This window comes from Alcaligenes endophyticus, from assembly GCF_026344035.1.
Classification (GTDB): Bacteria; Pseudomonadota; Gammaproteobacteria; order Burkholderiales; family Burkholderiaceae_B; genus Alcaligenes; species Alcaligenes endophyticus.
This window is the reverse complement of sequence record NZ_JAPKND010000008.1, coordinates 114,803-172,473: the sequence shown is the minus strand read 5'-3', so window position 1 is coordinate 172,473 and position 57,671 is coordinate 114,803. Positions and strand designations below refer to the sequence as shown.

The following is a 57,671-nucleotide window of genomic DNA, read 5'->3' as shown; positions in this document are numbered from 1 at the left end:
GCATGCAGCGTGCAACTCAACAGCTTTCCAACACCAGCCAAATGGGCCAGGTACGTCGTGACATTGCTCGCGTACGTACAGTCATGGCTGAGAACGCAGGAAAGTAAGATGAGCGATACTCAAACTCAAGTCACAGCAAAGCGCCAACGTACCCTAATTGGTCAAGTTGTCAGCAACAAAATGGATAAAACTATCGTCGTTCTGGTTGAGCGTCGTGTTAAACATCCGTTGTATGGCAAAATTATTGTTCGCTCTAACAAGTATAAAGCGCACGATGAGACCAATCAGTACAATGAAGGCGATACAGTGGAAATCGCCGAATGCCGTCCACTCAGCCGCAGCAAGTCTTGGACTGCTGTGCGTCTGATTGAAGCAGCACGTGTGATCTAAGTCCACAGAAACCCGCAGGTCTGTAGTCTAGGATCGACGGGTTTGCCATCTAGTATGGTAAAGAAAGGCCAACTCTTGGTAACAAGAGATGGCCTTTTTGTTTTTCATTTAACATTAAAATTTCGCTTGTATAGTGTTATGGCAGTATTTGCATAAAAGACACGTTTTATCAATGTTGTCCTAGGTCATACAAAACATAAGCCGGAACATAGTACAGTGCAAGCTGCGTGGCTTGCCTCAAGAGCGCATTTTGCAGGCTTATGCCTCCCCCATACCGAACCAAGTTTTTATACAGGATTTGGCACATGCAATTTCATTTTCCCATCGTCATCATTGATGAGGATTTTCGTTCCGAAAATACGTCGGGACTCGGTATCCGTGCGTTAGCTGAGGCCATAAGGGCCGAGGGGTTTGATGTACTTGGTGTTACGAGCTATCATGATTTGAGCCAGTTCGCGCAACAACAGAGTCGCGCTAGTGCTTTTATTTTATCTATTGATGATGAAGAGTTTACGGCGGATACAGAAACCGCCCCAGCACTGCATAATATTCGTACCTTTATCGCTGAGGTACGCAGGCGTAACCTCGATGTGCCGATTTATGTGTATGGCGAAACCAAAACAGCTAGGCATATCCCGAATGATATTTTGCGGGGCTTGCACGGCGTTATTCACATGTTTGAGGACACGCCTGAGTTTGTCGCTAGACACTTAATTCGTGAGGCTAAAAATTATCTTAGCGGTATTCGTCCTCCGTTTTTAAATGCTTTGTTAGAGTATGCCGAAGATGGATCGTATTCCTGGCATTGTCCTGGGCACTCAGGTGGCGTTGCCTTTTTAAAAAGCCCCGTAGGGCAGGTTTTTCACCAGTTTTTTGGTGAAAATATGCTGCGTGCAGACGTTTGCAACTCGGTAGAAGAGCTTGGGCAGTTATTGGACCATAGTGGTGCCATAGGTGCTAGCGAGCGCAATGCCGCCCGTATCTTTAACGCTGATCATTGTTTTTTTGTCACTAATGGCACGAGCACTAGCAACAAGATTGTGTGGCAGCATGCTGTAGCTCCAGGTGATGTAGTGGTAGTGGATAGAAACTGCCATAAATCGATCTTGCACAGTATCGTGTTAACGGGGGCAATTCCTGTTTTCCTGCGCCCCACACGCAACCATCTAGGAATTATTGGCCCCATTCCTCGGGATGAGTTCTCGCCCGAAACGATCAAAGAAAAAATGAGAAATCATCCTTTGCTGACCGATCGTAATGTGGATGAGATCAAGCCCAAAGTGTTGGTATTAACGCAGTCTACCTATGATGGCGTGATGTACGACACACAGGTGATTAAAGAAGCGTTAGATGGTTATGTGGATGTGCTGCATTTCGATGAGGCTTGGATTCCGCATGCGGCATTTCACCCGTTTTATGGCAGTTTTCATGCCATGGGTAAGAAGCGTCCTCGGCCCACACAATCGCTCGTGTTTTCCACGCAGTCCACTCATAAGTTGCTGGCCGGTTTGAGTCAAGCCAGTCATATTCTTGTACAAGACTCTGGTACGACTAAATTGGATCGCTATCTATTTAACGAAGCGTATCTGATGCATATGTCGACTTCGCCACAGTATGCCATTATTGCGAGTTGCGACGTGGCAGCTGCCATGATGGAGCCACCCGGGGGACGCACGCTGGTCGAAGAAAGCATACTTGAAGCCTTGGATTTTCGACGCGCTATGCGTCAGGTCGGCGAGCAGTATGTGGACGATGACTGGTGGTTCGAGCTTTGGGGGCCTCAACAGATTGAGCCTGAAGGAGTAGGTGCGCCTGATAATTGGATTTTCCGTCAAGCAGACGATGACGATCAGTGGCACGGCTTTGGGCCTTTGGCTGATGGTTTCAATATGCTCGACCCCATTAAAGCCACCATCATGACACCCGGCCTAGATATGCAGGGGCATTTTGCCGAGCATGGAATTCCCGCCCCTATTGTGGCGAAGTTTTTGGCAGAGCATGGAGTCATTATTGAAAAAACTGGCCTGTACAGTTTCTTCATTATGTTTACCATTGGGATTACCAAAGGCCGCTGGAACTCCTTGTTAACGGCTTTGCAGCAGTTTAAAGATGATTATGCCCGCAATACGCCGTTATGGCGTTTACTGCCTGATTTCTGCCGCAAATATCCCATCTATGAGGAGTGGGGCCTGCAAGACCTGTGCCAGCATGTCCATACCCTGTATGCAAAACACGATATTGCACGCTTGACGACCGAGATGTACTTAACGGAAGCAATCCCGGCCATGAAACCGAGTGACGCCTATGCGTGTATTGCTCGGCGCCAAACAGAGCGGGTAGAGATTGATCACCTAGAAGGCCGTATTACTACTAGCTTGATTACTCCTTATCCGCCCGGTATTCCTTTATTGATACCTGGCGAGGTGTTTAACCGTAGCATTGTTGATTACTTGAAGTTCTCGCGTGAGCTCAATTTGCTTTGCCCAGGTTTCGGTGGCGATATTCATGGCTTTGTTGAGCTGCCGGATGAAACAGGTCAAATGCGTTATTACGTTGATTGCGTGGCCTGACGTTTTATTGATGCTGCCTAAGGGCGCGGCATTTACCTAGCATTAAGTGGCTGCATCGTTTCGGTGCAGCCATTTTTTATAGTCGACGGATTATAGTGATCAATCATTTCCCCATACCAGTGGAGTTCGCGTGCTAAAGCGGCCACGGGGCCAATAATCAGCAACGAGGGCGCATTAAATTGATGCGTGATTCCGTATTCATAAATAGTGTTTAATCGCGCAACTAAGGTACGTTGCGTCGAGCGAGAGCCATTTTCGATCAGCGCGCAGGGCGTATCTACCGCGCGGCCGTACTGTTGTAGCTGGGAGCACAGACTACCTAACTGTTTTAAACCCATGTATACCACTAGGGTTTGGCTAGGTTCGCACAAGGCTTGCCATTCTGAAATGCTGGAGTCCTCTTTGCGGTGAGCGGTGACAAACTGAACGGATTGAGCATGGTCGCGATGGGTAAGAGGTATACCGGAATAGGCTGCGCAGGCTAAGGCCGCGGTGATGCCGGGTACGACCTCATAATCGACGCCGTGTCGTTGCAGGTACTGTAACTCTTCGCCTCCACGCCCAAAAATAAAGCCGTCGCCCCCCTTGAGCCGGATCACGGTTTTCCCTGCTAATGCGTGCTCTACCATCAGCTCATGAATACTCTGTTGGGTCGTGTGGTGCGGGCCGCCCAGTTCTTTGCCAACGTTAATTTGGATCGCATCACGGCGGGCGAGCGTTAGAATTTCCTGAGAAACCAGCCTGTCATAGAGGATGACATCGGCGCGATTCAGGGCCCGCAGCGCGTGTAGGGTTAAGAGGCCAGGGTCTCCTGGGCCTGCACCGACTAAAATGACCTTACCCGTAGGCGGCGGTGCAGACGGCTGCTCTAGTGCCTGCAAGAGTAGTTCCTCGGCTTTGGCTGGGTGTTGTTGACGTAGGGACTGGCCCACAGGCCCATCGACTAACCAGTCATAAAAGCGTCGACGGCTACCCATGTTCTGTTGTTGTGTGCGTATCTGCTGCCGATAGCGCTCTGCCAGTTGTGTCAGCTTACCCAAAGAATGGTCAAACAGCGTTTCGAGTTGTTCGCGTACTCGGCGGGCAATCATCGGCGCTGCGCCGCTAGAGGAGATGGCAATAATTAACGGGGAGCGATCTACGATAGCAGGTACTTGGAAGCTAGAGAGTTCAGGATCATCAACCACATTAACGAGTATGCGTTGTGCTAGGGCATCGGTGGCGATGACTTGATTAACGGGGCGCTTGTCCGTGGCAGCGATAATTAACCATTTATCGTTGATATAGCGAGCATGGTAGTGATCGTTAACCAGCTCAATTTTCCCTTGTTGAGCTAGCGTGTGCAATGTATCCACGCAGTGTGGCGCAAGCACCGTGACACGGGCACCTGCAGCCATTACTAAACGCACTTTACGTTCGGCAATGTCACCGCCGCCTACAACGAGTACGGCCTTATCTTTTACGTTTGCAAACAGAGGAAATAATTGCATGATCACGCTGATTGCAAGACGAGGGGAATAAGCTTTTGAGTCGGTTGAGCGATCACTTCGTGACGGACGAGGAAGTCGCCAAAATGTTCCTGATCTACTCTATCTTTCGCAAAGCGGGAGAATAACTCGTTCAATGTGCTAAGGATTTCCTCCTCGGCAATATTTTGCTTGTAAATGACGTTGAGTCGCTCGCCCGTGAAGTTGGCGCCCAAGCGCAAGTCATAGCGACCTAGAGCACGGCCGACTAAAGCAATTTCACCTAGGTAAGGGCGTGAGCAACCGTTGGGGCAGCCAGAAATACGAAATACAATACGCTCATTGGTCAGTCCGTGCTGCGCCAGTAAGTGTTCTAGTTTGGGTAGTATCACTGGGGCGTAGCGCTCACTTTCTGCCATCGCTAGGCCACAGGTAGGTAAGGCAACACAAGCAATGGTGGTGCTGCGAATGCCACTTTGTGTTTGGTATCCATCAAGTTGATGCTGGGCGACCAGCTCATCGATTTTGGCTTTATCGCGGGTGGCAACATCGGCAATGATCAGGTTTTGATTACACGTCAGGCGGAAATGACCTTGGTGAATCTGTGCAATGGCACGCATGCCACTTAACCAACTACCTTGGGCGGTATCCATGAGCCTACCGGAGTCGATGCGCAAGCCTAGGTGCCAACGGCCGTTGGCCGCTTTTACCCAACCGAAACGATCGCCGTTTTGTTCAAACCGGTAATGACGTGGCGCGCTGAGAAAAACGCCGCTACGACGTTCAACTTCAGCTTTGAAGCTTTCGACGCCCATGGTGTCCACCGTGTATTTTAAACGGGCATAGCGTCGCTCTTGGCGATTGCCGTGATCGCGCTGTGTCGTAATGATGGCTTGTGCCACGGCTAACACATTCTCGGGGGTGGTAAAGCCAATCACGCTGCCTAGTCTGGGGTAAGTAGTATCGTCCCCATGGGTGGCGCCCATGCCGCCTCCTATGGCCACATTAAAGCCCACCAGGTTGTCTTGCTCGATGATGGCGATTAGGCCTATATCTTGGGCAAAGACATCCACGTCATTGAGTGGAGGAACGGCGATGCCTATTTTAAATTTACGTGGCAAATAAGTTTTGCCGTAAATAGGTTCGACTTCATCGCCTTGTGTGAGCGCGTCGACTTTTTCTCCGTCTAACCAGATTTCGGCGTAGGCATTGGTTTTGGGCAAGAAAGCATCTGAAATTTGCTCGGCCCAATATTGCACCAACGCATGGTGCTCGGATAGTAAGGGGTTGCTGGCACTGACCACTTGGCGGTTGACATCGCCACAAGCGGCAATTGTGCTGGCTAGGGCATCGGTAATAGCACGTAAGGAGAGTTTCAGATGAGGCTTGCGTACTCCGTGCCATTGGAAGGTTTGACGCGTGGTGATACGTAGTCCAAATTGCGCCCAGTCGGTGGCAATTTTATCAAAAGCTAGCCATTGTGTGGGTGTGATCACTCCGCCAGCTAAGCGTGCGCGAATCATAAAACTATAGGCAGGTTCTAGTTTTTGCTTACGACGTTCCTCGCGGACATCGCGATCATCTTGTTGATAGCTGCCGTGAAATTTCAACAGCTTATTGTCGTCTTCGCTAATGGCGCCGGTGATTGGGTCAGCTAATCCTTGTTGAATGGTACCGCGCAAGTAGTTACTGTCTATTTTAAGTTGTTCGATGGGAGCAATTTTTTCTGTCATGGGATATACCATTAATAAACGTCACGGGCGTAGCGGCCCTGGGCTGCTAACTCATCAAGCCAAACACGTGCTTGTTCTGGCGTTAAACCACCTGCCTGTTGGGCAATAGCTTGCAGTGCTTGGTGCACATCTTTGGCCATTTGCTTTGCATCGCCACAGACATACACGTGGGCGCCGCCCTGAATCCATGCATAGACATCAGCGGCCTGTTCAAGCAGGCGATGTTGCACGTACACTTTTTCTGGCTGTTCGCGCGAGAAGGCGACATCCAGACGTTGCAGCTCTCCTTCCTCTAAGGCGCGTTGCCACTCAGTTTGGTAGAGAAAGTCAGAGTGAAAATGTGGATTGCCAAAAAAGAGCCAATTTCTGCCTTGACCAGCGGTGAAGCTGCGCTCTTGTAGAAAAGCACGGAAGGGGGCAACTCCGGTGCCAGGGCCTATCATAATGATGTCGCGATCGGGATCTTCCGGTAGACGAAAGCGGGTGTTAGCATCAATAAAAATCGATACGGTATCGCCTTCTGCAATATGGGCTAAATAATCAGTGGTAACACCCCAGCGGGCTTGCTCGTTAAACGTATACTGCACATTCGCAACGGTTAAATGAACCTCCTCGTCAACTACGTTCTGGCTGGAAGCAATCGAGTACATGCGCGGTGCAAGTGGACGTAATGAGTGAACGATATCGGTGGCCGTCCATTGGCTGGGGAAGCGTTGCAGCGCATCAATGACTTGATGCGTGTCTAGCAAACGTTGTAAATGGCTCAGACCGTCTGCACTAAGGGCTTGGTGTAAGGTAGAGTCGTTCGTGCGTGTAGCCAGTTCAGTTAAGAACGGCTTAGTGAGTTGTGTCAGTTCTCGGTATTGGCTGAGCCAGGTTTCTAGGCTATGTTCTTGATCTTGTACCCGTACCGTTTCTGTAGGATCTAGCTCAAGTTGCTCAATGACTGCTGTGACCAGTTTTGGGTTTTGGCGGGGCCAGATCCCTAAGGCGTCGCCAGGCTGGTAACGGATGCCACTGCCTTCTAAAGATAGCTCGTAATGACGTATGTCTTTGCTACTGTCCCGACCCGTGATAATTTGATGTGCCAATACCGTGGCTAGATATGGCGCCGTGCGGCTGTACTGATTTTGATGAGTAGCGGGACCTAAAACGGTAACGTTAGATTGTGCTGTTGTTTGCTTGACTTGCTCTTGTTCAAGCAGCTCAAACGCTTGATTTTGCCATGGGATAGCGACGGTCTCAATATCAAGGTCGGCCAATCCGGTATCTAACAGCCGTTGTGCACCTAACTCGCTAAGACGGGCATCGATTTTTTCGGCAATACCACAGAATAAAGGGTAGCTAGAGTCACCTAAACCAAGCACACCGTATTTTAAGTGACCAAGTTTAGGAGCACGGGCGCCACTTAAAAACTCAAAGAAAGCAATTGAGTCGTCGGGTGGGTCTCCTTCGCCTTGGGTACTAATGACGACATACAATAGTTGCTCGTCTTTCAGTTCACGGGTTTTATAACGATCAGCGCGCAACAGGCGATGCGCAATCCCGGCTTGCTGTAAGCGCAGAGCGAATTGCTCGGCGACACGCTGTGCATTACCGGTTTGACTACCAAATAAGATAGTGGCTGGCTTTTGTTCAGCGGCTGGTGCAGCAATGCTCGGGACCAAGGCCAGACCGTTTTGCGCCAGGCTAGCCGTAGCGCCACTAGTGCGTGCATGGGCGACACCAGCCAGATAACCAGAGATCCAGTTGAGTGCAGCAGGGTCCAGTTCATCAGCGATCTGATTGATCAGGCCTTGGGTGGTTGCGGAAAGTCGGGATAGGGCAGGCATTTAACACTCAGTTATAAGAATGGTTTTATTCATTCTATAGAGTGTTAAAAACGCCTTGAACGACAAGATACTTATTTGTTTATAAGCGGCTTGCTTATGTAGTTATACCCATATAGGCATAAATAAGGACACAGAAGCATGACTTCGGAAATACCCGTGGGAACAATTTTATTGTTGTATTCCTAATAATGCTTCTTTAAGTGAAGGTTGGGCAGGGTTAGCTCCTAACCAGACTTGTAATAAAGCCGTGCCCAGTTGCTGGTCATCAATATTGGCGACTTGCTGTTCATTGAAGTCGATCGTGACCTGGGACTCGAACATACTAAGGGTGATGATATCGCCTTTCCCTACAGCACCGATTTTCTGTAAGTGTTTTTCGAAGGTATGTAGGCCTGGCTTTACTTCGGCTTGCTCTTGTGCGCTTAAGTTTTGTTGTATCCCCGTTTTGAGTGAAGACATTAATTGATCGTGGGAAACGCTACGTAAGAGGTATAAGCGGATTTGTTGTGGGCGAGCAGAGTCCAGAATCAGGGCAGCATCTTGGGTTGGAGTAGGGGTGTATAGTGCCGCCACATACACGTCAAAAACGAATTCTTTGCGTAGCCCGGCCCCGTTCAGCACTAATGCATGTTGATTAAGTGAAATGCGCTCGGGAACAGTAATATCGGCGATGGTCAATGCATGACTGAAGCTAGGTAGAGCTAAGCTTAGTGCGCATGTTAAAGCGGCGATTGAACGTCGTAACACGACAGTCTCCTGGGTAATATGCCCCGCCCCTATTGGGGCGGGTTACGGCAAGCTGATTATTGACTAGCAGTATAGGCGTATAAAGCTCAGAAGCGATAGGTGAATTGGAGGCCTAAAATATCACCGCTGTTTTTGTAGGAACCGCGCGTTAAGCCACGTTCGGGCACATTGGTGTCATTGTCTATGTCTGTATGGCGCAAAAACAAGTGAGTATAGCCAACATCCCAAGTGGCGTTCTTGCTCATGCGGTATTGAGCACCGATGGAAAGCCAGTATCTATCGTTATCGGGAAGCGCGGTAGGACGGTATTTGGCCTGGCGTACGGGGGATTGATCCCACGCCACGCCCCCCTTGAATGTCCATTTTTCACTGTAGTGATAGTTGGCTCCTAATGCGACCCGCCAGGCGTCTTTGAAGCGTAAATCTAGTTCACTATCACGGGCTCCAGGGCCACTATTTTCTATCGTCAGTTTGGGTATGCTGCTCCAACCTGTCCATGACACATCAGCTAAGAGTGTCCAGCTAGGGTTGAGGTCGTGGACCACGCTGAAAATCGCCGTGTCGGGCATTTTAATGGTTGCCTCGGCATCAAACTTTGACAGCGGTGTGCCATCGGGTATGCCTGGAATAGTACGATTTTTGAGCTTTGTAGTGCCATCTGCCGTTACTTTGATGCGCGATCGATAAGAGAGCCCTAATCGAGTACTAGGCGTGGCTTGATAAAGGATACCCGCATTCCATCCCCACGCATCGCCCTTCATTTTTACCCGCGTGTCCATATCAAATACGCCCACATTGGGAACAGGGCGCGGTGTGGCTAGGCGGTAGTCTGCATCAATTTGGAACCAGTTGGCACCTATACCAATAGACAGTTGATCACTGACTTTATAGGCAACTGAGGGATTGATATTAATGCTTTCAATGGCAAATTTTTCAGAGTGGTAGCGCCCCTTCCACCCTTGTTCGTAATCCGTGGTTAAGCCAAATGGTGCTCCGACGCCTAGCCCTACGTGCCACTTAGGACTAAGTTGATGGGAAAGATACAAATTAGGGAGTGCCGCCCATTTCCCTGCATCTCCACCATCGCCACCCGTAATAGGCGTGCCTCCTGGGCCGGTGCTGCCATCGTTACTGAACTTAAAGCTGGGTTTAATCGCGGTTATGCCTGCCGAGAACTCGGTACCGGGGAGCAGGCTCATGCCCGCTGGATTGAAATAAATAGTACTGGCATTTTCGGCAATGGCGGCCGAACCAGCGTAGGCGTTGCCTAAGCCGCTGACGTTTTGTTCGAGTAGATTAAAACCGGCGGCGTGAGCGCCGCCAACGGTACCTAAAGCCATACTAAAAGCGGCTAAAGAGCGTAGTCGCAAAGCGGTGGTTTGCATTGAGTGTCTCCGTGTAGAAGCAGCATTCCTGTAATGAGGAGCTCGTGGTTTTACGGCACTATCATTTTTTAAAACACGCGTTTGTTTTTACTATCTTGCCAGCTTTCTCAGCGCTTGGGGGAGTATGCAGACCTGTTGTTTTCCCTAATGTTTAGGTGGATTAGATGCCTTTAGTTGCGTTTTGTAATGCAGTGGACCACCGCGAAAAGGAGCAAATCCTGTACCGAAAATGATACCTGCATCGGCCAGATCGTCATCGGCGACTACGCCAATTCGCACTTGTGCCAAGGTACGGTGAATCAGAGGGGTAATCAATCGCTCACTCAACCCGTGTGGAACGCTATGAGCTTTCGGTTTCTGAGCTTTACCTTGTTTCCACACATAGAAGCCCTGCCCTGATTTACGGCCTAAATGCTGTTTATCTACGTGCTGTTGTAGGCATTGTGGGGTGAGGCTATTGGGGACTAACTGTTGGCCTACGGCAAGCGCAATGTCTAGACCGACTGTATCGATGAGCTCAAGCGGACCCATAGGCATGCCGAATTGTTCCGCTGCTAAGTCTATGGTAGCGGGACTGATACCTTCATCGACGCATTTCATGGCTTCGTGCATGTACGGGGCGAGAACGGCATTGACTAAAAACCCGGGGCTGCTTTGTACGGGTAAGGGCAGCTTTCCGAGTTGGTGCACAAAGGCCCACGCGGCTTGCTTAAGGGGCAGGGGGCTTTCCAAGGTTTCGACGACTTCCACTAAGGGCATGCGCGCCACGGGATTAAAGAAATGGATACCGATAAGACGTTCGGGGCGTTGTAAGGCTAATGACAGCTCTTCTAGGGGTAGGCTAGAGGTGTTGGTGGCCAGGATGGCATGCTCTTTGAGCTGGGGCTCTAATTGGGCGTAGAGGGCGCGTTTAGCCTCAGCATTTTCTACAATCGCCTCTAGCACCACGTCAGCCCTAGGTACCCCTTTGCCTTCAGGGTCGGGGATCAGTCTATCTAGGGCGGCCCGCACCGCAATGGGGTCTTTTAAGCGACGCGTAAAAAGAGCCGCTGCCCGACCTTGAGATTGAGCAATACTTTGGCGGTTCTGATCTTGTAGAGTCACCGTGATGCCTCGTAGCGCACAGAGGGCAGCGATATCTCCACCCATAACTCCTGCCCCGATAATGTGCACATGACGCACATCAGGGTGTGAATTGCGCTTACCGATGCTTTTTAGTCGCTCTTGCAGATGAAAGACGCGCAATAGGTTCTGCGCTACTTCGGAGCGGGTGAGCTGTTCAATGAGCTCAGGGGCTTTTAAGGCATTGCCACCATGTTTTTCCCATACCTCCACAATCGCACGAGGTGCTTGATAATGCTGATGGGGATCGCGTTGATTAATGGCTTTAAGGGTTTGTTTGGCCACTAGGGGGCGCAACCAAGCTTGGTTCAGCAAGGCCTTGAAACCAGTTGCTCGTCGGGCAGGCCGCCCACTTAAAACATGCTCTATGGCAGCCTTATGCATTAGGCGCACCGGCACTTTGGCATCGGCCACACCTAATTTAACCGCGCGATGGGCGTCTATGCTGCGGCCGCTTAGCATCAGGTCTAAGGCAGCGATAGGCCCGATTAAACGTGGCAAGCGTGCCATGCCTCCCCAGCCAGGGAATATTCCCAGCATGACCTCGGGTAGCGCCAACCGGGTGTCAGGCACGTCAACCACGAGCCGGTAACGGCAGGCAAGGGCCAGCTCAAGCCCACCGCCTAGGCAGTGTCCACGAATCAACGCCAACGTGGGATAAGGCAGGTTAGCGAGGCGCTGAAAAAGTTGCCAGCCGCGGGTCACTAAGGCCTGTCCCTTTTCCGTATGGTCTAGGCTTGAAAACTCATCAATGTCTGCACCGGCGATAAAGCCCGAGGGTTTTACTGACTGAATAATTAAGCCTTTAGGCGTTTGTGTAGCAAGGTGATCAATGACTAGGCCTAGTTCTTGGAGCACATCGGCTGAGAGGCGATTCACAGCACTCAGTGCACAATCTATATCTAGCCAGGCTAGCCCTTGCTCATCACGTCGTAGCACAAAGTTTGCCAGGGTGAGTTCTTGATTCATGTGCGAACCTCGTCCAGAGTTTCTAGCAGTACCGCGCCACCTTGGCCACCACCAATACAAATAGCGGCCATGCCGGTTTTGAGTTGACGTTGGCGTAGGGCCTGTAAGCAATGCAAGACGATGCGGGCGCCAGAGGCTCCAACTGGATGCCCTAGTGCAATGGCGCCGCCATCAATATTTAGCCTTTCACGGTCTAGAGGCCCAAAGGCGGGACTGTTCAAGTGTTCCTGACACCAGGACTCCGATTCCCAAGCGGCTAAGCACGCTAATACCTGTGCAGCGAAGGCCTCGTTAATCTCCCAGAGGTCTATATCATTTAGGCCTAAACCATGTCGACGTAATAAAGGACTGGCGGCAAAGACAGGACCTAAGCCCATGGTGGCAGGATCTAAACCGGCCCACTGAACATCAAGTATGCGGCCAATGGGGCGTAATTGATGGCGCATGACTGCTTGTTCAGAGGCCAAAATTAGGGCTGCCGCACCGTCGCTGACTTGTGAGCTGTTGCCCGCGGTGATATTGCCCCATGGGCGGTCAAATACAGCGCGCAATTGGGCGAGCTTCGCTAAAGTTGAGTCTGGGCGTATGCCATCATCATGATCGTAGAGTTTGCCTTGGCGATCCACCAAGGCAATAAGCTCGGAGTGATTTAAGCTTGCCGCTTGTTGTGCACGCTGATGACTGAGCACAGCGTACTCGTCCATATCTTGGCGGCTGATGCCAAACTGATGTGCAAGGTTTTCGGCTGTTTGTCCCATAGACAGCCCCACTGTAGGGTCAGTTAAGCCTTTCAGTAAACCGATGACAGGCTTAAGGTACTGAGGCTTCAGTTGGCTTAGCAGCTTGAGCTTTGCGTTCAAACGGCGGCTACTATTCCAGCGCGATAGCCACTGTACTAGCTCATCACTCAGTAATAAAGGGGCATGGGATAAGGCATCCACACCTATGCTGAGCACGAGATCTGAGCGCCCAGTTTGGATGGACATGATGGCCGAGTCCAAGGCTTGCATGCCCGAGGCGCAGTTGCGCATAACGGTCCAACCAGGCACGGCATGGCCAGTGCCTAGTCGAAGGCCCACGAGGCGGCCTATGTTGACCTCATCGGGTGAGGGGGCTGCGCAGCCGGTAATCACTTCGCTCAGATCACTTGGGGCAAATGGTTGACGCAATAAAAGTTCGCGACAGGTTTGTACGGCCAGTTCTGAGGCACTAAATGGGCCGGGGGCGTTGCGCGCCTTTAAAAACGGGCTCCGTGCGCCATCAATAATGTAAACAGGTTTAAAGCGCATGGCGGCAATCCTTAGCTTGAAGCATCTTTATTCTGTACGCTTTCAGTATGACTGAGATCAAACGGAAAGTCATCGACAGCAATGACCTTGTCACGCAAGACGTTACGACGTTCAAGCAAATCGTACTCCGCTTGGCTTAAACCACCGGCGGCATAGACTGCCGTGTGAATATCCCTAACGTTGGCTAGAGGATTGCCGGCTAATTGACCACTTTTTTCAAATTTGCGTACTTTACGGTCTAGCTCTTGTGTGGCTAATTGAGCGTGTAACGCGGCCTCCAGCGTTGCGACGACTTCATCCTCATGTTCAGGGATATAGGTATCTTGAGTCAGTCGAGCGCGTGTGTCAGTAGGCTGCAAGAGCGTTTGCGCCACTTGTTGATCCAACTTGTCGTCAGGAGCCAGGTGGGCACGCCCCAAGGGGAAGATGAGTACGCGTAGGAGTAAACCGATTGTTTTGTTAGGGAAGTTGCGCAATACACCGTCTAACGCGTTTTGCAGTTTTTGTAAGCTGTCTTGTACCGCCCACTGTACTAATACAAGATCCCCTTTGGCTTGGCCTTCTTCTTGGTAACGTTTCAATACAGCACTGCTCAAGTACAGCTCAGAAAGCGCATCGCCCAAACGGGCAGAAAGCCTTTCGCGCATTTTTAAAGAGCCTCCCAGTACCAACATAGAGGCATCGGCTACTACAGCGAAAGCGGCGCTATAACGAGACAAGCGGTGGTAGTAACGATGCAATGCTTTGTCTGTGCCGGCTGGAAGGCGGCGAGCGAAAAGCCCTCCGCTTAAGGCAAAAAGTAAGGTACGTCCCGTATTGGCGAGCGTATAGCGTACGTGGCTCCAAAATAAACGATCAAAGTCATGGAGCCCGGCCTGTTGGTCCGGATTTTGTGCAGCTCGCATCTCGTCCAATATATAAGGGTGGCAGCGTATAGCACCTTGCCCAAAAATAATCAGGCTACGGGTCAGTATATTGGCGCCTTCTACGGTAATACCCACGGGTATTTGTTGATAGGCTCGCCCCAGAAAGTTATGCGGGCCTAGGCATATGCCTTTGCCTCCAATGACATCCATACCGTCATTCACCACTTGGCGGCCGCGTTCGGTAATGTGGTATTTCACAATAGCTGAAATAACGGAGGGTTTTTCGCCTTGATCTACAGCAGTGGCTGTCATGCGGCGAGCAGCATCCATCAGATAGGTGTTGCCAGCGATACGTGCTAGAGCTTCTTCTACTCCCTCGAAGTGTCCGATAGGATGGCGAAACTGGCTGCGTACTTTTGCATAAGCGCCCACCGATAAACTGGTTAACTTAGCCATGCCGGTGAACGAGGACGGTAAGGAGATCGAACGTCCCGCTGCTAAGCATTCCATGAGCATACGCCAGCCTTGTCCGGCCATGGCTGGCCCGCCAATAATAAAGCTTAATGGCATGAATACCTCTTGACCGCGGGTGGGACCGTTCATAAAAGCGGCGTTCAAGGGGAAGTGTCGGCGGCCCGTTTCCACGCCGGGATGATCGCTAGGGACTAAAGCGCAAGTAATACCTAGGTCTCGTTCCTTCCCCAGTAATTGATCTGGGTCGTACAAGCGAAACGCTAAGCCTAATAAGCTGCAGACGGGGGCGAGCGTGATGTAGCGCTTATCCCAGCTGACGCGCATACCCAGTACGGTTTCGCCCTCCCATTCGCCTTCGCAGACAAGTCCATAGTCAGGAATAGAGGCAGCATCCGAACCGGCCCAAGGGCTGGTGAGGGCAAATGCGGGGATGTCACGCCCATCGGCCAGACGAGGTAAGTAATGATTTTTTTGTTCTTCTGTGCCGTAGTGCAGCAGTAGCTCTGCGGGCCCTAATGAGTTAGGCACCATGACGCTCACCGATAGGGCGGAGTTACGCGTTGAAAGCTTAGCCACTACCGCTGAGTGCGCTTGCGCAGAAAACCCGCGGCCTCCATATTCTTTAGGAATAATGAGGCTAAAAAACCGTTCGCGACGTAAATAGTCCCACACGTCGACAGGCATATCATGGTCAACATGCGATACCTGCCAATCATCTATCATGGCGCAAACAGTATTGACCTGTAGGTCTAAAAAAGACTGTTCTTCAGCAGTAAGTTGATACGAGGGGAAGGTATGTAGCTGTTGCCAGTTGGGGTTGCCTTGAAATAATTCGCTTTCCCACCACACTGTGCCGGCTTCTAAGGCATCTTGTTCGGTGGCAGACATAGGGGGCAACACTTTAGCAAAGCTGCGATAGATAGGCGTGCTGAGCCATTTAATGCGTAAGTCTTGCCGCTGGAGTACATAGCCGCTGCAAGCTAGCAGAACGAGTAATAAAAATAAAAGCCACCACATAAGACCTCCTAGGAATTAAGAGTAAGCGTGTCTTCTGGTAAAGGCGCGCGTAGACCACCTAATAAAAAGCTCATTAAACGAGCCTCTAGCATTTCCATGGTTACTGGCTTTTCGCTAGGTGGTAACAATAAGGCCTGGCGTAAGCCCGATGTACCTTGTAAAGCATAGAACGTTGCGCCGAGCATGAAATGGAAGCGCCACACCATTTCCTCTTCCGGCACGCCTGGTAAGGCGGCTAACAAAGCTTGGCGAAATACGGGCAATATGCCAGCCCGTTGATCGGTACAGAGTATGCGGATAAAACCGTTTGGATCACTATTGTTTTGTTCGACTAAAGGCTGCCTAGATTGCTTTTGATGATCTACCGTAAAAGCATGGCGTATAAGTGGCGCAAAAAAAGCATGCACGACTTGTGAGGCTTTTAACGCTGCATGAGGGGCCTGGCGTTGATACTGCTCCAGCAATTGCAGTCGTTCGTCATTCAGAGCATTGAGGCGGCGTTGAAACACTTGGTCAACCAAGTTGTCTTTATCACCAAAATGATAATTGACGGCAGACAGGTTTACTTGCGCCAAACTGGTAATTTGCCGCATAGAAGTAGCGTTAGGGCCGTAAATTGAAAAGAGATGCTCGGCCGCATCAAGTATCGCCAATTGGGTACGGTCAGCACGTTTCATGTTTACCCTTAAAAATCAAACAGCTGTTTGAAGTGTAGGGTAAGTAGAGAAAAAGAGCAGTAGGGATAGCCCTACTGCTTCATCATAGTGCCGCTGGTTAAATTTGCGTAACAAATTTAGTCGTTAAATAGCCATCAAAGGTTTCACTGCCGCCTTCGCTACCAATACCGCTATCTTTAATGCCACCAAAGGGGGTTTCGGGCAGACCGCTACCAAAGTGATTAATGTTGACCATGCCCGATTCCAATTCGCTACTTAGGCGATGAGCGTGCTGCAGGTTATTGGTGAACACATAGGAAGACAGACCAAAGGGCAGACTATTGGCTCGTTGTATCACTTCGTCTAGATCGTTGAACGTGGTGAGTGGAGCAATAGGGCCGAAAGGTTCTTCGGTCATAATTAAGGCATCGTCGGGTATGTCAGTGAGAATGGTAGGCGCAAAGAAGTTGCCTGAGCGAGCAAGAGGCTCACCACCTAACACAATTTTGCCGCCTAACTCACGAGCGTTATCGACAAAAGTTTGCATGGCTGGCACGCGTCTAGCGTGGGCTAATGGGCCCATTTGCGTGTCGGCTTGCAAGCCATCGCCCACACGAATGCTAGACAATACCTCGGTAAAACGTTGCAAGAAGCGGGGGTAGGCTTGTTCTTGGATATAAAAGCGCGTTGGAGAGACACATACTTGACCTGCATTGCGCACTTTGAAGCGAGCGAGTTGTTGGGCCGCGCGGTCTATATCAGCATCTGCGCAGACTATGACCGGTGAGTGCCCACCTAGCTCCATGGTGATAGGCTTCATATGGGCACCTGCTAGAGAGGCTAAGTGCTTACCTACTGGTACCGAGCCCGTAAATGAAACTTTACGCACAATAGGTGAGCGTATGAGATGCTCAGAAACGGTAGCTGGCACACCCCACACAATATTCAATACGCCAGGAGGCAAGCCTGCATCGTGAAACGCTTGGGCGATAGCCATGACCGCGCTGGGTGAGTCCTCAGGGCCTTTTAAAATAATGGTGCAGCCGGCGCCAATAGCGGCGCATATTTTTCGAATGGCTTGGTTGTAAGGAAAGTTCCAAGGGGTGAAGGCGGCACAAACCCCAATGGGCTCGCGCACCACCCATTGTCGGACGGCGGGGTCTCGGGCTGGTATGACACGCCCATAAATACGTCGGCATTCCTCTGCATGCCAATCGGCGTGATCAGCACATGCCGCCACTTCGCCCACGGCTTCGGCTAAAGGTTTGCCTTGATCAAGCGTAATGTTGCGTCCTATTTCTTGTGCACGCTCGCGCGACAGTTGAGCGACCTTACGTAAGATAGCGCTGCGTTCCATGGGTGAGCTATGGCGCCACGTTTTGAAGGCTTGTGCAGCAGCCTGTAACGCCATATCAAGATCGGAAGTACTAGCATGGGGAAGTTGCCCCAGCACAGAACCGTCAGCAGGATTGAGAATGTCTTGTTGATCGCGCGCGTTATCACGCAGGAATTCGCCGTTGATGTATAGGGCTAGCGAGGGGTATTGCATGTGTTGACTCCTTGAATAATAACTGTAGTAATTAGAAACTTGACAGTTTTTTTCTTTTTTAGTATTGGGGATTCGAATAATACAAATAGGCTGTAATAGAAAAACGTATAATCTTCACAATTGTTAACTTAGTGGCAGTTCTTGGACGAAATGTAAGCAAGGATGGCGGTAATTTACAGATACAATATCCACATCGTTCGAGCGTGAATCAGTGTTACTTCTTGGTTCGATATTTCTATCGATGACTATCACCTTTTTTAGTGGGCCTACTAATGAGTCAGGAAAAGCTGGTGCTACAGTATTTTGCGGAAAAAAACTGCTCTACTCAATGGCGGTTTTTCATATTGGCTCTTGCCGACGAGTTGTCACAAGCCATGAGTGAAAACGAGCTACGGGTTTTTATGAGGCAGATTGGTGAGCGCGCTGCGCGTTCTTTGCCTATAGGCCCTTGTGCTACTGTGCCAGACATACAGGCGGCGGCTAATAAGCATTGGGAAGCACTTAACTGGGGGTGGGTAGAGCTGTCTGAACATCCTAGCTATTTGCAACTTCGGCATTATTGCTCTCCTATTTGGCATGCTTTTGGACCCTCAGCCGCTGCTTGGAGCCCAAGTTTTTTGGAAGGTGTTTACCAGCATTGGCTAAGTAGTATTGGGGCGAGTGTAGCTTTGAAAGTCTCGCAGCATAGTAGCTTAACCCTAGATCAGCCGTTTGTGGATTATCACTTAAGCGCCTGATGTTTTTGTACGGGTGAAATAGACCTGTAGGCATGGAGATGAGCATGACTAAGCAAAACGACGTGTCTACCTTATTCGGTGGGATAGGGGTAGATAGCGGTTCATATAAAGAATTAGCCGCCGAAAGACAGCTTGACGAGAGTCTACGCAGATGGTCTTTGCTTGCGACGGTTCATAAAAATCGTACTGGTCATCAGCCTAAGGAGTTAGTGAGTCAGCACCCTGAAAAAGAGTCTGATGATATTGCTCCTGAGGTGGCACACTCTCAGGATACTGTTACAAGTGCTGCGCCTGTCACTACTTTGTTTCAGCGTATTAGTAGTCAATCGGTCACGGCGGCGCGTGCTGAGCCTACTATATCCGCCCAGGCTTGGGAGCAGTCTAAAACTCCTGACTCTGAATCTGCTCCGGCGAGCGTGCAGACGTTGTTTGCACGGTTGGAACGGGCTAATTCCATTGCCCAAGAACAAGAACACAGTCAACAGTCAGAGAAACTCAATCTATTTCAGCGCTTATTAAATCAATGAATATTATCGCTGTGGTGTCCGCCAAGGGCGGGGTGGGAAAGACCACCGTCAGCGCAAGCCTAGGTGAAGCGTTAGTGCGCCAAGGGCAGGCGGTACTGGCGGTGGATCTGGATCCACAGAATGCTTTGCGTTTTCATTATTTCCGAGACCAAGCTTTTGAGCATACGCATGGTTTAGCCCAGACTTGCGTCGAGGAGTTGCCTTTAGCGCAGGCTTTATTGAGTGCTCCTACTCCAGGAATAGTGTTGTTGCCTTATGGGCAATGTACTGAGGCAAATCGGGATCAATTTGAGCGACAGTTGCGAGAGCAGCCATATTGGCTCAAAGAGCGCTTGCTTGAGTTAAAGCTGCCAGAGCAGGCATGTGTTGTTATTGATACGCCGCCGGGCCCTTCGGTGTACTTGCAGCAGGCTCTGCGAGCGGCAAATTTTGTAGTCATTGTGGTGCTGGCAGATGCAGGTTCATACATTACTTTACCGCAAATGCATGGGCTCATCGGGCAGTACTGCGATCCTAAGCAAGGTTTTGTTGGTGCTGGGGTATTACTGAATCAGGTAGACAGGGCTAGGGCTTTAGCCACCGATGTCGCTTTGTTATTAAGTGACGAAGAGCGAGAGATGGTAATAGGGCGAATTCACACTGACCCTGCGATTGCGGAATCTCTGGCTTGCGGTATGACCGTGTTTGACTATATGGAAAACAGCGAAGCAGTGCGTGACTTTATGGCCGTAGCGCGTGAAGTGCTAAGTCAATTAGATCAATAAACAGGATGAAGCGACATGAAGGCTGGCAGGTCTTTCCTTACTAAAAACATGCGCCTCCCTGAGCACATGCCAGAGTGGAGGTTAGGGCCTTGGCTTACCCGCCTGTTGGTGGCGGTAGGAATCGTGTTGTGTGCAATGGTGGTGTTCACGCCTTTCGAGTTGTATGCGCAGTTGGGGTTTGCCTTCACCACCTTTCTTGCCGCTTATGTCATTAATCGCTTCACTACAGGGCGGTTGGCTACACTGATTCTAATCGGAATCTCTATCGTCACCTCCTTGCGTTATTTATATTGGCGACTGACCTCTACCTTAGGGTTTGAAACCAATGTGGATGCCTTGTTTGGCTATGGCCTGCTAGCGGCTGAACTCTACACCATTTTGGTCTTGTTGCTGAGCTATTTTCAATCAGCCTGGCCATTAAAACGCAAACCGGTTCCACTTCCGGATGACGTGGATTTATGGCCTAGCGTAGATATCTTCATCCCTACCTACAATGAGCCTTTGGATGTGGTCAGTCAAACAGCTCTGACAGCTTTAGCTCACGACTGGCCAGCTCACAGATTCAATATTTATGTGCTGGATGATGGCAACCGACCCGAATTTAAAGCGTTTTGCGAGCAAGCAGGGGTCGGCTATATTACGCGCGATAACAATAGGCATGCGAAAGCGGGCAATATTAATGAAGCCTTGAAAGTGACAAATGGCGAATATGTGGCCATTTTTGACTGCGATCACGTGCCCACACGCTCTTTTCTGCAAATCGTCATGGGTTGGTTTTTACTTGACCCCAAATTAGCGATGTTGCAGACCCCGCACGTTTTTTTCTCTCCTGATCCGTTAGAGCAAAACTTGGAAGTGTTTAAAAAGGTGCCTAACGAAGGCAAGCTATTTTACGGCTTGACTCAAGACGGTAACGATTTATGGAATGCCACTTTTTTTTGTGGCTCTTGTGCAGTGTTACGGCGAAGTGCTTTATTAGATGTTGGCGGGGTGGCGGTAGAAAGTGTGACCGAAGATGCGCTAACTGCCTTGAAAATGAATCGTAAAGGCTATAACACAGCATATTTAGCAATACCTTTGGCTGCTGGTTTGGCCACAGAGAGCTTGTCGCGGCACGTAGGTCAGCGGATACGCTGGGCCCGTGGTATGGCGCAAATTTTCCGCTCTCATAACCCCCTGATAGGGAAAGGCTTGAGTCTGGCACAACGGTTATGCTATGCCAGCGCTGCCTTGCACTTTTTCTATGGCTTGCCGCGATTGGTTTTTTTGACAGCGCCCTTAGCCTACTTGTTTTTTGGCGCGCATGTCTTTAACGCCTCAGCATTGCTAATTATGGCTTACGCCGTGCCGCATATTGTGCATGCTTTGTTAACGAACTCACGCATGCAAGGGAAATACCGACATACGTTTTGGAACGAAGTGTATGAGACGGTGTTGGCTTGGTACATCATGCTGCCTACTCTAGCTACGCTAGTTTCACCAAACAAAGCGCGTTTTAACGTTACTCAGAAGGGCGGTGTGATTGAGCAGGACTATTTTGATTGGGAGTTATCTCGTCCTTATATTGCCTTGCTCAGTCTTAATATTATTGGTTTTATTGTCGGCTTTGTCAGCTTGGTGTTTTATGCTGATAGCTGGGCTTTGATGTGGACGCTGATCATGAATTTGGGCTGGACCTTGCATAATATTGTGATTTCCAGTGCTAGTTTGGCGGTCGCAGGGGAGCGTAAACAAATACGGCAGGCACCGCGAGTAGTCTCAAACCTTGTCGCCACCATACAGACTCAGGGGGGATATCGTTTTGCTTGTGAAACGACTGATTTTTCTCAGTTTGGTCTTGGTGTGAGAACGACAGGGCAGTTGCCGTTGAGAGTCGGTGAGCAGGTTTGGGTCAGTGTCTTTCGTAACGAGGAAGAAGCGATGTTTCCGGCACGAGTGGTATTCGTCGGCGACAATAAACTGGGTATGCAGTTTGACGAGCTCTCCATCGCACAGCAGGCCGAGCTGGCCAAGGTGACTTTTGCCCGAGCGGATACCTGGGCGCTGTTCTGGGCAGATGGAGAAAAAGATTCTGCGTGGGTGGCGATGAAGTCTATCGGTCATATTAGTCTGCAGGGATTCAAGGTATTGGGTCGTGAGGCGAACCAATTCGTACGCAGTAGGTTTGCGCGTTTGTTTGCATCTACAACAAAATAAACGTATGAACATGCTTTCATTGACACTACTAAAACGAGCACTACAGCAAGTTGCTCTGTGCCTGGTTTTCTGGGCAGGCCAAGGGCAAGCAGAGACCTACCAATTGGATTTCAGTCTGCTCGGCGCTCCAGATCAGATTACGTTACACGGTGTTGAGGATAATGAGACTGTGTGGTTCGGTGTGCCCGATAACCTACAGGTCGAGGACTTACGTCTAAACATACGTTTAGCTCACTCTGAGGCCTTATTGCCAGACCTCTCGCACCTGACGGTTTATCTGAACGATCAGTTGGTGGAAACTATTGACTTGAATAAGGATGTTTCCAGTCAGAAAGAGGAGTACAGCCTCAGCCTGCCAGTAACGCAATTAAAGCCGATGAATCAATTGCGTTTTCATCAGGTCGCGCACTACACACAGGAGTGTGAAGACCCTTTGCATGCCTCGTTGTGGACAGAATTACAGTCGGACTCTAATTTGGAAGTTAAGGCACGTGCTCGGCCCTTACCTAACGACTTAAGTCTATTACCTGTACCTTTCTTTGATCCTAAAGACGGACGTAGGCAAAGCATAGCCTTGGTTTTAGCTAAAAACAGCCAAGACAACGTGCAAGCGGCTGGGATACTGGCGTCTTGGTTTGGCGCTTTGTCTGGGTATCGTGGTGTGGATATTCAGTTGCTGAATCATTTTCCTAAAGAGGGTTCAGCTATAGCAATTGGTACCCATGCTGAACTAGCAGCGTTGGGTACGCATGCGGGAGGCAAGGGAGCAAGCTTAATGATTCAAGATGCGCCCAATGCTCCTATGGACAAGTTGTTGACAGTCAGTGGGCAGACCGGTCAGGAAGTGGTCACTGCGGCTAAGGCTTTGGCCTTAGGCGGCGATTTTTTGTCGGGGGCTGAAGCAACGGACTTAACGGTTAGCGTGCAACCGCGTCAGGCTTACGATGCGCCTAATTGGTTGCCCATAAACAGACCTGTTAAGTTTGGTGAGTTAGTCGAGCCTGAGGCGTTGATTACGCATGGCTATAAGCCTAGGCCTATCAATATGCACTTGCGTCTGCCGCCTGATTTGTATGCTTGGCGAAATGATCGTGTGCCATTGACTGTCAAGTACAGGCCTGCACGTAATGTACAAGATCCTGGTGCATTTTTATCGGTGGATATAGGCCAAGCGCAACTAAAAACGATAAAGTTCAATGAAGATTCTGCGCGAACAGAGAGTACCTTCGGTACCGATGCACTGCCCTTAGTGGAAAAAAGCATACTCGTCCCTTTAAATACCTTATCCACACGCGCGACGTTAAGCTTCAGTTTTTACTATCCCACGCCTTCCTTTAATGAATGTGAAAACTTGCTGGCCGATAATGTGGTTAGTGGTATAGATCCAGATTCGGTTTTGGATCTGAGTGGCATGATGCATCATTTGGCTATGCCGAATATGGGCGTGTTTTTTGATGCAGGCTACCCTTTTAGCCGTATGGCGGATCTATCCGAGACGGCTGTATTGCTCCAGGCTAGTGATAGTGACGTCAAAACATTCTTGCTGCTGATGGTTAGAATCGGTCAGTCCACAGGTTATCCCGCCACAGAGGTACAAGTACTGATCGATCCCAAAACGGATCAGGGTTTGGCAGACAAAGACTTATTGCTGATAGCAGGCGGAGGTAGCCTTGGCTTGTTGGAGCAATGGAAGAAATATTTGCCTGCTAAGGCTAGAGACAAAAGCGGCGGCCAGACAGTGATGAGCGGCTTTAGATCCCCTTTAAATAGCAATCGCCACGTGGTGGTGGTTATGGGCGATGACTCCGAGCAAACAGAGAAAACCTTGGCAGGCTTACTTAAGCAGGCAGATTTGGGAGCCGCCGTGCAGGGCAGTGTGGTGGCTGTGGCTGGTGATCAGGTAGATGTTTTATCGACAAAAACCACTTATTACACCGGTCACTTGGGGTGGCAGCGAGGCTTACAGTTTTTCTTGGGCCAGCGGCCATGGGTGCTCGCTTTACTTTTCATCATGGGTATTAGCCTAGCCAGTATCGTGGCTTATGTAGGTTTACGTGCCCGTGCTCGTAGCCGTCTGAGAGCCACAGGCGTGGCAGAACAATAATGAGTATGGTGGACATGAAAACTTCTATTCGTCGTGTTACTTCGTCATTGCTGACAATGGGCATGCTACTGGGAACCGTGAGCAGTGTCGCCCAGACGGCGAGCAACGTCGGTTCATCTTTTGAACTGCATAGTCAGAGCGAAGATCTGCAAGCCTCACGTCAGGCCCTGCCGTATGCGCAGCGCGCTTTACAACAGGATAAGGTCTGGAGTTTTAAAGATTTGGGCGCTCGCTTTCCGTTTAATTTACGGGGCGTAGATAGCAGTGATAGCGTGTTTTTCAATGTGCGCGCCGATGAGGTGGCCAGCGGGGGCGCTGTGACCTTACATTACAGCTACTCTCCCTCTTTATTGGATGATTATTCGCATATTAATGTGCTGGTCAATGACGAGGTGGTATATACCATACCTGTGACCGAACAGGGAGCTGGGCGTCCCTTGACCCAAGAAGTCAGCATACCTGCCCGCCTCTTGGCTGCTCATAACCAATTGCGTGTGCAACTGATAGGGCACTACACCCTAGAGTGTGAGGATCCCTTACATTCCAGCCTCTGGGCTAACGTCAGTAATCAAAGTACGCTGAGCCTCGACTTACAGAAAGTTGCTCTGGTCAACGACCTATCTATACTACCAGTTCCTTTTTTTGATCCCAGAGACCCAAACCGCTTAGATGTGCCTTTTGTATTTCTGGGTGAGCCCACCTCGGGTACTTACGAGGCTAGCGGTATTGTGGCCTCGTGGTTGGGCGCCTTGGCGGATTATCGTGGCGCTCGTTTTACCGCTTTGAAGAATCGCTTGCCCGAAAAAGGGCATGGCATAGTCTTTACATCGCCGGAACAGGTGGGCTCCTTTATTCCTGAAGTGCGGACTACGAGCCTTCCTTCTATCAGCATGGTTAGCAATCCCAATGACAGCAAAGGCAAGTTGTTGGTGATAAGCGGCGGCAACGCGGAGCAGTTGCGCAGCGCAGCACAAGCGCTTGTATTGGGTGGATCGATATTAACAGGGCCACAGGCAGAAATTTATGAGCCTCCTCAGATACAAGCACGACGTCCCTATGATGCTCCGCGCTGGCTGAGCACAGAGCGTCCGGTTCAATTTGGTGAGTTGATCACGCCTGAGCGCTTGGCTGTATCTGGTTACGATTCACCTATCATACGCATGGGGCTACGATTGCCTCCAGATTTGTTCACTTGGCGTCAGTCGCCCGTTGATGTACATCTTAAGTACCGGTATACCGTGCAGCCTGGGGCTGTGAACTCGTCTTTGATATTAGGCGTAGATAATCAGTATTTGAAGTCCTTACCGTTACTGGGTTTGACTCAGCTAGAGGGCCGAGATGCGAGTTTGGCAGCTATGGCGCCGGGTGAAATGTTACCCATGCAGGAGCATGTGCGTGTGCCTTTGTACCAGCTCTTGAATCGCTCTGAGCTGACTTATCGTTATATGTACGATTATATAAAGGAAGGGTTTTGTAAGGATGCCTTGCTGGATAATGTGCGCGGGCAGATAGATCCTGACAGTACGATAGATATCAGTGGCCGTAATCATTATTTGGAAATGCCGGATTTAGCCGCGTTTAGTGAGATGGGTTTCCCCTTTACCCGGATTGCTGACTTGTCCGAGACAGCGGTGGTGCTGGCCAGCTCACCGGATGAGCAGGAGTTGAGCACCTTTCTGGTCACCATGGGTCGAATGGGCGAGTCAACGGGACTACCCGCTACAGGTGTGCGGGTAGTAGATGCTAAGGCCAGCCTAGACCTAGATAAAGACTTGTTGATTATTTCTCCTGCCAGCAAGTTGCCTGCTAACTGGCAGCAATACCTGCCAGAATATACAGCGCAGCATAATCGCCAGTTTGGGACGTCTGATCTGGTGTACCGCACCAGTAATTGGGTCAGTCCCAACCCAGCTGACAGAATTCGTGATCAGCAAAGCGAGGTCGCCTATCGTAGTGACGGTCGCAGTGGACTGATAACGGGTTTTGAGTCGCCATTCAACTCCGGGCGCAGCGTCGTGGTACTAACGGGTACGGACTCCGAGGCCTTAGTTGATATCGGTGATGCATTGTTAAAGGCTCGCGCGGGGGAGCGCATCGAAGGCAGCGCTGTAGTAATACGTGGCGATAAGGTGCGCTCTTTGCTGGCTGAGAAAACCTATGCGGTAGGGAGTCTGGATATATGGACTCGTATACAGTGGACGCTTTATCAGTGGTGGCAGTATGCAGGCCAGTGGCGAACGCTATGGATACCTGGCCTGTTAGGGGTTATAGCGGTGGGCTTCATCCTAAGCCAATTGCTGGGCCGACGTCGTAAACAGGGAAAAACTTGAGGTAGTCATGTTACCAAGACTATTGATATGTGCTGCACTTAGCTTCTCTTTCATTGGAGGGGCTAAGGCCGCGACATGCGAACCTATAGATTGGCCTTTGTGGGATAGTTTCAAACAACATTTTCTGCAAGATAGCGGCCGAGTTTTGGATGCGAGCGTAGAGACGCAGTACACCACATCCGAGGGGCAGTCCTATGGCATGTTCTTTGCTTTATTGGCCAACGATCGCAAAGCCTTTGAACAGATGTGGACGTGGAGCGTAGATAACCTTGCCAGCGGCGATATGTCAAAAAACCTGCCTGCATGGTCGTGGGGCAAGACTAAAGACAATGAATGGAAAGTGCTGGATGCCAATACTGCATCGGATGCGAATGTGTGGTTTGCCTATGCTTTGCTGGAGGCTGGCCGCTTATGGGGGCAATCCGAGTATGAGCAGGCAGCACAACAGTTGTTGGCTTTGATCCAGGAGCAGGAGTTTGCTGATCTACCTGAGTTCGGTCCCATGTTGTTGCCGGGTAAAAATGGGTTTGTACGCACGGATGAGAAGAACTGGTTGCTGAATTTGAGCTACCTTCCTATCCCTGTTTTACGGTATTTGTCCGGAGCATCTGAAAACTCAGAATGGCAGGCTCTGGTAGATAACACGCTAAGGTTTATGCAGCAGGCTACACCTAAGGGATTGGCAGCAGACTGGAATGTTTATCAGCAGCAAAACGACAAGTACGTGTTCACGGTAGACGAACAAAAAGGAGCAGAGGGCAGCTACGATGCCATACGTACGTATTTATGGGCGGGCATGACAGATCCGGCAGATCCCTTGGCCAAGCCAGTCTTACAGGCTTTATCAGGCATGGCCGAGCTCATGCAGGCCGAGCAGCGTGTCGTACCGCCTGAAAAGGTAGATACATTGACGGGGCAGTCCATAGGGGAAGGCCCTTTTGGTTTTTCTGCTGCTTTATTGCCATATTTTATATCCTTGAATGATATGGATCAGGCGCAATGGCAGCGTGAACGTGTACAAGTAGAGTTACGGGCAGCTTTTCAGCCTGTGCGCACTAAAGTGCAACAGCCTCCTTATTATGATGTGGTGTTAAGCCTGTTTGGGCAGGGTTGGGCTGATGGGTATTATCGTTTCGAAAAGACGGGTAGTTTACGCCCCAAATGGGAAAAGACATGTTAGCTAAAAATAAAAAAATTGCGGGTTTGTTATTGGCTATATTGTTTCCATTTGGAGTACAGGCGCAAAATAGCAATATTTCCGTTTTACAGGAGCAGGGTGAGCATTGGCATGCACGGGGAGATTATGCGCGGGCGGCGGAAATCTGGGAAAAACTGCTGCAGATAGACCCCAACAATCAGCAGGCCTTGTTCAGTTTGGGACAAGCAGCGATACGCCAACAGCAACGGGCGAGTGCTAACAGTTATTTAGAGCGTTTGAAGCGGGTGGCGCCGAACAGCAAGCAAATAGGTGTCTTGGAACAAGAGCTACGGCTGAGTTCACCTGAAAGTAAGTCAGCCCTTGAGCGGGCACGGCAGGCGGCTAAAGAAGGAGATGTGCAAGCTGCCGTGCCTTTGTATCAGCAAGCTTTGGGCGGACAGGCCCCAGATGGCGAGCTGGCTGCAGAGTACTATTCGGCGTTGGCTTATGCTGACGAGCAAGGCCTGGAGGAAGCGATTGGCGGCCTGACACGTCTAAGCGAAAACAGGCCTCAAGATGCTCAGGTACAACTGCGACTGGCTCGGCAACTGGTGCGTAAAGAGGGAACACGGGCTCAGGGTGTAAAGAAGTTGGAGCAGCTCAGCAAGGTACCAGAGGTCAGTCAAGAGGCTAAGGAGAGCTGGCGTGAGGCTTTAGGCTGGATGGGGGAGTTACCTAAATTAGAGAATCGGCCTTTTTTTGAAGCCTATTTGAAAGCGTATCCTGACGATGAGAAAATTCGGGCACAGTACGACTCTCAGACACAGTATTTGCAAAGCCAACGTCAGGCTGCCAGCGCTGCGCAGCGAGCAACCGCTGCCGCTGATCCTTACGTGGATGCCATGCGTAGGGCAGGGGAGCTGTTGGACAGGGGCGACTTGGCCTTGGCCGAATCGCAACTGCAGGCTATTTTGGCTCAACGTCCTAATCATATAGATGCCATCGGCACCTTAGGTATTGTGCGTTTGCGGCAGAATCGTATCCCTGAGGCCGTGAGTTTGTTGAGTCAGGCTTATAAAGCTCAGCCCAATAATTGGCGCAATGCGTATTCCACAGCGCAATACTGGCACTTGATAGATCAGGGTAGTCGGGCCTTGGCAGCCAATGACTATAAGCAGGCAGAAGCGTTGTTTAACAAAGCCAAGCCTTTACAAAGCAAAGAGGTAGGAGCCAATTTGGGGCTAGCTCGCGTCGCCATGCAGCAGCGAGAATATAGCAAGGCCGAGGGGTTATATCAGGCTGCCTTGCGACTGCAGCCTGAAAATGCGGAAGCTCTGCTGGGGCTGGTGCAAGCATATGCCCAAGGCGGGAAGGTCGAAACTGCTACGCGTTTCGTAGACTCTCTATCGGCCAAACAGTTAACTGCTGCTGGTGGAAAGTCTAGATTACAAGGCATGTACGCGGCTGGGCTGGCTCAGGCACAACGGAAAAGTGGTGACTTAGCTTCGGCCCGCTCCACATTGGAGCAGGCTCTGGCGGCCGATCCTAATAGCGCCTGGGTAAGGCTGGAGCTGGCCGAGCTTTACAACCAGTCGGGGTATCAGAAAGAAGCTCAAGGACTACTTGACGGCTTATTGCTAACTGATCCGTATAATGCTGATGCTTTGTATACGTCAGCCATTTTTGCGGTGCAGAAAAATGACTGGCAAGGGGCTTTATTAAGTTTGGGCAAAATTCCGCCCAGTTTGTTGACGGCCGACATGCGGGCTTTGCAGCAGGACGCTTCCACACACGTAAAAATTAACTATGCCAAGACTCTGGCGCAGCAGGGTAGGCAGGTAGAAGCAAGTGCTTTGCTGGATGAGTTGGCCCCCCAAGTCGCCAGAGAGCCTGCTTTAGCGGCTCAGGTAGCAAGCGCTTATGCCGAAACAGGAGACAGCACTCGTGCCATGGCTATGATGCGCAGAGAGCTGAGTCGCAGCACTACGCCGAATCCCGATGTGTTGTTGCAATATGCTGGCCTACTGTTTCGTACTAATCAAGACGTCGAGGCTATGAGTGTGCTGCGCACACTGGAGTCTAGGCAGTTGAGTTCGCAGCAGGCCAAGACATTACGGGATCTGAACAATACGCAGGCAATTAAACAGGCTGAGTCCTTACGTGAGCAAGGGGATCTGGTGGCCGCTTATGATGCTTTGGTGCCAGTATTAAATAATAGCCCTAATGACCCTCAAGCTTTGGCGGCGTTAGCGCGTATGTATGCCTCCGCAAATCAGCCACGGCAGGCGTTGGACATTTATCAGGGCTTATTGCATGAAAATACCAATGACCCAGATTTGTATATAGGGGCTGCGCTAGTGGCAAATCAAATGCGTGATTTTCGTTACGCAGATCAGGCCGTTCAAAGTGCTTTGTCTCTAGCGCCAGACAATATTAATACCTTAACCACTGCAGCGGGTATTTATCGAGTACAAGGCAAGGTGTCTAAGGCGCAAAAGTTGTTACAGCATGCGGTAACCCTACAAGAGTCAGATATACGTAGCTATTCGGCTAATGGGCAGTTCGCAGACGTGGGCAGACCTGATGCAGCCGTTGGCAGAAGTAGTAACCCGTTCGTAGGCTTGCCAGGACAACGTAGCAACAGTACTGCAGTGCAGGCTTTTGCTGCCCAGCCATCTACGGCGATGGCGTCGGCAAATAGGCAGCATGCAGGCTGGGATCCTACACCTGCAGTTCAGCCCATCTCAACGGCGGCGACGGGGAACTATCGTGCTGCTCCGGGAGGTTTGCCTGGTCGAGCCGATCAAGCATCCTTAAATCAAGCCTATGCAGGCAATCCCTATGAGCGTGCCCCTTTATCAGCTAGCTCTGCCTCGGCGCGCGCGTTGACTCCACTAGAGCAGGAGCTGGCACTATTACAACAAGACCGAACGCCCGAACTGAAAGCCGGCGCCATTTATCGTTCCCGCACTGGCAGTAGCGGCACTAGCCGTCTGGATGAGATGCAGTCTCCCATAGAGGCGAGCATGCCTTTTGGTGATGGTAAAGCGTTTGCTCGAATCACCCCTACCTTTGTAGATTCCGGCAAGTTCAGTACAGGTAGGTTGGTAGAAGAGATGCACGGTATACGTAATATCGTTGGGCCTCAGTATGAGTTTGGTAATGCTGCCAATGACAGGCGCATTAGTGACCGCATGCCAACCAGTCAAACGGGTGTCGGTTTAGCTGTTGGCTATGAGTTACAGGGTGTGAAGATTGATTTGGGGGTGACGCCTTTGGGGTTTAAAACCCAGTCGTTTACGGGCGGCGTAGCTTATAGTGGGGCCATATCAGACGATGGTTCGGTGAAGGCAGGTATTAATGTGTCGTCGCGACCAGTCACAGACAGTGTGATGTCTTTTGCAGGCGTAGAGAATCCGGTCACTGGCGAAGTGACGGGCGGCGTCATGGCCAGCGGCGTTCGCGTCGATATTAGTAAAGATTTAGGTGATGCAGGTTTATATGCGTCGACCTCTTGGCACACACTCAGAGGTAAAAATGTAGAGTCTAACCGGCGTTTGGAAACGAATGTAGGAGTGTATTCACATTTTATTAATGAAGACGACCATTTGCTTACTGCTGGGCTTAATTTGAACTACACCAGCTATGCCAAAAATCTACGACATTTCACGCCTGGACACGGGGGTTATTTCAGCCCGCAAAACTCGTTCTCCTTTGGTGTACCATTTAATTGGTCTAAAAAAGAAGGCAATCTGACCGTGAAGCTGTCCGGCTCGGTCGCGATAGAGCACTTTAAGGAAAAGGCTGCCGATGCTTTTCCGGGCTATTCCGAGGCAGAGGCGCAGCAACTATATCGTACGATTCTCGGCGATAGCGCTATGACCATGCTTGGCTATATACCGAACGCGGGTGCTTACCCCGGACAAAGCAAAACAGGCTTATCTTATAATTTGAATTTAGCCGCCGAATATGACGTAATGCCAGGCATGTTACTGGGCGGCCATATAGGCATGGATAAATCGGGCGATTACCGGCAGGTAATTGGTGGTGTTTATATGAAATACTACTTTGATCAGCAACAACGGACCAACACCAGCTTACCCTTAGCACCTTATTTGTCTCCTTATACTGAAACGTATGGAGCTGCTTATTAATTAAGTATCACACCCAGTCTAGGTACAGCGCAGGGCACTATTTAAGTTAGCGAGTAAATTATAGAGGTAGTGATGAGTCTGAAAAGCTGGCTACTATGTTTCTTATTGAGTCTGTTTTTGAACCCTGTGGCCAGAGCCCAGGTATGTGCCGGTGTGGACTGGCCCCTTTGGCAGGGGTTTAAGAAGCACTATCTGCAGGACAGCGGACGCGTTTTAGACGGCAGTACAGATTTACAGCATAGCTCATCAGAAGGGCAGTCGTACGGCATGTTTTTTGCCTTAGTAGCGAATGATAGGCCTGCTTTCGAGAGCATGTGGCGTTGGAGCGTAGACAACCTAGCTGGTGGCGATATGTCGCAGCGTTTACCCGCTTGGATATGGGGGCTTAGCGATAAAGCTAAATGGGAGGTGCTGGATGCGAACTCGGCTTCCGATGCGGATGTCTGGTTTGCCTATACCTTGCTGGAAGCGGGGCGTTTGTGGGATGAGCCCAAATATGAACAAGCGGGCCAAGCGTTGCTGGCACTGATCCAAGAGCAGGAAGTGGTGGAATTACCTGAACTGGGTGCTATGCTATTGCCTGGTAAAGATAGTTTTGTGAAGTCCGAAACAAGTTGGCAACTGAATCTGAGCTATTTGCCGGTACCTGTGTTGCGCCGCCTATCCAAGGCAACGCCAGCGCCGGCTTGGAAGTCTCTGGCGGAAAACAGCGTGCGTTTCATGCAGCAGGCTGCACCTAAAGGTTTGGCAGCAGATTGGAATTATTATCAGCAGCAGGATGGACGTTACTTATTTACCGTGGATCAGCAAAAAGGTCCTGTGGGTAGCTATGATGCGATACGTACCTACCTGTGGGCGGGGATGACGGACCACGCTGATCCATTGGCCCAGCCGGCCCTACAGGCCTTGTCAGGAATGGCAAAGTTAATGCAAAGCGAATATCGTGTCATTCCCCCAGAGCAGGTAAACACACAAACTGGGGCTGCCCAAGGCGAAGGCCCTTTTGGCTTTTCTGCTGCTTTGTTGCCTTATTTCATCGCCTTAAATATGAGCGATCAGGCTGCTTGGCAGCGTGAACGCGTGCAGGTTGAGTGGCGGGCTGCCATGCAGCCTACGCGTACCATTGAACGTCAACCACCTTATTACGATGTCATGCTAAGCCTGTTTGGTTTGGGGTGGGCAGAGGGCTATTATCGTTTCGCACCAGATGGTCAATTACGACTCAAGTGGCAAAGTACGTGCGAATGAACAAGCAACTATTAAGGGCCTTGTGGCTGGCGCTTATTTTTACCACTGTAGCGTACGCGCAAAACTCAGGCGTTTCCGTATTACAGGAGCAAGGTAAATACTGGCAAGAGCGCGGCGATTATCAGCGCGCCGGTGAAGCTTGGGATAAGTTGCTACAAATAGAGCCTGATCATCAAGAGGCGTTATATTCTTTGGCTCAGGCAGCCATACAGCAACAGCGAAGGGCAGCGGCACAATCCTATCTGGATCATTTAAAACGCCTAGCACCTAATAGTCAGAGAGTGGCGCTTTTGGAGCAGGCCATGCTGTTAAGTCAGCCAGCCAATAAAGCGGCCTTGGAGCAGGCGCGGCGTAACGCTGCTGAAGGGGATATAGACGTAGCCTTACCCTTATACCGCGAAGCTTTGGATGGACATACTCCTGAAGGTGAAGTGGGTATGGAGTATTACTCTTATTTGGGCTACCAGGATCAGGCAGGCATGGAGGAGGCGATTCAGGGATTGAGACGCTTGAGTGCAGCCTCTCCCGATGACCCTCGTATTGCCTTGCGTTTAGCTCGACATTTGGCGCGCCAGTCTAGTACTCGAACTGAGGGTATAAAAATGTTGGAGCAATTGTCGGCTAGGGCGGATATAGGGAGTGACGCAGGGGAAAGTTGGCGAGATTCGTTGAGTTGGCTAGGTTCTCCACCTGATCTGAAATATCGCCCTTTGTTCGAGTCCTATCTGAGTCGCCATCCCGATGATGAAGAGATCAAGGCGCAATATGCTGCGCAGACTGAGTTGATACAGCAGCGCCAGAAGGCGGCGGCTGCACAAAGGCTGGCTGCTCAGCGTGCTGCAGCCCCCAGTCCTGCGGTGGTTGATCCTTATGCAGATGCGATGCGTGAGATAAATGATTTGATGGATAAGGAAGAGCTGACGCAGGCTGAAGCCAAGCTACAAACCATATTGCAAAAACAGCCTAGTTATATAGCGGCCAAGGGGACTTTGGGTGTTATACGTATGCGGGAAGGGCGTTTACAAGAAGCCTTGAGTCTGCTTGGGCAGGCGTACAAGGCTCAACCGAGCAACTGGCGTGCAGCGTATGCCTCTGCCCAGTATTGGAATCTAATTGGTCAGGCCAATCGAGCATTGGCCAATGGCGAGACTAAGCAGGCTGAGGCTCTTTTTCAGCAAGCTCAGCCCTTACAGCCGCAAGAAGTGGCGGCTAAGCTGGGTCTTGCCAGCGCAGCTCTGCGTCAACAGGACTACACGCTTGCTGAGCAGCGTTATCGGGCTGTATTAGCACAAAAGCCTGAAAGCTCAGATGCTTTGCTAGGGCTAGTGCAGGTATATAAATATGCAGGTCGTGCCGAACAGGCCGATGCTTATGTCAACACATTAAGTCCTGAGCAGTTGGCCGCGGTAGGGGGCAAGAGCAACTTACAAAGCCTGTATGTCGCCGACCTAGCGATAGAGCAGCGTAAGCGGGGCGATCTGGCTTTGGCTGCCCGTACTTTGGAGCAGGCTCTGCTACTTGAGCCCGACAGTTCTTGGCTAGGCATAGAGTTGGCTCAGGTTCGTCATTTGGCGGGTGAGGACGCTAAAGCAGAAGAGATTTTGCAAGCCATCTTGCAGCGTGAGCCGCTCAATGCAGACGCTTTATATATGCAAGCCACTTTTGCGAGGCAGCGAAATGATTGGCCAAGCGTGTCTACTTACCTAAGTAGAATTCCAACCGATTTATTGACTTACGATATGCGCGCTTTCCAGTCCGAGGCGCAGATGAGGTTACAGATTGATCATGCTAAAACGCTTGCTTTGCAAGGTAAGCAAGAAGAAAGCGCTTTGTTGCTAGAGGCGCTGGCAAAGCAAGTCGAGGACGTGCCCGTGCTGGCAGCTCTGGTGGCTACCGCGTACGCACAAGTAGGTGATCCCGCCTATTCGGTTACGCTATTGCGTAAAGAGCTGGGACGTAGCAACAGCCCAGACGTAGACATGAAGCTTGCTTATGTGGATGTGTTACTGCGGACTCATCAGGACGTGGAGGCTGCCAGTATATTGCGTAGTATCGATAGCAGCACACTTGAAGCACCGCAGTTGCAGAGTTGGCAGGCGCTCAGCAGACGGCAGACTGTCCGGCAAGCTGAAGCACTGGGTGAGCGCGGTGAACTTGCCGCTGCTTATGATGTTCTGGCTCCGGTATTAAGAGACACGCCAAATGATGTAGAGGCTTTGCTAGCTTTAGCTGGTATGTATACGGTCGCCAATGAGCTCGACAAGGCTAGCGCAATTTATAAAAAACTACTGCAACAACATAGTGATCAGCCGCAGATTTATTTGCGGGCGGCTGTCGTAGCCAATCAACAGCGAGACTTTCAGTACGCTCATCAGGCGGTACGGAAAGCAGTGGCATTGGCCCCAACTGATGTCGCGGTCTTAAATGCCGCAGCACAGATTTATCAAGATCAGAATAAACCGCAACAGGCACAGGAACTTTTAGATAAGGTGTCGGCTTTACGAAAGCCCCCTGACATACCACAACCTAAACAGCCCGTTACGGATCCCTTGCTGCCTGCGCTTAATCCCTTTGTCGGTAGGGTAATAAATCGGGGCAATGATCCTGAGTTACAGACGAGCTCTTCTACACAAACCGATGTTTTAAGGCGCACGGACAGAAGGTTTTAGTTGGTCCGTAGCGTGACGTTAAATAGCCTGAGCGAGGTGGGCTTGGCCCGCTCATGCAAAGGCATAAGAATTTTTTGTTTTGGCAGCGTGGGCATCGCTGCCGCGTGTTAATCCAGTCAGATTATTAAACCGTTCAGAGCGAAATATTATGCTAGCTACCGTATTAACTGGGATGACTATATTAATGATAGGAGATAGTCATCTAACTAATCGCAACTATTTGATTGATACTTTGCACACGGCTCTGCAGGAAAAGGGGGCGCATGTGCATACTTTTGGGGTATGTGGTACCAATGCGGGTGATTGGCTGAAAGCCACACCAGGCAAGTGTGGTGCGGCCGAACGTATTGAGGGAAATCGCCTTAGTATTTTGGCCAATGACACGGCGACTAAGCCTATTACGAGTTTAATCTCACAGATTAAACCGGATGTCGTGATTGTGGTGATGGGGGATGCTATGGCAGGGTACGACAAAAACGTATTCCCTAAAGCTTGGGCATGGAAAGACGTGACAACGCTGACTAAAGAAATTGCCAGTACCAATACCCAATGTGTGTGGGTTGGCCCAGCCTGGGGCACAGAAGGTGGGCGTTACCAAAAAACCTTTAAGCGCGTCCAGGAAGTCTCAGATTTTCTGCAAGATAATGTGGCACCTTGTCAGTACATTGATTCTTTGCGTCTTTCCAAACCTGGCGAGTGGGCTACGACGGATGGACAGCACTTTACCGCCAGTGGTTACGCAAAATGGGGGGCAGCGATTGCCCAGCAACTGACGATAGATTTAGAAAAGAAATAATCATGCGTATTTATGCTTTATTTTTATTGGGGTGGGCAGGCATGTTCTCAACTGCTCTGGCAGCTCCTGCGCTTTATAGCACCGGTCCAGGAGAAGCCAGCGCCTATATACGTTTTGTAAACTTGACCTCCCAACCAGTAAGCTTAGGAGCGGCAGAGCAAGTATTAGAGGGGATGCAGGCCTCAGACTTTCAAACAGTCACGTCGGGGAAGGCTTTGGGTGGTGTGATACGGTCGGGTGAGCAATCATTGCTGCTGCAAGACAGTTTGCCTGAAGGTGCTTTTTTAACGGTCGCTATCGTAGAGAGTCAGGGTTCACTGAGCATGAGCCGGTTTCTGGATGAGGTAAGCGATTTCAGCGCTAAGCGTAGTTCTGTTAGCCTTTATCATGCCGCGCCTGATTGTGGGTTGGCAGACGTAAAAGTTCAGGGCCGCGATTTGCGTTTGGTACAGGGCGTAGCCTATGGGCAGGTGGTGCGTAGGCAATTTAATCCAGCAGAGCTGAACTTGGAGGTGGTGTGTGCTGAGCAGACATCGCCTATACCTGTACCGTCTCAGGGCATGTTAGAACCCGGAGAACGTTATAGCATTCTGCTGTATCAGAACGCTGAGGGTGAGCGTTCGGTACAGTGGATCAAGGACACCATGCAGAAATAAGCACAGATCATGGTTTTTACCTCTGCGGAATTTCTATTCTTATTTTTTCCGCTTTTCTTGCTCTGCTATCTAATCGTGCCGCGTTCCTGGCGGAATGGGGTCCTATTAGTATTTAGCTACATTTTTTATGCTTGGTGGAGCCCCGCCTTCACTTTACTGTTGTTGGCCTTGACTCTGCTAACTTGGGTGGGGGGACTTCATCTGCACGGGCCCTATCGAGGCTGGACACTTAGCTTATTGATAGGTGCTAATACCAGCGTACTGTTTTGGTATAAGTACGCTAATTTGGGCTTTCAGTTTTATGCCAGCTATTTATCATGGCGAGGTCATTTGCCTCCGACATGGGAGCGTGTAGGGCTGCCCATAGGTTTATCTTTTATTGTCTTGCAGGCAATTTCCTATTTGATTGATGTATACCGAGGGCAGCAGCAGGCCGAGCGTAATGGATGGCTGTTTGCGACTTACATTGCCATGTTTGGTCAGCTCATTGCAGGGCCTATATTACGCTACGAATGGGTGCAGTCTGCTTTGTTGACTCGCACTCTCAGTGTTCAGGGTATGCGCCTAGGAGCAAGGCGTTTTATGTTGGGCTTTAGTATGAAGGTATTAATTGCCGACACCCTGTCCCCCTTGGTAGATGCTCTTTTTGCTGTCACACAACCTGGGTTTTTTGATGCTTGGCTGGCTTGCTTAGCATACTCCGTACAGTTACTGTTTGATTTCGCAGGATATAGCGCGATGGCCATCGGTATAGGTTTGATGCTGGGCTTTAGCTTTCCCGAAAATTTTCGACAGCCGTATAGCTCACGATCGATTCAAGAGTTTTGGCGCCGTTGGCATATCTCTCTTTCTACTTGGATACGTGATTATTTATATATACCTCTAGGGGGGAGTCGTGTAGCCCCTTGGCGGGGTTATGCCAATCTAATTATAGTCATGGCCATAGGCGGGCTATGGCATGGTAGTGATAGCCTGAACTTCTTACTATGGGGACTGGCTCATGGTGTGGCTCAGGCCGTCGCGAAATTCTGGAGCAGGATGGGCTTAAGCATGCCTGCTACACTGGGCCATTTTTGTACCTTACTGTTTGTGTTCTTGGCTTGGGTGGTGTTTCGTAGCCCTGATTGGTCTACCGCATGGACTTTATACCGCGCACAATTAGGTTTGTCGGGCTGGCAACTGAGTGATACCACATTGACAGTACTGCGGTACTGGCATTGCCTAGCGCTGTCCCTAGGTTTGATGTTAGCGTTACTGCCTGAATCTGTGGTCAGTGACATCAAGCAACCGGGTACGTTGAAGCGCATATGGTTTTATGGTGGCCCGGTACTCTTGTTTCTGCTCTCGATGGGTTTTGTGCTTAGTCGCCAGAGCGTCCCTTTTCTTTACTTCCAATTTTAACTGATGCAGCAGCCTGATCGCTCTCTCGTTACGTTAAAGCAGCTTGGCAGCATTCCTTGGGATTTGCTGGTCTTTATCTGTACGCTGCTTGTTGGGTTGGGCATATTGGGGGGCGCCTTGTGGCAAGGGCACTTTGCGCCTTGGTGGAATAAGGGTACCCCGAACAGCTTACTAACGGGCCAGTGGACGGCCGAATTCAGTGAGTCAGTTAACGATGCCCCCGGTCTTGAGGTTTGGGCTAGGCTGCATCGCGAAGGGGCTTATTTATTGATGGGAAGTTACGGTCCGAATGTGCGGGCCGGCTGTGAGGACTGGTTGTTCCTACAGGAAGAGATACAGGCGGTTAGCGGCGAGCCACAGGAAAACATCATTCAGCGGCTACGAGCCGTAAAGCAGATACATACAACATTGCGAAAGAATAATGTACAGCTATACATAGTGATGGTTCCTGATAAAAGCCGTGTAGAAAAGGGACAGTTATGCGACTTACCTAGACCACGCTCTTATGAGTCCCGGCTGGAGCAGTGGAACCGTGCCCTGAGCAGTGAGGCAGTGGCCGTGATTGACACTACGGCGTCTTTAGTGGCTGCAAGCAAGGTGGCTCCAGCTTACTGGCGACTGGACACGCATTGGAATCAGCACGGTGCTAGGCATGCGGCGAATGCTGTCAGCGATTACTTGCAAGCCCACCAGGCGATACCCAACGCAACATTACAGACTACGATACAAGTTGGTGCTAGTCAGCCGCGTAAGGGGGACTTAATCCGACTTGCTGATCTGGAGCACTTGCCTGAGCAATGGCTGCCGCCAGCAGATACCGAGCAGATCTTGAATTTTCAATTTACAGCTCTGCAAGAAAATGGACTTTCTGATGAGGACCTAGAGAGCCAATTATTCGATGAGCCTCAACACGCTGACGTGGTTCTGGTCGGAACGTCTTTTTCGCGTACAGCCGATTTTGGTCGATTTTTATCTACTGCTTTAAAAACGAACGTGATTAATCTGGCTGAAGATGGGGCGGGTATGCTAGGGCCTATGAAGGCCTTTATGCAACAGTCTCAGGAGCAAGGGGAGTGGCCTGTACAATTGCTATGGGAAATACCTGAGCGTTATATACAGACTCCTATAGCTGAGTCAGAGCAATCTTGGCTGGAAACGCTACTTACTTTGCCTTGATTTGACCTTGGTTGTGTTGCCTATCGTAGTGATAGACTAAGGTTAGTGGGTTGAGTGATACACTCCAGCTGAAATCTCACTGGGAATAAACACTTAGGTTAAAAAATCTTGCTTAATCAATGTACATAGCATAGAATCTAATACTTACTTTACTGTAGGGTTTAATGTTTCTAGTTATGGGGCTGATAAGCCAGTAAATTAGTGCATAAAAACTTGCGGTAATCAAAAGTAAATAAACGTTTTGTCTCTCGCAAGATTTCAACCTAGGGTTCGGCTTGCCGGACCAGATTCGAGATCGGGGTTACGGTATCGAACTGGCTGGATCCGAATCTGACGGGACCAAAACTGGTTGTGCGGCCTAGCCATTGTGGCGGGACTTTGCAATTAAGTTGGAACAGGAACAATCATGATTCAAATGCAGACCACGCTGAACGTGGCCGACAACACAGGTGCGCGTGAAGTAATGTGCATTAAAGTGTTAGGCGGCTCGAAGCGACGTTATGCCGCTATTGGTGACATTATTAAAGTCACTGTTAAAGAGGCGGCTCCGCGCGGGCGCGTCAAAAAAGGCGAAATTTATAACGCTGTGGTAGTTCGTACTGCCAAGGGTGTACGCCGTAAAGACGGTTCGCTGATTCGTTTTGGTGGCAATGCCGCCGTATTGCTCAATGCCAAGCTGGAACCCATTGGTACTCGCATCTTCGGACCCGTTACGCGCGAATTGCGTACCGAGAAGTTCATGAAGATCGTGTCCTTGGCTCCTGAAGTGCTGTAAGGAGCGCAAGATGCAAAAAATTCGTAAAGGCGACGAAGTTATCGTGCTAACGGGCCGTGATAAAAAACGCCGTGGCACAGTGCTGCAACGCGTCGATGCAGACCACGTTATCGTGGAAGGCATTAATGTGGTGAAAAAACACGTGAAAGCTAATCCTATGGCTGGCACGCAAGGCGGTATTGTTGATAAAACGATGCCTATCCACATCTCCAACGTTGCTTTGTTTAACCCAGAAACCGGTAAAGGCAGCCGCGTAGGTATTCAGGTCATTGATGGCCAGAAAACACGTGTGTTTTTGCCTAGCGGCAAAGCTGTTGGCGCTAAAGCGTAAGGGGTATAACAATGGCACGTTTACAAGATTTTTATCGCGAAAAAGTAGTTGCTGAGTTGCAAAAACAATTCAACTACGACAGCGTAATGGAAGTACCGCGCATCACAAAAATCACTCTGAACATGGGTGTTTCTGAAGCCGTTGCTGACAAGAAAGTTATCGACAACGCTGTTTCTGACATGACAAAAATTGCTGGTCAGAAGCCTGTTGTTACCAAAACTCGTAAGGCTATCGCTGGTTTTAAAATCCGCGAACAGTACCCGATCGGTTGCATGGTAACTCTGCGTGGTCAACGTATGTACGAATTCCTGGATCGTCTGATCGCTGTGGCACTGCCACGCGTGCGTGACTTCCGAGGTGTTTCCGGACGTGCGTTTGACGGTCAGGGAAACTACAACATGGGGGTTAAAGAGCAAATCATTTTCCCCGAGATCGAATACGACAAAATCGACGCAGTTCGTGGCTTGAATATTAGCATCACGACTTCTGCCAAGACAGACGAAGAAGCGAAAGCGTTGTTAGGCGCATTCAGCTTCCCGTTTCGTAACTAAGGGGCGACAAAGTGGCTAAATTATCACTTATCAACCGCGATATTAAACGCGCTAAGCTGGCAGAAAAATTTGCCCCTAAGCGTGCGGCGTTGAAAGCTATTATTGACGACCAGTCCAAGTCCGATGAGGAGCGTTACCAGGCCCGTCTGCAATTGCAGCAACTGCCTCGCAATGCCAACCCAACTCGTCAGCGCAACCGTTGTGCTGTTACTGGGCGCTCACGTGGTGTCTACAAGAAGTTCGGTTTGACTCGCCATAAAGTGCGCGAAATGGCAATGCGCGGCGAGATTCCCGGTATGACTAAGGCCAGCTGGTAGGAGAATACATTATGAGCATGAGCGATCCAATCGCCGATATGTTGACCCGCGTGCGTAACGCGCAGATGGTCAACAAAACATCGGTTAGCATGCCCTCCTCGAGGCTGAAAGCAGCAATTGCTGCTGTGCTGAAAGACGAAGGCTACATTGAAGATTTTCAAATCGTTGGCGAAGCAGCCAAACCAGTTTTGGAAATCACCTTGAAATACTATGCCGGCCAGCCAGTTATTGAGCGTATTGACCGTGTGTCACGCCCAGGACTGCGCATTTACAAAGGCAGCGCCAGCATTCCACAAGTCATGAACGGCTTGGGTGTTGCTATCGTATCCACCTCTCGTGGTGTGATGACCGATCGCAAAGCACGCGCCGCTGGTGTTGGTGGCGAAGTGCTGTGCTACGTGGCATAAGGAGAATATTCATATGTCACGTATTGCTAAATACCCCGTTTCTTTGCCTAAAGGCGTAGAAACAACAATTGCTGCTGATCAGATTACTGTTAAGGGCCCATTGGGTACCTTGGTTCAGTCTCTGACCGGTGATGTCAACATTGAGCTTCAAGACGGTCAGTTGTCTTTTGTTGCGGCGAATGATAGCCGTCATGCAAATGCAATGTCCGGTACCGTGCGTCAATTAGTCAACAACATGGTTGTTGGTGTAAGCGCCGGTTTTGAGCGTAAATTGAGCCTGGTTGGCGTGGGTTTCCGTGCTCAGGTTCAGGGTACCGCCTTGAAGCTGCAGCTTGGTTTTTCGCACGATATCGTGCACGAACTACCTGAAGGCATTAAAGCCGAGTGTCCTACTCCGACTGAGATCGTGATTAAGGGCTCTAACAAGCAGGTGGTTGGTCAGGTTGCCGCAGAAGTGCGTGGCTATCGTCCACCAGAGCCTTACAAAGGCAAAGGTGTGCGTTACGTCGACGAGCGCGTCATCCTCAAGGAAACCAAGAAGAAATAAGCCTGCAGGCAAGGACGAATCATGGACAAAAAACAATCCCGTATGCGTCGTGCAGTGGCAACTCGCCGAAAAATCAGCGAGTTGCGTGTACACCGCCTTGCGGTGCACCGCTCGAATACGCATATTTACGCGAACATCATCTCCCCCGAGGGAGATCGTGTGCTCGTCAGCGCATCGACGCTCGAGCCCGAAGTACGCAAAGAACTGGCCGCTGGCAGCAATGTCGAAGCAGCCGCCTTTATTGGCAAGCGTGTTGCCGAGAAAGCGAAAGCAGCAGGTATCGAACAGGTTGCTTTTGATCGCTCAGGCTTTCGTTACCATGGCCGCGTGAAAGCGCTGGCTGATGCCGCGCGTGAAGCCGGCTTGAAATTCTAATAAAGGAATTATCAAATGGCTAAAGCACAAGGCAGACAGGCTCCCGAGCAAGAACGCGACGACGGCCTGAAAGAAAAAATGATCGCGGTTAACCGCGTAAGTAAAGTGGTTAAGGGCGGCCGTACCATGAGCTTCGCCTCACTAGCAGTAGTTGGTGATGGTGATGGTCGTATTGGTATGGGTAAAGGTAAAGCACGTGAAGTGCCTGTCGCTGTACAGAAAGCTATGGAACAAGCCCGTCGCGGTTTGATCAAAGTTGCTTTGAACAATGGCACCTTATACCACTCCGTAGTTGGCAAGCACGGTGCATCTACCGTTCTAATTTCGCCAGCGGCAGAAGGTACCGGCGTTATCGCTGGTGGCCCAATGCGTGCGATTTTCGAAGTAATGGGTGTACGTAACGTAGTCGCCAAGAGCCTGGGTTCTAGCAACCCATACAACATGGTTCGCGCGACAATTAATGGTTTGCGTGCCTGCTCGACACCGTCTGAAATTGCTGCTAAACGTGGCAAGTCAGTAGAAGAAATTCTGGGGTAAGTCATGGCACAGAAACAAATTAAAGTTACTCTCGTGCGTTCTGTTATTGGCACAAAACAAGATCACCGCGACACAGTGCGTGGCTTAGGTCTTCGTCGTGTTAACAGCAGCCGTGTATTGCTTGATACTCCTGAGATTCGTGGGATGATCCGTAAAGTGGATTATCTGGTCACGGTTTCAGAAGCCTGAAAGGAATCGGGATGTCAGAATTACAATTGAATAATCTTAAGCCAGCCGCCGGCGCTAAGCATGCACCTCGCCGTGTTGGTCGTGGTCCAGGTTCGGGTTCGGGTAAAACCGCCGGACGTGGTCACAAAGGTCAGAAATCTCGTTCAGGCGGTTTCCATAAAGTAGGCTTTGAAGGCGGTCAGATGCCTTTGCAGCGTCGCTTGCCTAAACGTGGGTTTACTTCCCTGAACGGTCATCTGTACGCTGAAGTTCGCTTGTCTGAAATTCAAAAAATTGACGCCGAAGAAATCGACGTGCAAGTTTTGAAACAGGCTGGCATCGTTGGCCAGATGGTTCGCTATGCGAAAGTCATCAAGTCTGGTGAACTTACCCGCAAGGTTGCACTGAAAGGCATTACTGCTACTGCTGGCGCACGCGCTGCGATCGAAGCAGCTGGCGGTTCGCTGGAATAATAAGGGGTTACGGTGGCAAAAGCTCAGGCACAGAGTAAAGCAGGTCCACGCTACGGCGACTTAAAACGCCGTCTTGTGTTTCTGTTGCTCGCCCTGATTGTCTACCGCTTGGGTACACATATCCCTGTGCCAGGCATCAATCCTGATGCCTTGTCCGAACTGTTTTCACAGAACCAAAGTGGTATTTTGGGGCTGTTTAACATGTTCTCTGGGGGTGCACTGGAGCGTTTTTCAGTGTTCGCACTGGGAATCATGCCGTATATTTCTGCATCGATTATTATGCAGTTGATGACGGCAGTAGTGCCCACGCTGGAAGCAATCAAGAAAGAGGGTGAGTCGGGTCGTCGTAAGATTACGCAATACACGCGCTATGGCACGGTCTTTTTGGCCTTGTTCCAAGCAGTGGGTATTTCCGTAGCACTGGAGTCCCAGCCCGGTCTAGTGATCGACATGGGTATTATGTTCCGGATTACGACGGTAGTCACGTTGGTTACCGGCACCATGTTTCTCATGTGGCTAGGTGAACAGATTACCGAGCGAGGCTTGGGTAATGGTATTTCCATACTCATCTTTTCCGGGATTGTTGCAGGCCTGCCTAATGCTTTAGGGGGTGTGCTCGATCTGGTACGCACGGATTCCATGTCGATTCTGTCGGCTCTGTTTATCCTGCTTCTTGTTGCTGCCGTAACGTACTTCGTCGTTTTTGTTGAGCGTGGGCAACGTCGCATCACGGTCAACTATGCCAAACGTCAGGTAGGTAACCGCATTTATGGTGGACAAAGTTCGCACTTGCCACTGAAACTGAATATGGCTGGGGTGATTCCTCCAATTTTCGCCTCGTCTATTATTCTGTTGCCAGCGACAATTGCTAATTGGTTTTCCAGCTCTCCCGGTTTGGGGTGGTTGCGTGAAATCGAAGCAGCTTTATCACCACGTCAGCCGCTTTACATTACTCTGTTTTCCGCGTTGATCATTTTGTTCTGTTTCTTTTATACGGCTTTGGTGTTTAATAGTCGTGAAACAGCAGACAATCTGAAAAAGAGCGGAGCTTTCGTACCAGGGATACGTCCCGGCGAGCAAACAGCGCGTTATATCGATAAGATCTTGATGCGCTTAACCCTAGCCGGTGCTATCTACATTACCTTGGTATGTTTGGTTCCAGAGTTCTTGCAAATGCACTGGAATGTACCGTTTTATTTTGGTGGTACTTCCTTGCTGATTATTGTTGTAGTAACCATGGACTTCATGGCGCAAGCGCAAGCTTACGTTATGTCTCAACAATATGACTCGCTGCTCAAGAAGGCTAACTTCAAGGGCTCGGGCCTGCCAATGCGGTAAATAGATATGGCAAAGGACGACGTCATACAAATGCAGGGCCAGGTTCTGGAGAACCTGCCTAACGCAACTTTTCGTGTCAAGCTAGAAAATGGCCACGTAGTGTTGGGGTACATTTCAGGCAAGATGCGTATGCATTACATCCGGATTCTGCCGGGTGACAAGGTTACGGTGGAGCTTACTCCCTATGACTTGTCCCGTGCACGAATTGTGTTCCGCTCGAAATAAGCGGCCCGGTTACAGGAAACTAGGAGTCAACCATGAAGGTAATGGCATCAGTAAAGCGGATTTGCCGCAACTGCAAAATCATTAAACGTCATGGCGTGGTACGTGTCATTTGCACTGATCCCCGTCATAAGCAGCGTCAAGGCTAATGCCGAAACGCAACCGATTTATTAAGGAATAACCATGGCTCGTATTGCCGGCATTAATATCCCGCCGCATCAACACGCCGAAATCGGTCTTACCGCGATTTTCGGTATTGGTCGCACTCGTGCTCGCAAAATTTGCGAAGCTTCGGGCATTGAGTACTCCAAGAAAATCAAAGACCTGACAGACGCAGAGTTGGAGCGCGTACGTGAACAAGTTGGCGTATTCACCGTAGAAGGTGATTTGCGTCGTGAAGTACAGCTTTCGATCAAACGTCTGGCTGATATGGGTTCTTATCGTGGCATGCGTCATCGCCGCGGTTTGCCCGTACGCGGTCAGCGCACACGCACAAACGCTCGTACCCGTAAAGGTCCGCGTCGTGCAGCAGCGTCTCTGAAGAAATAATCGAGGAATAGAAGATGGCTAAAGCTTCTGGCAGCGCAGCTCGCGCACGCAAGAAAGTCAGAAAGAGCGTAGCGGACGGTATCGCCCACGTACACGCTTCTTTCAACAACACGATCATTACGATTACTGACCGTCAGGGCAATGCTTTGTCCTGGGCAACGTCAGGTGGCGCAGGCTTTAAAGGTTCGCGCAAATCTACTCCGTTCGCCGCGCAGGTTGCTGCTGAAAATGCAGGTCGCACCGCGATGGAATACGGTATTAAAAATCTGGAAGTCCGCATCAAGGGACCCGGCCCAGGCCGCGAATCCTCTGTGCGTGCTCTGAATGCATTAGGTATCAAAATTACCAGCATTGCAGACATCACACCGATTCCGCATAACGGTTGCCGTCCACCCAAGCGTCGTCGGATTTAAGGGGAAGTTACGTGGCTCGTTATATTGGACCTAAATGTAAACTCTCGCGTCGCGAGGGTACCGATCTGTTTCTTAAAAGCGCTCGTCGTTCACTGGATTCCAAGTGCAAACTAGAATCCCGTCCCGGCCAGCACGGTCGTACTTCGGGTGCTCGCACTTCCGATTTCGGCCTGCAGTTGCGTGAAAAACAGAAACTGAAGCGTATGTACGGTGTACTGGAAAAACAGTTCCGTAAATACTTTGTAGAAGCTGATCGCCGCCGTGGTAACACAGGTGAAACCTTGATCCAGTTGCTGGAAAGCCGCTTGGACAACGTGGTTTACCGCATGGGTTTCGGCTCTACACGTGCTGAGGCGCGTCAGTTGGTTACTCACCGTGCTATTGAAATCAATGGTCGCACTGCTGACATCGCTTCTATGATGGTTAAAGCAGGTGATGTGGTTTCTGTACGTGAGAAAGCAAAAGCTCAAGCTCGTATTAAAGAGTCCTTGGATTTGGCTACTGGCAACGGTCTACCTCAGTGGGTAGAAGTTGACGCCGGTAAATTGTCGGGTGTATTCAAGCAGATCCCAGATCGTGCTGACGTTGCACACGATATCAACGAATCTTTAGTCGTTGAATTGTATTCGCGCTAATTAGCCGAGTATTACGTTCATCAAAGCCCACTTCCCGTCTTTTTCGGTAAGTGGGTTTTGTGATCATCCTCGCTGGCTTTGTCCAGTTTCCGTCAGCCTTATCGGTGTAACGAGCCGAGGGTATTGAAAAGGAAATCGCATGTCTCAAGGTTTTTTGAAACCCCGTTCGATTGAAGTCGAAGCAATCAGCAAGAATCACGCTAAAGTGATTATGGAACCTTTTGAGCGTGGCTATGGCCATACTCTGGGGAACGCTTTACGTCGTATTTTGCTGTCCTCCATGACGGGTTATGCTCCTACCGAGGTGCAAATCACCGGTGTTGTGCACGAATACTCTACTTTACCTGGAGTTGGTGAAGATGTGGTTGACGTGTTGCTGAACCTCAAAGGGGTGGTGTTCAAGCTGCATAGCCGTGAAGAAGTGACGTTAGTGTTGCGCAAGGAAGGTGCTGGTCAAGTATTGGCTAGCGACATTGAGCTGCCTCACGATGTAGAGATCATCAATCCTAATCACGTGATCGCCAACTTAACTGATGATGGCAAATTAGAAATGCACATCAAAGTTGAGCAGGGTCGTGGTTATGTACCTGGTAATGTCCGAGCGTTGTCCGACGATCGCAGTCACACTATTGGTCGTATCGTCTTGGATGCGTCGTACAGTCCTATTCGCCGCGTCAGCTATGCTGTCGAGAACGCTCGCGTTGAACAGCGTACCGACTTAGATAAATTGGTGTTGGATATCGAAACTAACGGTATCGTTACTCCAGAAGAGGCTGTGCGTCAGGCTGCACGTATTTTGATGGATCAAATCTCGGTATTTGCTGCTTTGGAAGGTGTGGGCGAGTCCTACGAAGCTCCTCAGCGTGGTGCACCGCAGATCGATCCAGTATTGCTGCGTCCAGTTGATGATTTAGAGTTGACAGTGCGTTCCGCTAATTGCCTGAAAGCCGAAAATATTTACTATATCGGTGATCTGATCCAACGCACTGAGAACGAATTGCTTAAGACACCTAACCTAGGCCGTAAGTCTTTGAACGAAATCAAAGAAGTATTGGCTGCACGTGGCTTAACCTTGGGTATGAAACTCGAGAACTGGCCGCCGCTAGGCTTAGAGCGTCCTTAATTTTGTTTATCCCAAGAATGTCTTCTTGGGATAAATGGAAGTACCAACCTGGTCCGCAGCAATGCTGATAGAAGAACCAGGCTTGTAACGGCTACACGTGTTGTGTAGTGGTAACTAGATTCATTTTTAGGAAAATCTTATGCGTCACCGTCATGGTTTGCGTAAACTCAATCGCACTAGTAGTCACCGTTTGGCCATGTTCCGCAACATGTCCGTTTCTTTGTTGACTCACGAAGCGATCAAAACAACCTTGCCTAAAGCAAAAGAACTGCGTCGCGTTATCGAGCCGCTGATCACGCTGGGTAAGAACCCTACTTTGGCTAACCGCCGCTTGGCGTTTGCCCGTTTGCGTGATCGCGACGCGGTAACCAAGTTGTTCGAAGTCATCGGTCCTCGTTATAAAGAGCGCAATGGTGGTTACACACGCGTTCTGAAAATGGGCTTCCGTCAAGGCGACAACGCTCCCATGGCTTTCATGGAATTGGTTGATCGTCCTGAAGTAGAGCAAGAAGACGCAGCGGAATAAGCTTTTTAGCTTTTCCTATGCAAAGCGGACTCTTACGAGTCCGCTTTTTTTGAACCTCCAAAGGTTCGATGCTACGTAGTTCAACTTAGCGCATGTTCAACTTTCTGCAATGTGACAGGGATGGATTTGTATGCGGGCACGTCGCTGTGATGATCCTTAGCGTCTAAGCTTACTAGGCAGTTTGCTTCCGGAAAGTAGGTCGCTAAAGAACCTGATGAGATAGCATGCGAGACCAGTGTTAATCCTCTAAGTTTACGCTCACCCGAGATTACGTCGACCACATCGCCCTCTGTTAGCCCTAACTCTTCTAAGTCTTGTGCGTTAGCAAATAGCACGTCGCGCCTTCCGCTGATGCCGCGATAACGGTCGTTCAGACCATAAATGGTGGTGTTGTATTGATCGTGGCTGCGCACTGTCGTGAGCGTAAAGCGGCTATCGTCTTGACCATCATCTTCATCGCTGCCTTCCATGACTAGAAAGTGCGCTTTGCCATCAGGTGTACCCCATTTTCGTTCGCTCGCCCCTACGGTTAAGCGAAATCCGCCAGGTATGTGGATACGCTGATTGAAATTGTGGAAGTCAGGGTATACCGCTTCTATTTTGTCGCGTATTAAATCATAATCGTCCACCAAAGATTGCCAGTCGACAACGGTATGGGGGATAGTGGCCATTGCTAAACCAGCCACAATAGCAGGCTCTGAGCGTAGTTCAGTAGAGGCAGGCTTAAGGAAGCCAGCTGAAGCGTGAACCATAGACATAGAATCTTCTACAGTAATGGCTTGCCTACCACTGCGTTGTATATCTAGTTCGGTTCTGCCCAAGCAGGGCAAGATAATAGTTTCGGTGGCAGTTAAAAGGCAGGTGCGATTTAGTTTGGTGACGATTTGTACATTCAATTTAAGTTTGCGGAATGCCGGGTAGGCGATATCTGGGTCGCTCATCGCCGTAGCAAAGTTACCGCCTAAGCCGATAAAGGCTTTAGATTCGCCTTTGTGCATGGCAGCTAGCGCGTTGACGGCATTGTGACCATGCTGACGAGGGCTGTTAATGCCGAATACTTTATCTAACTGGGCTAAGAAAGCTTCAGTAGGAATTTCGGTAATACCGACTGTGCGATCGCCTTGAACGTTAGAATGGCCACGCAAGGGGCATATGCCTGCGCCAGGTCGTCCCATATTGCCACGTAACAGAAGTAAATTGGTCATTTGCTGTATGACTTCTGTACCATGGCGGTGTTGGGTGACGCCCATGCCATAACAGAATATGGCGCTTTCTGCCTCCCAGTAGATTTTGGCGGCGGCTTCAATTTGAGCACGGGTTAATCCCGAGCGGCGAACTAAGGCTTCCCAGGGTGAGGCGTCGATATCTGCTTTTAAGGCATCATAACCCACGGTGTGTTCAGCGATGAATACCCGGTCTAACAGCCCTTTACCTCCGTTAGCAAGCTCCGCCTTGTCAGCCGCCAGCAAAGCTTTAATCATGCCTTTAAACAAGGCTACATCGCCGCCGACCTTAACTTGAAAGTAAGCCTGATCTATCGTTGTATGGCCGTCAGAGAGCATTTGTGTAGGCGATTGCGGGTCCTGGAACATTTCCAAACCGCGTTCACGCATGGGGTTAATCGCTACCACCGTTTTGCCACGTTGTCTGACCTGGGCAAGCGTTCTAAGCATTCGGGGGTGGTTGGTGCCCGGGTTGTGACCAATACAGAATACCGCGTCGGTGACCGCAAAATCGTCTAAAGTAACGGTGCCTTTGCCTACTCCTATGGACTTAGGCAAGCCCACGCTGGTGGATTCGTGGCACATGTTGGAGCAGTCTGGAAAGTTATTGTGGCCAAATTCCCGGCCGAAAAGCTGGTATAGAAAAGCAGCCTCATTCGAGGTGCGCCCCGAGGTATAGAATTCTGCTTGAGTGGGGCTATCTAGGTTTTGCAGGACGTGTCCAGCGCGTTCAAAGGCTTCAGACCAGCTGATGGGTACAAAGTGATCGGTGCTAGCATCGTAGCGCATTGGCTGTGTTAGGCGTCCTTGATCCTCGAGTGCATAGTCTGACCATGACCATAACTCAGTGACGCTATGCTGGGCAAAGAATTCTGCCGTGACTCGTTTTGGCGTAGCTTCCCAAGTCACTGCTTTTGCGCCATTTTCGCAGAACTCAAATGAGGAAGTATGTTTTGGGTCGGGCCAAGCACATCCTGGGCAATCGAAGCCTAACGGCTGATTCATTTTTAGCAACGCACGCGTATGACTGCTAGCCCCCATTTCGTCGCGGACTGCGCCAGCAACTGCTTTTAATGCGTCCCAGCCCCCTGCGGGGTGAGTGTAGTCTTTTATTCCTTTTGGCATTTCATACGCCTCCTTGCTGGTGTATTAATGATAGCGAGCGCTATTAAGTGAGCTACTTCAAAGGATGGTAACAGAAAGGGGTATGTGGGCCGGGGTTATGGATAATTTTTTATTCGTGAATAAACATATGATGCTGTAGGCGTTGTAGAGCTCTTATAGTGGCTAAATATAATAAGTTTATGCAGCAAGACATAGCGCTGGCATGGTAATGTGTTGAGACATAGAAGGCATAGGGGCCTTCTTTTTGTTTCTACGAGTATTGTTGTCATGACTGTCATAGCCGATGCACTTATCGCCGATAACGTGCTGGAGTCTCCAGAAGGTATTACGCCGTCTGCTTTTAAACAAGCCATGCGCCACCTTGGTGGCACGGCGTGCGTGATTACGGTTAGCCATGGAAATATGCTGGGAGGCTTAACAGCAACCTCTGTGACCGCCGTTTCCGCTGAACCTGCCGAGATATTGGTGTGTGTGAATCAAAGCTCCTCGGCTTGGCCCCTATTGCGTGACAGTGGTTTATTTGGTGTGAATGTCCTGGGTGCAGAGCAGCGCCAGTTAGCAGAGCAGTTTGCCGGAGTAGGTGGCCTGAAGGCAGGCGAGCGTTATCAGGGGCACCCATGGCGTCGCTCGCCTCAAGGTATTTTTTTGGCTGAAGAGGCGCCGGCTGCATTGGCGTGTGAAACTGTACATATTGTCGAGCGCCATAGCCATGCTTTAGTCTTTGGGCGAGTGCTGCTGGTGCATCATGCCCAGCAGGCATCTGCTTCCCCTTTACTCTATTGGAATGCGGGGTTTGGGCAGTTTGTAGCAAAGTAAACCTGATCTATTTTTTAACAAAGCAGCCGCGCTTAAGCGCAGGCTGCTTTTTTATTGGCTTATACAGTACTGATGGCCGGATAGGGCACTTGATGTGGAGTGATGCGTAGCTAAAGAGGAAGACATAAAGAGAGCAGTAGAAATAAAAGAGCCAGTCTCGTTACACTATAATTTTTATAAGGAAAGCGTCATGGCAGATAACGAGCAAAAAAATTCGACTTACGATTTTTCATTAACTATCAATGAACTAGATTCAAACGCTGTGCTGCTGGTGATGACGACCGTGCCCGATATGATGCTTGCTAAGCGCATCGCTCATTATATTGTCGAAGAAGGATTGGCTGCTTGTGCGAACCTTGGGCAAGTTGGCCTGTCTATGTACATGTGGCAAGGTGAGCTGCAGGGAAGCGAAGAGGTTTCTCTGACTTTTAAAACCACCGTAGCACGAGTTCCTGAGTTGGCAGAACGTTTACGCAGCTTGCATCCCTACGAGTTGCCAGAGTTGTTATGTGTGCCAGTGTTGGGAGGCTACGCTTCGTATATTGATTGGGTGCGTACTAGTACAGCGGCTAGTTGAACCCGCCCAGCGGGTCTGGGTTTTGTTGGAAGAAACAATGGCATTGAATCTGAGTGGTGAGAAAGTGGTGGCAGTTCGGTACGAGCAGATGATGGCAACGCGGATACTACACGCTTTATTCATAGGGCTATTGGCTTGTGTGCTGTTAGGGGGAAAAGCCTTTGCCAACGAAGATTATTTAGACCCTGATGATGCCTTCCGTCTTCGTGCCGCGGTTAATGAGCCTAATTTCGTCGATATACATTTTGAGATTGCTCCTGATTACTATATGTACCGCGAGCGTTTTGAGCTGGGAACCGATGCTGGAGCTGCCGTAGGCGAGCTACAAAGCCCCACAGGCATTCGCACCTATGATCCCAATTTTGATAAAGAGATGGAGGTGTATCGACACGGGGTAAGTTTGCGTGTGCCGTTGAACGAGCAAGAGTTGACGGGCGCTCCCATACGGTTAACGCTGACTAGTCAAGGTTGTGCGGATGCAGGTTTATGCTATACGCCGTCCACTCAAGAGTTGCAGTTAATCGCCGGTGCGCAGGGCTACGAGGTGCAAGGAGCCTATGCCAGTGATCGCGTTCCCACGCCGGAGCAATGGGCTGCCCAACAGGCGACCGCTACTCAAGCTCCATCCACCCAAAGTGCTTTTAGCTTAAGTGATGTGGGTTTGGCGCAGTATTTAAAACAGGCCAGTTGGTTAGAAATCGTATTCTTGAGCTTTGTTTTTGGGGCCTTGTTGTCGTTTACGCCATGTGTATTGCCTATGGTACCTATTTTGCTGGCCATTATCGCTGGCCAAAAGCAAGAACAGCCTCGCCGTCGGCACGGCTTTTTGATGGCCGTGGCATTTGTGTTAGGCCTGTCCCTTGTGTATACCCTTCTAGGCGTAGCGGCGGGTCTGTTAGGTGCTGGTTTAGCCGCATGGTTGCAAACACCGTGGGTGTTGGGTTTGTTTGCAGTGTTGCTGGGTGTATTTGGTTTGGCGATGCTGGATGTGTTTACGCTGCAGGCGCCTGCAGCGTTGCAAGGTCGCCTTAGCACGCGTTTACAGCGTATTCCAGGGGGCAAGTTTGGTGGTGTGTTTACCATGGGTATGTTGTCCGCCCTCATTGTTGGTCCTTGCGTGGCTGCCCCGTTAGCGGGCGTGCTGTTATTTATTTCTCAGACCGGTGATGTGGTGCTTGGAGGCTCAGCCCTTTTCGCCTTGGCGTGGGGATCTGGACTATTGTTGTTAGTGCTTGGCGCCAGTTCAGGGGCATTAATGCCTAAGGCAGGCGCCTGGATGAATCATATAAAAACTATTTTTGCCCTCATGTTGTTTGCCACGGCGTGGTGGATGGTGGCCCCGGTGCTTCCTGCTTGGTTGGGCACAGTTGGTTGGGCATTACTGTTGTTTTGGTCTGCTTTATTGTTAGGTTTGCTATGGCGTGGTGCTTCAAGCCCCATACAGGCTCTACGTCAAGCTTTGGCATTGATACTGGCGTTATGGGCTAGTCTGACGGTGCTCAGTATTGCGGTGGGCGCGCCCAGTGTCTTACAACCCTTACATGGATTAAAAGGTTTTTTCGCTGGCACGACTCAAGCCCCCGTTTCCGCGGTGCATTTTGAGCGTATACAGACCTTGGACGAGCTAGAGGCCCGAGTTGCAGCAGCGACGAAGCCAGTGATGCTGGATTTTTATGCTGACTGGTGTGTCTCTTGTATAGAAATGGAGAAATTCACCTTTACAGATGCACAGGTGGCCCAGCGCATGCAACAGTTTGAGCTCTTGCAAGTGGATGTCACCGCTAATACCGCCGAGGACCGCGCCTTACTGAAGCGTTTTTCTTTATTTGGCCCGCCGGGGATTTTGTTTTTTAATACCCAGGGCGACTATTTAGAGCAATGGCGTGTGATTGGATTTAAAAATGCGGCCGAATTTGGACGTACGTTAGATCAAGTGTTGCAAGCGTCTTAAGGTAGGCTCAACAACAGGCACTATTTTTAGCGCTGCCCCAAGGGTTGCGTGTAGCGGCAATTCTTGGGGCATTTTTTGCCTTGACTTGGTTTAGGCTTGGGCACGTAATAGAGTCGCTGCCTCGATGGCAAAATAGGTCAAAATGCCGTCGCCACCAGCGCGCTTAAAGGCCAGCAAGGATTCCATCATGACTTTGTCATGGTCTAGCCAACCGTTTTGGGCGGCTGCTTTAATCATCGCGTACTCCCCGCTAACCTGATAGGCATAGGTAGGCATGCCAAAGGCTTCTTTGACATCACGTAACACGTCTAAATAAGGCATGCCTGGCTTAACCATGACCATGTCAGCGCCTTCACGTATGTCGGCAGCGACTTCACGCAGTGCCTCGGTGCGGTTAGCCGGGTCCATCTGATAGGTGTTTTTATTGGATGTGCCTAAGTTGGCAGCAGAACCCACGGCATCACGGAAAGGCCCGTAAAACGCACTGGCGTACTTAGCTGAGTACGCCATAATGCGTGCGTGAATATATTGGTGCTGGTCTAGTGCCTGACGAATAGAGGCGATACGTCCATCCATCATGTCGCTAGGGGCAATAATATCCACACCACATTCGGCCTGTGTCAGGGCTTGTTTAACAAGCATCTCGACAGTGGCTTCGTTAAGAATATGGCCTTGTTCGTCAATAATGCCGTCTTGGCCGTGGCTCGTGTAAGGGTCTAGTGCCACATCAGTGAGTACGCCCAGCTCAGGGAAGTGCTTTTTCAGATCGGCAACAATACGAGGAATGAGTCCGTCTGGGTTGGCCGCCTCGGCGCCATCAGGAGTTTTTAGCGCTGGGTCTATGGAAGGGAACAGCGATAAAACGGGAATCCCCAGCTCTAAACATTGTTCTGCTACCTTCAGCGCTTGGTCGGGTGAGTAACGCATCACGCCAGGCATAGAGTCAACGTGCTCTTGTATGTTTTGCCCTTCGCGCACAAAAATAGGGTAGATGAGATCGTCGGTGCTCAGCCTATTTTCACGGACTAGGCGACGAGAGAAGTCGTCGCGTCGATTACGGCGTAAGCGAGCGATAGGGAAATCGACAGGAGGCAAAAAACGCGTCATGGTACTACCTTTGGTGAGATCCAGTTTTCAATGTAAGTGGTGGCTTCTTCAAGGCCTATTCGCTCGGTGGCAGAGAATGCCACCGTGTGGGCAGCACCCATTTCCTTAAGTTGGCGTTGTACTTCCGCCACTGTGCGAATACGTTGACCATAGGGAAGCTTATCGGCTTTGGTCAGTAGAGCGAGTATGGGTTTATTAGTGGGGGCAATCCAGCGAGCCAGATTTAAGTCTAAGTCGGTGAGGCCGCGACGGATGTCCACGAGTAAGACCACGGCAGCGATAGACGGCCGGCTCACCAGATAGTCACCAAGCACTTCTGCCCAGTCTTGACGCTCTTGACGCGCTACGGCGGCATAGCCATAGCCAGGTAAGTCTACCAGATAGCCTAGGTAGTCCTCTTTGGTAAGCGGGTCAGGAATACCAAACATATTGATAAGTCGTGTGCGGCCAGGCGTTTTACTGGAAAATGCGAGCCTGCGCTGGTTCGTCAGAACGTTGATGGCGGAGGATTTCCCGGCATTGGAGCGGCCTACAAAGCAGACTTCCGGCGGGCCCGCAGGGGGAAGTTGATCAAGCTGAGCGGCGGAGATTACGAAGCGCGCACGGTGTAGTATTGACATGATTACAGGAGAATTCCAATTTGAGTCAGTGTGTATTGTATAATCTTGGGATTTGAAACAGTAACGTCGTGTTCCCCAGTCTTTCCCTTCGGATTACGGCGGGTCTTTAAGGGGCGCATGCGCACCCCGATTGAATCGCGATTGTCGAGGTCTTAATGAAGCGTACGTTCTCCCGAATCGTTGTCCTGAGCAGCCTGGTGGCGGCTTGTTCTTTGGCTTTTAATGCCTCTGCCGCAGAAGGTCTGGCTCGTCCAGATGCCGCGCAAGGCGAACAACTCTATCTTAAAGGCGAAATGTCTCGAGGTGTACTTGCCTGTGTAACCTGTCACGGTGACGCGGGTAATAGCACTATTCCAGCCAATCCGTCTTTGGCAGCTCAGCCTTACCAGTATTTGGTTAAGCAATTGTATGATTTCCGTGCTGCGGATGAAAAATCTCAACCTAAGCGTCGTGGCCCCAATGGCGCTAATTCGCTGATGACATCTATTGCAGCGGGTTTAAGCGATGATGAAATCCGTAATGTTGCTTTTTATATGTCTCAGCAAAAAGTAAACTGGGATGTCGCCGCTAATGCTAGTGATGAGGCAACGATGGAACGCGGCCAAAAAATTTGGCGCGGTGGAATTCCTGATCGTGGTGTAGCAGCCTGTGCAAGTTGCCACGCTCCTAATGGTATGGGTATTCCAGGCCAGTTTCCTCGTCTGGCGGGACAGCATACCAGCTATCTCTACGAACAGTTAAAACTGTTCCGTGATGGTGATCGTGCTAATGGTCCCATGATGTTTGACATCGCTGACCGTATGACCGAGGCTGACATAGCGGCGGTTGCTGATTACGCAGCAGGTCTGCGCTAAGTCACAAGGGGAAACATGCTTTCCCCTTTTTTACGGATTACGATTCTAGCCCCTCCTGCTAGGGCGGTGAGGTTTCTGACGTCTAGGGCGTGATGGCGGGAACCTTTCTGATGATTGCACACTCCAAGGTAAGTGCAACGTAATCCCACC

At 50.3% G+C, this 57,671-nt stretch carries 52 protein-coding genes (1 of these 52 cut by a window edge); 39 read left to right on the top strand and 13 right to left on the bottom strand.

All coding sequences use genetic code 11. The features are described 5' to 3' along the window. The 3 genes from rpmC to OSH01_RS13870 all read left to right on the top strand — a co-directional run. Nucleotides 1–107: the 3' portion of a 50S ribosomal protein L29 gene (gene rpmC, locus OSH01_RS13880; RefSeq protein ID WP_266124713.1), read on the top strand. Its footprint begins 85 nt before the window's first position; 107 of the gene's 192 nt are visible here — the last part of the coding sequence; its start codon lies beyond the left edge, outside the window; the stop codon is at nt 105–107. Between the two features lies 1 nt (nt 108). Beyond that, a complete protein-coding gene (gene rpsQ, locus OSH01_RS13875) occupies nt 109–390 on the top strand; it encodes a 30S ribosomal protein S17 (protein ID WP_266124712.1) in 282 nt (93 codons plus the stop codon). Between the two features lie 305 nt (nt 391–695). Next, complete coding sequence (locus OSH01_RS13870) at nt 696–2,960, top strand: arginine/lysine/ornithine decarboxylase (RefSeq protein ID WP_266124711.1); 2,265 nt, start codon at nt 696–698, stop codon at nt 2,958–2,960. A gap of 32 nt (nt 2,961–2,992) precedes the next feature. Here the strand turns inward: OSH01_RS13870 and cysG are convergent, their stop codons facing one another. The 10 genes from cysG to OSH01_RS13820 form a co-directional block, all read right to left on the bottom strand. Then, complete coding sequence (gene cysG, locus OSH01_RS13865) at nt 2,993–4,450, bottom strand: siroheme synthase CysG (RefSeq protein ID WP_266124710.1); 1,458 nt, start codon at nt 4,448–4,450, stop codon at nt 2,993–2,995. 2 nt (nt 4,451–4,452) lie between these two features. Continuing rightward, nucleotides 4,453–6,159, bottom strand: coding sequence for an assimilatory sulfite reductase (NADPH) hemoprotein subunit (gene cysI, locus OSH01_RS13860; RefSeq protein WP_266124709.1), 1,707 nt, complete (start codon nt 6,157–6,159; stop codon nt 4,453–4,455). Nucleotides 6,160–6,170: 11 nt separating this feature from the next. After that, nucleotides 6,171–7,991, bottom strand: coding sequence for an assimilatory sulfite reductase (NADPH) flavoprotein subunit (locus tag OSH01_RS13855; protein WP_266124708.1), 1,821 nt, complete (start codon nt 7,989–7,991; stop codon nt 6,171–6,173). Nucleotides 7,992–8,159: 168 nt separating this feature from the next. After that, nucleotides 8,160–8,738: a chalcone isomerase family protein gene (locus OSH01_RS13850; protein ID WP_266124707.1), complete on the bottom strand. Its 579-nt coding sequence runs from the start codon at nt 8,736–8,738 to the stop codon at nt 8,160–8,162. An 86-nt stretch (nt 8,739–8,824) separates the two neighbouring features. After that, on the bottom strand, nt 8,825–10,123 hold the full coding sequence (locus tag OSH01_RS13845) for an OmpP1/FadL family transporter (protein ID WP_266124706.1): 1,299 nt from the start codon (nt 10,121–10,123) through the stop codon (nt 8,825–8,827). A 144-nt stretch (nt 10,124–10,267) separates the two neighbouring features. Continuing rightward, nucleotides 10,268–12,214, bottom strand: coding sequence for a 3-hydroxyacyl-CoA dehydrogenase NAD-binding domain-containing protein (locus tag OSH01_RS13840; protein WP_266124705.1), 1,947 nt, complete (start codon nt 12,212–12,214; stop codon nt 10,268–10,270). Next, nucleotides 12,211–13,503, bottom strand: a complete 1,293-nt coding sequence (locus tag OSH01_RS13835) for an acetyl-CoA C-acetyltransferase (protein ID WP_266124704.1) — start codon at nt 13,501–13,503, stop codon at nt 12,211–12,213. Before OSH01_RS13835 ends, OSH01_RS13840 begins: the two co-directional genes overlap by 4 nt. A gap of 11 nt (nt 13,504–13,514) precedes the next feature. After that, on the bottom strand, nt 13,515–15,860 hold the full coding sequence (locus OSH01_RS13830) for an acyl-CoA dehydrogenase (protein WP_266124703.1): 2,346 nt from the start codon (nt 15,858–15,860) through the stop codon (nt 13,515–13,517). 8 nt (nt 15,861–15,868) lie between these two features. Then, on the bottom strand, nt 15,869–16,537 hold the full coding sequence (locus OSH01_RS13825; RefSeq protein WP_266124702.1) for a TetR/AcrR family transcriptional regulator: 669 nt from the start codon (nt 16,535–16,537) through the stop codon (nt 15,869–15,871). 97 nt (nt 16,538–16,634) lie between these two features. Continuing rightward, nucleotides 16,635–18,065, bottom strand: coding sequence for an NAD-dependent succinate-semialdehyde dehydrogenase (locus tag OSH01_RS13820; protein WP_266124701.1), 1,431 nt, complete (start codon nt 18,063–18,065; stop codon nt 16,635–16,637). 272 nt (nt 18,066–18,337) lie between these two features. Here OSH01_RS13820 and bcsD point away from each other — a divergent pair, with 272 nt between their 5' ends. From bcsD to rplQ, 32 genes are all read left to right on the top strand, one after another. Further along, nucleotides 18,338–18,802 carry a cellulose biosynthesis protein BcsD gene (gene bcsD, locus OSH01_RS13815; protein WP_266124700.1) on the top strand — a complete coding sequence of 155 codons (465 nt, stop codon included), beginning with the start codon at nt 18,338–18,340 and terminating at the stop codon, nt 18,800–18,802. Between the two features lie 44 nt (nt 18,803–18,846). After that, on the top strand, nt 18,847–19,329 hold the full coding sequence (gene bcsR, locus OSH01_RS13810; RefSeq protein ID WP_266124699.1) for a BcsR/BcsP family cellulose biosynthesis protein: 483 nt from the start codon (nt 18,847–18,849) through the stop codon (nt 19,327–19,329). After that, nucleotides 19,326–20,093: a cellulose biosynthesis protein BcsQ gene (bcsQ, locus tag OSH01_RS13805; RefSeq protein ID WP_266124698.1), complete on the top strand. Its 768-nt coding sequence runs from the start codon at nt 19,326–19,328 to the stop codon at nt 20,091–20,093. The genes bcsR and bcsQ overlap by 4 nt, the downstream gene beginning before the upstream one ends. 15 nt (nt 20,094–20,108) lie before the next feature. Beyond that, nucleotides 20,109–22,289 carry a UDP-forming cellulose synthase catalytic subunit gene (gene bcsA / locus OSH01_RS13800; RefSeq protein ID WP_376918111.1) on the top strand — a complete coding sequence of 727 codons (2,181 nt, stop codon included), beginning with the start codon at nt 20,109–20,111 and terminating at the stop codon, nt 22,287–22,289. Between the two features lie 10 nt (nt 22,290–22,299). Continuing rightward, complete coding sequence (locus OSH01_RS13795; RefSeq protein WP_266124697.1) at nt 22,300–24,393, top strand: cellulose biosynthesis cyclic di-GMP-binding regulatory protein BcsB; 2,094 nt, start codon at nt 22,300–22,302, stop codon at nt 24,391–24,393. Nucleotides 24,394–24,407: 14 nt separating this feature from the next. Continuing rightward, nucleotides 24,408–26,723 carry a cellulose biosynthesis cyclic di-GMP-binding regulatory protein BcsB gene (bcsB, locus tag OSH01_RS13790; protein WP_266124696.1) on the top strand — a complete coding sequence of 772 codons (2,316 nt, stop codon included), beginning with the start codon at nt 24,408–24,410 and terminating at the stop codon, nt 26,721–26,723. A gap of 7 nt (nt 26,724–26,730) precedes the next feature. Then, nucleotides 26,731–27,903, top strand: a complete 1,173-nt coding sequence (bcsZ, locus tag OSH01_RS13785; protein WP_266124695.1) for a cellulose synthase complex periplasmic endoglucanase BcsZ — start codon at nt 26,731–26,733, stop codon at nt 27,901–27,903. Then, complete coding sequence (locus OSH01_RS13780; protein ID WP_266124694.1) at nt 27,897–32,015, top strand: cellulose synthase subunit BcsC-related outer membrane protein; 4,119 nt, start codon at nt 27,897–27,899, stop codon at nt 32,013–32,015. Before bcsZ (OSH01_RS13785) ends, OSH01_RS13780 begins: the two co-directional genes overlap by 7 nt. Nucleotides 32,016–32,087: 72 nt before the next feature. Beyond that, nucleotides 32,088–33,263 carry a cellulose synthase complex periplasmic endoglucanase BcsZ gene (gene bcsZ / locus OSH01_RS13775; protein ID WP_266124693.1) on the top strand — a complete coding sequence of 392 codons (1,176 nt, stop codon included), beginning with the start codon at nt 32,088–32,090 and terminating at the stop codon, nt 33,261–33,263. Next, the gene (locus OSH01_RS13770) at nt 33,260–35,932 is read left to right on the top strand and encodes a tetratricopeptide repeat protein (protein WP_266124692.1); all 2,673 of its coding nucleotides are present in this window, start codon (nt 33,260–33,262) and stop codon (nt 35,930–35,932) included. Before bcsZ (OSH01_RS13775) ends, OSH01_RS13770 begins: the two co-directional genes overlap by 4 nt. A gap of 172 nt (nt 35,933–36,104) precedes the next feature. Then, nucleotides 36,105–36,728: an SGNH/GDSL hydrolase family protein gene (locus tag OSH01_RS13765; RefSeq protein ID WP_266124691.1), complete on the top strand. Its 624-nt coding sequence runs from the start codon at nt 36,105–36,107 to the stop codon at nt 36,726–36,728. A 2-nt stretch (nt 36,729–36,730) separates the two neighbouring features. Then, the gene (locus OSH01_RS13760) at nt 36,731–37,384 is read left to right on the top strand and encodes a hypothetical protein (RefSeq protein WP_266124690.1); all 654 of its coding nucleotides are present in this window, start codon (nt 36,731–36,733) and stop codon (nt 37,382–37,384) included. A gap of 168 nt (nt 37,385–37,552) precedes the next feature. Further along, entirely contained in the window at nt 37,553–38,785 is a 1,233-nt protein-coding gene (locus OSH01_RS13755) for an MBOAT family O-acyltransferase (RefSeq protein WP_266124689.1), read from the top strand. Between the two features lie 3 nt (nt 38,786–38,788). Next, the gene (locus OSH01_RS13750) at nt 38,789–39,961 is read left to right on the top strand and encodes an alginate O-acetyltransferase AlgX-related protein (protein WP_266124688.1); all 1,173 of its coding nucleotides are present in this window, start codon (nt 38,789–38,791) and stop codon (nt 39,959–39,961) included. A gap of 406 nt (nt 39,962–40,367) precedes the next feature. Then, a complete protein-coding gene (gene rplN, locus OSH01_RS13745; RefSeq protein ID WP_266124687.1) occupies nt 40,368–40,736 on the top strand; it encodes a 50S ribosomal protein L14 in 369 nt (122 codons plus the stop codon). A 10-nt stretch (nt 40,737–40,746) separates the two neighbouring features. Further along, entirely contained in the window at nt 40,747–41,067 is a 321-nt protein-coding gene (gene rplX, locus OSH01_RS13740) for a 50S ribosomal protein L24 (protein ID WP_266124686.1), read from the top strand. Nucleotides 41,068–41,078: 11 nt separating this feature from the next. Continuing rightward, nucleotides 41,079–41,618, top strand: coding sequence for a 50S ribosomal protein L5 (gene rplE, locus OSH01_RS13735; protein WP_266124685.1), 540 nt, complete (start codon nt 41,079–41,081; stop codon nt 41,616–41,618). An 11-nt stretch (nt 41,619–41,629) separates the two neighbouring features. Further along, nucleotides 41,630–41,935 carry a 30S ribosomal protein S14 gene (rpsN, locus tag OSH01_RS13730; protein ID WP_266124684.1) on the top strand — a complete coding sequence of 102 codons (306 nt, stop codon included), beginning with the start codon at nt 41,630–41,632 and terminating at the stop codon, nt 41,933–41,935. Between the two features lie 11 nt (nt 41,936–41,946). Further along, nucleotides 41,947–42,342, top strand: a complete 396-nt coding sequence (gene rpsH, locus OSH01_RS13725; RefSeq protein WP_266124683.1) for a 30S ribosomal protein S8 — start codon at nt 41,947–41,949, stop codon at nt 42,340–42,342. A 13-nt stretch (nt 42,343–42,355) separates the two neighbouring features. Continuing rightward, on the top strand, nt 42,356–42,889 hold the full coding sequence (gene rplF, locus OSH01_RS13720; protein WP_266124682.1) for a 50S ribosomal protein L6: 534 nt from the start codon (nt 42,356–42,358) through the stop codon (nt 42,887–42,889). A 21-nt stretch (nt 42,890–42,910) separates the two neighbouring features. After that, nucleotides 42,911–43,264, top strand: a complete 354-nt coding sequence (rplR, locus tag OSH01_RS13715; protein ID WP_266124681.1) for a 50S ribosomal protein L18 — start codon at nt 42,911–42,913, stop codon at nt 43,262–43,264. Between the two features lie 15 nt (nt 43,265–43,279). Next, complete coding sequence (gene rpsE, locus OSH01_RS13710) at nt 43,280–43,801, top strand: 30S ribosomal protein S5 (RefSeq protein WP_266124680.1); 522 nt, start codon at nt 43,280–43,282, stop codon at nt 43,799–43,801. A gap of 3 nt (nt 43,802–43,804) precedes the next feature. After that, complete coding sequence (gene rpmD, locus OSH01_RS13705) at nt 43,805–43,990, top strand: 50S ribosomal protein L30 (protein WP_266124679.1); 186 nt, start codon at nt 43,805–43,807, stop codon at nt 43,988–43,990. 11 nt (nt 43,991–44,001) lie between these two features. Then, the gene (gene rplO / locus OSH01_RS13700) at nt 44,002–44,442 is read left to right on the top strand and encodes a 50S ribosomal protein L15 (RefSeq protein WP_266124678.1); all 441 of its coding nucleotides are present in this window, start codon (nt 44,002–44,004) and stop codon (nt 44,440–44,442) included. Between the two features lie 12 nt (nt 44,443–44,454). Continuing rightward, entirely contained in the window at nt 44,455–45,780 is a 1,326-nt protein-coding gene (secY, locus tag OSH01_RS13695) for a preprotein translocase subunit SecY (RefSeq protein ID WP_266124677.1), read from the top strand. A gap of 6 nt (nt 45,781–45,786) precedes the next feature. Beyond that, entirely contained in the window at nt 45,787–46,005 is a 219-nt protein-coding gene (gene infA, locus OSH01_RS13690) for a translation initiation factor IF-1 (RefSeq protein ID WP_003805361.1), read from the top strand. Between the two features lie 32 nt (nt 46,006–46,037). Further along, nucleotides 46,038–46,151, top strand: a complete 114-nt coding sequence (gene rpmJ / locus OSH01_RS13685; RefSeq protein ID WP_003805360.1) for a 50S ribosomal protein L36 — start codon at nt 46,038–46,040, stop codon at nt 46,149–46,151. Between the two features lie 34 nt (nt 46,152–46,185). Next, on the top strand, nt 46,186–46,551 hold the full coding sequence (gene rpsM / locus OSH01_RS13680) for a 30S ribosomal protein S13 (RefSeq protein WP_266124676.1): 366 nt from the start codon (nt 46,186–46,188) through the stop codon (nt 46,549–46,551). A 14-nt stretch (nt 46,552–46,565) separates the two neighbouring features. Further along, nucleotides 46,566–46,964 carry a 30S ribosomal protein S11 gene (gene rpsK / locus OSH01_RS13675; RefSeq protein ID WP_266124675.1) on the top strand — a complete coding sequence of 133 codons (399 nt, stop codon included), beginning with the start codon at nt 46,566–46,568 and terminating at the stop codon, nt 46,962–46,964. 11 nt (nt 46,965–46,975) lie between these two features. Then, the gene (rpsD, locus tag OSH01_RS13670; RefSeq protein WP_266124674.1) at nt 46,976–47,599 is read left to right on the top strand and encodes a 30S ribosomal protein S4; all 624 of its coding nucleotides are present in this window, start codon (nt 46,976–46,978) and stop codon (nt 47,597–47,599) included. A gap of 139 nt (nt 47,600–47,738) precedes the next feature. Then, nucleotides 47,739–48,722 carry a DNA-directed RNA polymerase subunit alpha gene (locus OSH01_RS13665; protein WP_266124673.1) on the top strand — a complete coding sequence of 328 codons (984 nt, stop codon included), beginning with the start codon at nt 47,739–47,741 and terminating at the stop codon, nt 48,720–48,722. A 139-nt stretch (nt 48,723–48,861) separates the two neighbouring features. Continuing rightward, the gene (gene rplQ, locus OSH01_RS13660; RefSeq protein ID WP_266124672.1) at nt 48,862–49,248 is read left to right on the top strand and encodes a 50S ribosomal protein L17; all 387 of its coding nucleotides are present in this window, start codon (nt 48,862–48,864) and stop codon (nt 49,246–49,248) included. A gap of 80 nt (nt 49,249–49,328) precedes the next feature. On the opposite strand, the gene OSH01_RS13655 is transcribed toward rplQ, so the two are convergent. Beyond that, nucleotides 49,329–51,596: an FdhF/YdeP family oxidoreductase gene (locus OSH01_RS13655; RefSeq protein WP_266124671.1), complete on the bottom strand. Its 2,268-nt coding sequence runs from the start codon at nt 51,594–51,596 to the stop codon at nt 49,329–49,331. 267 nt (nt 51,597–51,863) lie between these two features. Between OSH01_RS13655 and OSH01_RS13650 the strand changes: the two genes are divergently transcribed. The 3 genes from OSH01_RS13650 to dsbD all read left to right on the top strand — a co-directional run bounded on the left by OSH01_RS13650 (nt 51,864) and on the right by dsbD (nt 54,940). Next, entirely contained in the window at nt 51,864–52,412 is a 549-nt protein-coding gene (locus tag OSH01_RS13650) for a flavin reductase family protein (RefSeq protein ID WP_266124670.1), read from the top strand. A gap of 190 nt (nt 52,413–52,602) precedes the next feature. Then, nucleotides 52,603–52,989, top strand: a complete 387-nt coding sequence (gene cutA, locus OSH01_RS13645; RefSeq protein ID WP_376918113.1) for a divalent-cation tolerance protein CutA — start codon at nt 52,603–52,605, stop codon at nt 52,987–52,989. Nucleotides 52,990–53,026: 37 nt separating this feature from the next. Further along, on the top strand, nt 53,027–54,940 hold the full coding sequence (dsbD, locus tag OSH01_RS13640) for a protein-disulfide reductase DsbD (protein ID WP_266124669.1): 1,914 nt from the start codon (nt 53,027–53,029) through the stop codon (nt 54,938–54,940). 90 nt (nt 54,941–55,030) lie between these two features. Here dsbD and hemB read toward each other — a convergent pair whose 3' ends face one another. Then, nucleotides 55,031–56,047 carry a porphobilinogen synthase gene (gene hemB / locus OSH01_RS13635; RefSeq protein ID WP_266124668.1) on the bottom strand — a complete coding sequence of 339 codons (1,017 nt, stop codon included), beginning with the start codon at nt 56,045–56,047 and terminating at the stop codon, nt 55,031–55,033. Then, nucleotides 56,044–56,667, bottom strand: coding sequence for a ribosome biogenesis GTP-binding protein YihA/YsxC (yihA, locus tag OSH01_RS13630; protein ID WP_266124667.1), 624 nt, complete (start codon nt 56,665–56,667; stop codon nt 56,044–56,046). The genes hemB and yihA overlap by 4 nt, the downstream gene beginning before the upstream one ends. A gap of 155 nt (nt 56,668–56,822) precedes the next feature. On the opposite strand from yihA, the gene OSH01_RS13625 reads away from it, so the two are divergent. Then, entirely contained in the window at nt 56,823–57,521 is a 699-nt protein-coding gene (locus OSH01_RS13625) for a c-type cytochrome (RefSeq protein ID WP_266124666.1), read from the top strand. Nucleotides 57,522–57,671: the final 150 nt, after the last annotated feature.

Bases quoted from the DNA above. Each gene is read 5' to 3' on its own strand.
- rpsQ (WP_266124712.1), top strand. From the start codon at position 109: ATGAGCGATACTCAAACTCAAGTCACAGCAAAGCGCCAACGTACCCTA.
- OSH01_RS13870 (WP_266124711.1), top strand. From the start codon at position 696: ATGCAATTTCATTTTCCCATCGTCATCATTGATGAGGATTTTCGTTCC.
- cysG (WP_266124710.1), bottom strand. From the start codon at position 4,450: ATGCAATTATTTCCTCTGTTTGCAAACGTAAAAGATAAGGCCGTACTC.
- cysI (WP_266124709.1), bottom strand. From the start codon at position 6,159: ATGACAGAAAAAATTGCTCCCATCGAACAACTTAAAATAGACAGTAAC.
- OSH01_RS13855 (WP_266124708.1), bottom strand. From the start codon at position 7,991: ATGCCTGCCCTATCCCGACTTTCCGCAACCACCCAAGGCCTGATCAAT.
- OSH01_RS13845 (WP_266124706.1), bottom strand. From the start codon at position 10,123: ATGCAAACCACCGCTTTGCGACTACGCTCTTTAGCCGCTTTTAGTATG.
- OSH01_RS13840 (WP_266124705.1), bottom strand. From the start codon at position 12,214: ATGAATCAAGAACTCACCCTGGCAAACTTTGTGCTACGACGTGATGAG.
- OSH01_RS13835 (WP_266124704.1), bottom strand. From the start codon at position 13,503: ATGCGCTTTAAACCTGTTTACATTATTGATGGCGCACGGAGCCCGTTT.
- OSH01_RS13830 (WP_266124703.1), bottom strand. From the start codon at position 15,860: ATGTGGTGGCTTTTATTTTTATTACTCGTTCTGCTAGCTTGCAGCGGC.
- OSH01_RS13825 (WP_266124702.1), bottom strand. From the start codon at position 16,537: ATGAAACGTGCTGACCGTACCCAATTGGCGATACTTGATGCGGCCGAG.
- OSH01_RS13820 (WP_266124701.1), bottom strand. From the start codon at position 18,065: ATGCAATACCCCTCGCTAGCCCTATACATCAACGGCGAATTCCTGCGT.
- bcsD (WP_266124700.1), top strand. From the start codon at position 18,338: ATGAGTCAGGAAAAGCTGGTGCTACAGTATTTTGCGGAAAAAAACTGC.
- bcsR (WP_266124699.1), top strand. From the start codon at position 18,847: ATGACTAAGCAAAACGACGTGTCTACCTTATTCGGTGGGATAGGGGTA.
- bcsQ (WP_266124698.1), top strand. From the start codon at position 19,326: ATGAATATTATCGCTGTGGTGTCCGCCAAGGGCGGGGTGGGAAAGACC.
- bcsA (WP_376918111.1), top strand. From the start codon at position 20,109: ATGAAGGCTGGCAGGTCTTTCCTTACTAAAAACATGCGCCTCCCTGAG.
- OSH01_RS13795 (WP_266124697.1), top strand. From the start codon at position 22,300: ATGCTTTCATTGACACTACTAAAACGAGCACTACAGCAAGTTGCTCTG.
- bcsB (WP_266124696.1), top strand. From the start codon at position 24,408: ATGAAAACTTCTATTCGTCGTGTTACTTCGTCATTGCTGACAATGGGC.
- bcsZ (WP_266124695.1), top strand. From the start codon at position 26,731: ATGTTACCAAGACTATTGATATGTGCTGCACTTAGCTTCTCTTTCATT.
- OSH01_RS13780 (WP_266124694.1), top strand. From the start codon at position 27,897: ATGTTAGCTAAAAATAAAAAAATTGCGGGTTTGTTATTGGCTATATTG.
- bcsZ (WP_266124693.1), top strand. From the start codon at position 32,088: ATGAGTCTGAAAAGCTGGCTACTATGTTTCTTATTGAGTCTGTTTTTG.
- OSH01_RS13770 (WP_266124692.1), top strand. From the start codon at position 33,260: ATGAACAAGCAACTATTAAGGGCCTTGTGGCTGGCGCTTATTTTTACC.
- OSH01_RS13765 (WP_266124691.1), top strand. From the start codon at position 36,105: ATGACTATATTAATGATAGGAGATAGTCATCTAACTAATCGCAACTAT.
- OSH01_RS13760 (WP_266124690.1), top strand. From the start codon at position 36,731: ATGCGTATTTATGCTTTATTTTTATTGGGGTGGGCAGGCATGTTCTCA.
- OSH01_RS13750 (WP_266124688.1), top strand. From the start codon at position 38,789: ATGCAGCAGCCTGATCGCTCTCTCGTTACGTTAAAGCAGCTTGGCAGC.
- rplN (WP_266124687.1), top strand. From the start codon at position 40,368: ATGATTCAAATGCAGACCACGCTGAACGTGGCCGACAACACAGGTGCG.
- rplX (WP_266124686.1), top strand. From the start codon at position 40,747: ATGCAAAAAATTCGTAAAGGCGACGAAGTTATCGTGCTAACGGGCCGT.
- rplE (WP_266124685.1), top strand. From the start codon at position 41,079: ATGGCACGTTTACAAGATTTTTATCGCGAAAAAGTAGTTGCTGAGTTG.
- rpsH (WP_266124683.1), top strand. From the start codon at position 41,947: ATGAGCATGAGCGATCCAATCGCCGATATGTTGACCCGCGTGCGTAAC.
- rplF (WP_266124682.1), top strand. From the start codon at position 42,356: ATGTCACGTATTGCTAAATACCCCGTTTCTTTGCCTAAAGGCGTAGAA.
- rplR (WP_266124681.1), top strand. From the start codon at position 42,911: ATGGACAAAAAACAATCCCGTATGCGTCGTGCAGTGGCAACTCGCCGA.
- rpsE (WP_266124680.1), top strand. From the start codon at position 43,280: ATGGCTAAAGCACAAGGCAGACAGGCTCCCGAGCAAGAACGCGACGAC.
- rpmD (WP_266124679.1), top strand. From the start codon at position 43,805: ATGGCACAGAAACAAATTAAAGTTACTCTCGTGCGTTCTGTTATTGGC.
- rplO (WP_266124678.1), top strand. From the start codon at position 44,002: ATGTCAGAATTACAATTGAATAATCTTAAGCCAGCCGCCGGCGCTAAG.
- infA (WP_003805361.1), top strand. From the start codon at position 45,787: ATGGCAAAGGACGACGTCATACAAATGCAGGGCCAGGTTCTGGAGAAC.
- rpmJ (WP_003805360.1), top strand. From the start codon at position 46,038: ATGAAGGTAATGGCATCAGTAAAGCGGATTTGCCGCAACTGCAAAATC.
- rpsM (WP_266124676.1), top strand. From the start codon at position 46,186: ATGGCTCGTATTGCCGGCATTAATATCCCGCCGCATCAACACGCCGAA.
- rpsK (WP_266124675.1), top strand. From the start codon at position 46,566: ATGGCTAAAGCTTCTGGCAGCGCAGCTCGCGCACGCAAGAAAGTCAGA.
- OSH01_RS13665 (WP_266124673.1), top strand. From the start codon at position 47,739: ATGTCTCAAGGTTTTTTGAAACCCCGTTCGATTGAAGTCGAAGCAATC.
- rplQ (WP_266124672.1), top strand. From the start codon at position 48,862: ATGCGTCACCGTCATGGTTTGCGTAAACTCAATCGCACTAGTAGTCAC.
- OSH01_RS13655 (WP_266124671.1), bottom strand. From the start codon at position 51,596: ATGCCAAAAGGAATAAAAGACTACACTCACCCCGCAGGGGGCTGGGAC.
- OSH01_RS13650 (WP_266124670.1), top strand. From the start codon at position 51,864: ATGACTGTCATAGCCGATGCACTTATCGCCGATAACGTGCTGGAGTCT.
- cutA (WP_376918113.1), top strand. From the start codon at position 52,603: ATGGCAGATAACGAGCAAAAAAATTCGACTTACGATTTTTCATTAACT.
- dsbD (WP_266124669.1), top strand. From the start codon at position 53,027: ATGGCATTGAATCTGAGTGGTGAGAAAGTGGTGGCAGTTCGGTACGAG.
- hemB (WP_266124668.1), bottom strand. From the start codon at position 56,047: ATGACGCGTTTTTTGCCTCCTGTCGATTTCCCTATCGCTCGCTTACGC.
- yihA (WP_266124667.1), bottom strand. From the start codon at position 56,667: ATGTCAATACTACACCGTGCGCGCTTCGTAATCTCCGCCGCTCAGCTT.
- OSH01_RS13625 (WP_266124666.1), top strand. From the start codon at position 56,823: ATGAAGCGTACGTTCTCCCGAATCGTTGTCCTGAGCAGCCTGGTGGCG.